Raw genomic sequence first — 55,137 nt, forward strand, 5'->3', positions numbered from 1 at the left:
TCTTCGCGGGCAACGTGTCGGCGGCCCGCCGCGCCACTGACGCGGACGTGACCCGCTTCCGTTCGGTGCGCGGCCGGCTGCGCGCGGTCTTCGAGGCGGCGGACTCCGGCGACGAGACCCTGGCCGTGGACCTGCTGAACTCACTGCTCCTGGAGTTCCCGGTGAGCCCGCAGATCTCGGGCCACGACCACCGCGACGACGACGGCCGCCCGCTGTGGCACATGCACCTCGCGGACCACCCGTCGAACGTGACGGCGGGCTACGCGGCGATCGCCGCGATGGGGCTGGCGTTCCACCTCACCGAGTACGGCGTCGACCGTCTCGGCCTGTGCGAGGCCGCGCCCTGCCGCAACGCCTTCCTGGACACCTCCACCAACCGCTCCCGGCGCTACTGCTCGGACCGTTGCGCCACCCGCGCCAACGTCGCCGCCTACCGCGCCCGCAAGCGCCTGGAGGCGGACCGGCCGGAGAGCACCGGCCTGGCGGCGGACAGCGCCCAGCGGGCCAGCGCGAACGGCGACCGCTGACCGTCCCCGCGCGGCCGGTAGCGAAAACGCACCGTGCCGAGCACGAGGTCCTCGGGGACGGTGCCGTAGTCGGTGCTGTCCCCGCCGGCGTAGGCGTTGTCGCCGAGCACCCACCAGCCGCCCTCGCGCCGCTCCGCCGCCCGCTTGACGACGAGCAGGTCCTGCTGGAACGGATGGCGCAGCACGACGACGTCACCGGGCCGCACGCGCGCCCCGTACTGCACGACGAGGCGGTCGCCGTGATGGAACGTCGGCACCATCGACGGCCCCGTCACCTCGGCCACTCCGAAGGGCAGCACGGCCCTCCCGTGCTCGCCCTCCTGCGACAGTTCCGGCATCACCGGCACCTCCCCGGTCCGATCCTCCACCAGTCCCAGTCTCACCCCGGACTTTTGTCCTAAGCCCATGGGGGCACCCGCGAAATCGCTTCTCCTACGGAGTAATGTCCCACCTGAGAAGACGATCACGAGGAAGGACAGCTCAATGCTTTCCCGCCTGTTTGCCCCCAAGGTCAAGGTCAGCGCGCACTGCGACCTGCCCTGCGGCGTGTACGACCCGGCCCAGGCCCGCATCGAGGCGGAGTCGGTGAAGGCCGTCCAGGAGAAGATGGCCGGCAACGCCGACCCGCACTTCCAGGCTCGCGCCACGGTCATCAAGGAGCAGCGCGCCGAGCTCGCCAAGCACCACGTCTCGGTGCTCTGGAGCGACTACTTCAAGCCCCCGCACTTCGAGAAGTACCCGGAGCTGCACCAGCTGGTCAACGACGCGCTGAAGGCCCTCTCGGCCGCCAAGGCGTCCACCGACCCGGCCACCGGCCAGAAGGCGCTGGACTACATCGCCCAGATCGACAAGATCTTCTGGGAGACCAAGAAGGCCTGATCCACGGCCGCGCTTTTCGACCTGCGATCTCTTCGTCGCCCGGTCTTCGACCGCACCCGGCCCGCACGCCACCCACCGGTGGCGAGGCGGACCGGGTGCGGTCGTATGTCCGCTGCGCCGGAACCGGACGAGCAGCACCGCCGTGACCGGCGCCGTGCCATGCTGGCTACGTGATGCTGGAGGATCTGGTGCGGCTGCGGCGGGCGCGTGACCGCATGGACCGTGAGTACACGCAGCCGCTGGACGTGGCCGAGCTCGCGCGCACCGCGCTGATGTCGCCGGGGCACTTCCAGCGCAGCTTCCGGGCGGCCTTCGGCGAGACGCCGTACACCTACCTCATGACGCGTCGCATCGAGCGGGCCAAGGCGCTGCTGCGGCGCGGGGACCTGACGGTCACCGAGGTGTGTTTCGCCGTGGGGTGCACCTCACTCGGGTCCTTCAGCTCCCGCTTCACGGAACTGGTCGGCGAGACGCCGAGCGCGTACCGGGCCCGGCCGCACGACCACGGGGCGCCGATTCCGTCCTGCGTGGCCCAGCGGCTGACCCGCCCGGCCCGGCACCGCAGCCCCGGAGGGGAACCGGGCTCCCGGCTGTAGAGCCTGTCCGGCGTCGCGGGGCAAGCGGGAACGCGGCAACAGGGCCTAGCGTGACGTCATGGATCTGAAACTGTCACAGTGCTTCATCGCCGTCGACGACCACGACAAGGCGCTCGCGTTCTACCGTGACGTCCTCGGGCTGGAGGTCCGCAACGACGTCGGGTTCGAGGGCATGCGCTGGGTCACCGTCGGCTCCCCGCTCCAGCCGGACGTGGAGATCGTCCTGGAGCCGCCGGCGGCGGACCCGAGCACCTCGCCCGCCGACAAGCTGGCGATGGCCGAGCTGCTGGCCAAGGGCGTGCTGCGCGGGGTCATCTTCCGCACCGGCGATTGCGACGCCCTCTTCGAACGTGTCCGCGCCTCGGGCGCCGACGTGATCCAGGAGCCGATGGACCAGCCCTACGGTGTGCGGGACTGCGCCTTCCGCGACCCGGCGGGCAACCTTCTGCGCTTCAACGAGCCCCGGAAGGGCTGAGCAGGGCCGGAAGGGCTGAGGCGGGCCCCCGCAGGAGCCGAGCCGGACACGGGGAGGAGCTGAGCCGGGCCCGCTTCACCGAAACGCCGTTGCGCGGCCGGTTTTCCCCGGGAGACGGTTCGCACCGTACGAGCGTACGAACCGTCCGATGAGGGAGCGCACCATGACCGAACCGATCCGGTGGACCTATGCCTTCGTCGACCGGCCCGCGGCGCGGTCCGGGACGGCCCGCGACTTCTGGTCCGCGGTCACCGGCACGCGTCCGTCCGAGCCGCGGGGCGAGTTCCTGACCCTGCTGCCGGACGGGGCCGACGCCTGTGTGAAGGCGCAGGGCGTGGACGCGGGCGACGGCGGCGCGCATCTCGACCTCTCCGTGGAGGACGTGCCGGCACTGGTGGCGGCGGCGCGGGGCCTGGGCGCCACAGTGGTCGCCGAGCACGGGGACTGGACCGTCCTGCGGTCCCCCGGCGGGCAGTTGTTCTGCGCGGTGCCCTGGTCCGGGGAGTCGGCGCGGCCGCCCGTGGTCGAGGGGCCGCCCGGCGCGACCAGTCGGCTCGACCAGGTGTGCCTGGACCTCGCGCCGTCCGTGTACGCCGCCGAGATCGCCTTCTGGAGTGCCCTCACCGGCTGGGAGTCCCGCCCTAGCACGCTCCCGGAGTTCCACATCGTGGAGCCGCCCGCGGCGCTGCCCGTCCGCATTCTCCTCCAGCGCCTCGGCACCGAGCGCCCCGGCTCCGCCCACCTCGACATCGCCTGCTCGGACGTCGAGGCGGTACGGGCCCGGCACGAGCGACTCGGTGCCACGGCCGTCGGCCGCGGGGCGGGCTGGACGGTGATGCGGGACCCGGCGGGCGGCACCTACTGCCTGACGGGCCGCGACCCGGAGACGGGCGGGCGCCGGGGTCAGCCGGCCGGCAGGGAGTAGCGCCGCTTCTCCTGGCCGCGGGCGCCGAGACGGTCGTAGAAGCGGATCGCTCCCTCGTTCCAGACGGGGGTCTGCCACTGGACCTCGCCGAGACCGAGCGCCCGCGCCTCGGCGAGCACCGCCTCCATCAGCAACCGGCCGAGGCCGAGGCCCCGCCGCCCCTCGCGCAGGTACAGGCAGTCCATGTGCAGGTACTCCGCGCCGTCCCAGGTGGACAGCTCGGGCGCGCAGGTGGCGTAGCCGACGAGCTCGCCTTCGCCCGACTCGGCCACCAGGCAGCGCAGCCGCGCCCCGGCTCCGAAGAGCAGCCCTTCGAGCCGTCCGGCCAGGCCGGGGGCCGGCAACGCGGCCTTCTCGTAGGCGGCGTGCTCGGCGGCCAGCCGGGCCACCGCCTCCAGATCGTCCCGTACAGCCGGCCGCACCCGGGGCCCGTCGGTCATCGCACCGCTCCCGCCAGCAGGTCGGCGCTCCACGCGGCGAGCCGTTCCCCGGCCGGCCCGGCGCCGTCCAGGACGTGCTCGCCGAACGCGCGCCGCTCGTGCGCCAGCACGGCCGCCTCCCACACGCACGGGGCGAGGCCCTGCCGGCCGGGCCGCAGGAGGTCCGGCTCGCCCGCCGGGCCGGTGAAGACGGCGAGGTCGGACATGTAGCCCTCGATCCAGGTGTGGACGAGGACGTAGTCGCCGTCTCCCCCGGCGTGCACCAGCAGGACGGCCAGGCCGAGCGAGCCGCGGGTCCCGCCGAGCGCCAGGTGGTCGGCCGCGATCCGCAGCGCGGCCGTCTCCGTGTCATCGCCGACCACGCGCCCGGGCGCCTCGACCGCGTACACCTTCACGAGGTGCCCGGCTGCCTCACGCACCCCCAACGGCCGTACGAGGCGCGCGTGATGGCCCTCGGCGAGGGCGCTCAGCGCGGCCACGTCCACCGCCGCCGGCGGCCCGGCGGGACGCGCCGCGTCCGGGTCCCAGACCTCGACGTCCACGACCGCGCCCACCGGGATCGGCCCGTAGACGTGCGGGAAATTCTCGCCGCCGGGTTCCGGAGCCTCGTGCCGCACCTCGGCGCCGAGCCGGCCGGCGTCGATCACCAGGACCACCAGGTCGTCGGGCCCGGTGTACGAGCCGTACAGGAGGCCGGCCACCGCGGGGAGCTGGTGCCGCAGCGAGCAGTGGATGAAGCCCTCCTCCTGGAGGGTGCGGCCGCGGGTGGAGATCTCGTACGTGCCCGCGGCGCGGGCCGCGTCCCAGAGGGAACGCTCGGTGATGTGCAACAGGGGTTCGGACATGCCGCAACGCTACGGCTTCGCTGAACACGGCTCGTGATCCCGGCCGGAAAGCGGTGAACACGCCCGGCTGGTGGTCCGGCCGGGTCGGCCTTCCTCGATCCGGAGGACCTGGACGTGCTCTGCGTCGTGCTCTGCGTCGGGCTCGGCCTCAAGACCGGCTCCTTGACCGGCTTCGAGACCGGCTTCGAGACCGGCGGCCTGCTCGTTTCCCCTGGCCCGCGAACCGGATGATCAGCCGATCAGAGCCTCGGCGATCTGACGGGCGGTCTGCGCGGCGACCGGGGATCGACGGCGGCGTAGGAGGTGTAGGCGTTCGGGCCAAGCCAAAGCCCAGCCGCGGCCCCTGGTCCATGTGGCGTCGTCGACGCCCAGCGTGGCGCGGAAGGCGGCCCGGCCGCACGGCAGCCCGGGACGAGTCCGCCAGGGCCTCGGCGGTAGCCACCTCGCCGTCCAGCCAGCGGGACACAGCCCACGGCCACGGGTAGTCGAAGTCGGGCTCACCCACCCCACCGGCACCGGGATGGCCGGGGCAGGTGCGGGGCGAGCCTGGGAAGCCACTCGGGCTCCTTCACGGCGGTGGTCCCCGGGCTCGCGACCGGACGTCCTGTACGGCCGTCGGCTCACGCGGCCGCGGGGCCGTCGTCGACGGGCCGGATGACGACCGGGTACTCCGTGAGCCCTTCCGGCCCCGGGCAGCGAGCCACGCGCGCGGCGATCTCGGTGACGCGGTCGAGGCTCTCGCACTCCACGAGCCAGTATCCGGCCGGCACCGCCTCGCTCGCGCCGTACGGCCCGTCGGTGATCACCGGCTCGCCGTCCCGGCCGGCGGTGACCAGCCGGGTCCGGGTCGGCTCGACCAGACCCTGGGCGTCGACGAGTTCGCCGGACTCGGAGAGGTCGTCGCCGATCGCGCCCATGTAGGCGTACATGGCCCGCAGTTCCCGCTCGCTCCAGGCCGGGGACCGGTCCGAGGCCCGGCCTCCCATCGCGTCGTAGTCCGCCTGCGTGCCCTGCACCATCACCAGGTACTTCACGGGTCTGCTCCTTCCGCTTCCCCGCTGCCGGCGGCCCGGCCGGGGGCGGCTCCCGCCGGGGGCGCCGGGGCCGGTCCTGCGGCCCTGCCCCGTGCGGTCTCTCCGGGCGTCCTCAGGACGGGCGCGCCGGGCGCTGCCCGGCCGGACTCGGCGGACTCGTCCGCGTACGCCCCGCACTCCGGATTCCGGCACGGCCCCGCAACCCAGGCGGGGACCCAGGCGCCCAGGGTCTTGTGGCGCCGCACGACCGTGGCGACCGGCTGCCCGCAGTCGGCGCAGACCTGCTCTTCGGTGCCCATGACTTCAGCGTAGGACGAAAGGCGGGGCGGCGCTTCCTGCGCTACGTCCGCACCAGCACCCTGTTCCCGGGTGCGCGCACCTCGTCGAGGCTGAACCGGGTGATGTCGAACCCGCAGCGGAACGTCGGCATGCCCGAGCCGAGCACCACCGGGTGGGTCTCGACGACGAGCTCGTCCGCGCACCGCGGGGCACGACCGGTCAGGTCTGCGGCTCGCGCCACATCGGCCACATCACGGGGCCGTCCGGCAGCTCGACCGCACGGCCGGTGAAAACGAAGCCCAGACGCTCGTACAGGGTGCGGCTGCGGGCACTGCTCGCCTCCAGATAGGCGGGCAGGCCCTCCCGGTCGCAGCGGTCGAGCACCGGCTGCATGAGGGCGGAGCCGAGGCCCTCGCCCTGCCGGCCCGGTGCCACCGCGATCATCCACAGGTAGGCGTGGGCGCGGTCGGCCGGATGCGCCTCGCTCGTCAGCCGGCCGACGAGTTCGATGCGTTCGTTGGCCGGGTCGACCGCCTCGCGCAGCTGAGCGGCGCCGTCGTCCTCGTCCGCGTGCTCCGCACCGGCGGGCACCGACAGCCACAGCGCGCACGCCGTCCCGTCCTCGGTGACGTCCACCCGGCCGTCGGCGAGCACGATGTCGAGGAAGGCCGCCATGAGTCCGGGGTGCGTGCTGCGGCGGTACGCCTCGTCGGGGAAGATCCAGCCGCTCACCGGGTCGTCCCGGAACGCCTCGTCGAGCAGCCGCACGAGCAGCGCGCGGTCCCCCTCGTCCGCCGTCCTGATGGCCACGCCCATGTCCCGCCCCTTTGCCTCAACAGCCCTCGACCGTGCGGCTGTTCAGACTAGGGCCCGCGGGTTCGCAGGCGGGCGCGGGCCCCCGCACGTCACGGACGTGCGGGGCCCGTCCCGACCGGGCCGCGGGCCCTGGCCCGTACGGAGGTCAGGTGCCGTACGGGCCAGGAGGCCCCGGGATTTCACTCGGCTCACGGGCGTCGGGCTGCACGCCGGGTAACGCGGATCTTCAGCCCGCACCGGACCCCGTCGGCCTTCACGGCCGACGGACGACGGACACCTGAAGGCGCCGCCCGAGCAGAGCGCGGGTCCTCAAGGTGGTCCCCTGGGTCACCGGCGTCGGCCTCGCCGCCGGTGGACGACGGCCTCGAGGACCCCGGCCGGTGGGCGCGGGCCCTCAGGTGGTCCGCCGGGTCACGAACTCGGCCAGCGCGAGCAGGCCTCCGGCCGCCTCCGGCTCCGGGACCGCCCGGGACAGCTCGTGCATCGCACGGGCCATCCGGTCGGCCGCCTGCGCCTGCGCCCAGTCACGGCCGCCCGCCCGCTCGACGGCCAGGACCGTGCGTTCCAGCTCCCCTTCCCGGTAGGGGGCCGCGTACAGCGCGGCCAGCTCGGCCGCGGCCGGGGTGCCGGACGTGAGCGCGGCGACCACCGGCAGCGACTTCTTGCGGGCGACGAGGTCCGCCCCGGCCGGCTTGCCGGTGCGGCTCGGGTCCCCCCAGATCCCGATCACGTCGTCGATCAGCTGGAACGCGAGCCCGGCCTCCCGGCCGAAGGCGTCCAGTGCCTCGACGTCCTCCTCGTCCGCGCCCGCGTACAGCCCGCCGAGCGCACACGCGCAGCCGAGCAGCGCGCCCGTCTTGGCCTCGGCCATGGCGAGGCATTCGTCGAGGGTGACCTCGCCGGGGCCGCGTCTCTCCATGGCCGTGTCGGTGTGCTGCCCCTCGCACAGTTCGATCACGCAGTGCGCGAGCCGGGCGGCGGCCGCCGAGGACGCGGGGTGCGGATCCTCGGCGAGCAGCCGCAGGGCCAGCGCCTGGAGGGCGTCCCCCGCGAGGATCGCGTCGGCGTCGCCGAACACCGTCCACGCGGTGGGCCGGTGCCTGCGGGTGGTGTCGCGGTCCATCACGTCGTCGTGCAGCAGCGAGAAGTTGTGGATCAGCTCCACGGCGGCGGCCGCCCGTACGGCCGCCGCGTCCTGGCCGCCGAGCGCCCGGGCCGCGGTCAGCACGAGTGCCGGCCGGATGGCCTTGCCCGCGTTGCCCGCCGCCGGGGTGCCGTCCGCGTGCTCCCAGCCGAAGTGGTAGAGCGCGGTCCTGCGCATCGCGCCGGGCAGCGACTCGATGGCATTGCGCAGCTCGGGGTCCACCGACGTCCGGGTGCGCTCCAGGATCCCGGCCGCCTCCTGCCCGTCGAGCGGGCCCGGCGGGTCCTGTCTCTCGACGGGCGGAACGGCGGACGGGCCTTGCCTGTCGATGGGGCCGCGCCTTTCGAGTGTCTCGGTGGGACTCCGCTGCGTCTCCGTCATGAACTCACCCAGGGGATCGCCTCGGTGAGCCGGCGGACGGTGACCGCTCCGCACTGCCACTGGGCGCGTACCCCGTGGGTGCACCCGCCCCGTGGGGTGCGGACACTGCGTCCAGTGCGCACGGCGGTCACTGCCAGCGGCCGATCTCGACGTTCTCCAGGATGCCGAGGGCGTCGGGCACGAGGACGGCCGCCGAGTAGTAGGCGGTCACCAGGTAGGAGATGATCGCCTGTTCGCTGATGCCCATGAAGCGCACCGACAGGCTCGGTTCGATCTCGTCCGGGATGCCCGACTGCTGGAGTCCGATGACACCCTGCTCTGCCTCGCCGGTACGCATGGCGATGATCGAGGTCGTACGGGCGTCGGTGACCGGGATCTTGTTGCACGGGAAGATCGGGACTCCGCGCCAGGTCGGGATGCGGTTGCCCGCCATGTCGATGGTCTCCGGGACGAGTCCCCGCCTGTTGAGCTCGCGGCCGATCGCGGAGATCGCGCGCGGATGGGCGAGCAGCAGCTTGGTGCCGCGTCGGCGGCTGAGCAGTTCGTCGAGGTCGTCGGGGCCGGGGACGCCGTCGTGCGGCTGGATCCGCTGGTCGTACTCGCAGTTGTTGAGGAGTCCGAACTCGCGGTTGTTGATGAGCTCGTGCTCCTGGCGCTCCTTCAACGCTTCGACCGTCAGCCTCAGTTGCTGTTCCGTCTGGTTCATCGGCTGGTTGTAGAGGTCGGCGACGCGCGAGTGCAGGCGCAGCACGGTCTGGGCGATGCTCAGTTCGTACTCGCGGGGGTCGGCCTCGTAGTCCACGAAGGTGCCGGGGATCTCCGGCTCGCCGGTGTGGCCGGATGCCAGGTCGATCTCCTTCTCGCCGTACTTGTTGGTCCGCTGCTCGGGGATGGAGCGCAGGTCCTCGAGGTGGCCGCCCAGCGACTCGGAGCGCTGCGCCACTTGGTCGAAGTCCTGGCGGGGCAGGAAGAGCACGGTGCACGCGGTGACCGCGCGGGCCGTGTACTCCCAGATGGCCTCCTGGTCGATCAGCGCCTGCTCCCCGAAGTGGGCGCCGTCGGCGAGGGTCCCGAGGACGGTGTCGTCCCCGTAGGGCCCGGTGCCGACCTTCTCCACCCTGCCGTGTGCGAGGAGGAACACCCCGTCGGCCGGGCTGCCGAACTCGGCGAGCACCGCTCCGGGCGCGAACTCCCGCTGCTGGCAACGGCCGGCGAGTTCGCCGAGTACCTCGAGGTCCCCGAACGTCCGCAGGATCGGCAGCTCGCCGAGCTCCGCGGGGATGACCCTCACCTGGTCACCGGTCTTCACGAAGGTCACGCGGCCGTCGCCCACCGAGTAGCTCAGCCGCCGGTTCACCCGGTACGTACCGCCCTGCACGTTCACCCAGGGCAGCATGCGCAGCAGCCAACGCGAGCTGATCTCCTGCATCTGCGGCACGGACTTGGTCGTGGTGGCCAGGTTCCGCGCGGCCGTTGTGCCGAGGCTCTGCTGCGGCTTGTCCTGACCTGCGCGGACTTCTTCGCCTACCGACATGAAAATTGCCCTCCCGCTCGTGCACCGATCTACGAGGACAACCCTTCCATCACGGAACGTGTTCGTGCTATTACACGAATGAGCGGGAATGGACCTTGGTGGAAGTGGGCATGCAGCGCGGCACGCACCGCGGGGAACTTCATGATCCGGCCAACCGTTTGACCTCTCGACCGGAATCTCGACGAACGGCAAGGACGGGAGAGGCAATGGCAGGCTTTCTGGACCGCGCGAAAGAGCAGGCACAGCGCGGCCTCACGCAGGGCAAGCAGAAGCTCGATGACGTGCAGGCGCAGCGCGCCGGCGGCGATCTGCTCAAGAGGCTCGGCGCCGCGTACTACGCGGAGCGGCGCGGCAGCGGTTCCCCCGCGGCGACGCAGCAGGCACTCCAGGATCTGGAGAGCCACATCGCGACAAACGGGGACTCTTTCCTGCGTAGTTGATCGGCGGCCGATCGACGGCGGGCAAGGGTGATCACACCTGGTCATCACGTCCGTGCACCGCTGACCGGTTCGGCTCGCACGCTGTACGAACGACTGATCCCGGCCACCTCAATATGGGTAAAAGCGCCCGTATGAGGCGGTCGCGACGGGCGGTCGTCGCGCAGTGAAGGGGGCACCGTGGCCCCACCCATGTCTGCCGGGCGATTCCTGGACCGACTCGAAGAAGAAGGCGTCACCGTCGTCGAGGTCGGCGACTGGAAGCATCACAACCGCAACCACAAGGGCCCGTGGGGGCCCGTCCACGGCGTGATGATCCATCACACCGTGACGTCGGGCAGCGCGCGCACGGTCGAGATCTGCCGCGTCGGCAGCCCGGATCTGCCGGGACCCCTGTGCCACGGAGTCATCACGAAGGACGGCGTCGTCCACCTCGTCGGATACGGGCGCGCCAACCACGCGGGCCTGGGCGACGACGACGTCCTGCGCGCCGTGATCGCCGAGAAGGCCCTCCCCCCGGACAACGAGGCGAACACCGACGGCAACCGCCACTTCTACGGCTTCGAGTGCGAGAACCGGGGAGACGGCGAGGACCCCTGGCCACCGGAACAACTGGACGCCGTCGAGCGGGTGTCGGCCGCCATCTGCCGTCACCACGGCTGGACGGAGCGTTCCGTCGTCGGCCACCTGGAGTGGCAGCCGGGGAAGGTGGATCCGCGCGGGTTCACGATGGCGTCCCTGCGTGCACGTGTCCGCGACCGACTGAAGTGACACCCGGTGCCGGCCCGCCGGCAGCGGGATCGACCGGCAAGCCCCGGTCGCCGGCAGGGGGGCCGACCACCGGCCCCCGGGCGCCGACGGAAGGGCCGGCGCCTGTTCGCCGCGACCCGGCACGGATGCGCGCCCGCGGGCACCGAGCACCGCCACGAAGGCCGGCGCGCAAGCCCCGGGCGCCCCGGGACGAATTGGCCCGCAGCCGCCGCGCGCCCCGGGACGGATCGGCCCGCGGTCGCCGCGCGGGCAGGCCCGCCGGGCCTGCGTCGGACACATGTCCGACAATGGCGGGGTGACCAGCTCCTACCGCCTCGGCGGCCCCGGCAGCCCCGAAGCGTCCGGCCCCGCCGGGCTGCGACCGCGGCTGCCGTCGCCGTTGCAGGAGGTCGCGGACGGGCGTTTCGCGCGGCACGGCGTGCGGCTGCTGCTCAAGCGGGACGATCTGATCCACCCGGAGCTGGTAGGCAACAAGTGGCGCAAGCTCGCTCCCAACCTGTCGGCGGCCGCGGGCCGCACGGTGTTCACCTTCGGCGGGGCGTACTCGAACCACCTGCGCGCGACGGCCGCGGCGGGCCGCCTCCTGGGCCTGCCCACCCTCGGCGTGGTCCGCGGCCAGGAACTGGCGGACCGCCCTCTCAACCCGTCGCTCGCCCGGTGCGCCGCCGACGGCATGCGGCTGCACTTCGTCGACAGATCGACCTATCGCCGCAAGACCGAGCCCGGGACGCTGGCCGGAATACTGCGCGCGACCGGTGCCGAGGACGCGTTCGTCGTGCCCGAGGGCGGCAGCAACTCCCTCGCGGTGCGCGGCTGCCGGGACCTCGGGGAGGAACTCGCGGGCCACGCGGACGTCGTCGCCGTCGCCTGCGGCACCGGCGGCACCCTGGCCGGCCTGGCCGCGGGGCTGCCGCCGGGCGGGCGCGCCCTGGGCATCCCGGTCCTCAGGGGCGGTTTCCTGGGCGAGGACGTACGGACTCTCCAGCGGCAGGCGTTCGGCGGCCCCCGCGGCGACTGGTCCCTCGACGAGCGCTTCCACTGCGGGGGCTACGCCCGCACCACCCCCGGACTCGACCGATTCGCCGAGGACTTCGAGCAGCGCCACGCGCTGCCCGTGGAGCGCCTCTACGTCGCCAAGATGCTGTACGGCCTCGTCGCCCTGGCGGACGAGGGCGCCTTCCCGCGCGGGTCGACGGTGGCCGCCGTGATCACGGGCGCCCCGCTCGGCTGAGGAACCGGCCGGCACCCCTCACTCCGTCTCCCGGTAGGCCGCCGCCTCCTCCAGGTCCAGCCGCCGCAGCAGCGTCCGCAGCATCTCGTCGTCGATGTAGCGCAGGTCCCGCAGCTTCACGAAGACCTCCCGTTCGGCGCCGATCATCTCCCGCGACAGACGGCGATAGGTGTCGTCGTGGGTCTCCCCGGTCACCGGATTGACCGCTCCGAGCCGCTCCCAGACGGCGTTGCGGCGCCGCTCCAGGACGGTGCGCAGCCGGTCGGCGAGCGGCCCCGGAAGAGTGTTGCGCTCGTCGGTGAGGAGATCGTCGAGCCGCTTCTCGGCGGCCCGGGACGCCTGCGCCTGGGCATTGGCCTCCGCGAGCGTCTCGGCCTGCTGGTCGCGGCCCGGCAGCTTCAGCACCCGGATCAGCGGCGGCAGGGTGAGCCCCTGCACGACCAGCGTCCCGATCACCGTCGTGAAGGTGAGGAACAGGATGAGGTTCCGCTCGGGGAAGTCCTCGCCGCCGTGCACGGTGAGCGGGATCGAGAAGGCGATGGCGAGCGAGACCACACCCCGCATCCCGGCCCAGGCGATCACGAACGGCCCCTTCCAGGTGGGGTTCTCCTCGCGCCCCCGGACGCGCGCGGAGACCACCCACGGCAGGAAGGTCGCGGGGTACACCCAGACGAACCGGGTGGCCACGACCACCACGAAGAGGAGCACCGCGTACCAGGCGGCGCGGCCTCCCTCGTACGCCCCGAGGCCCTTCAGCACGACGGGCAGCTGAAGACCGATCAGGGCGAACACCGCCGACTCCAGGACGAAGGCGACCATCTTCCACACGGCCTCCTCCTGGAGCCGGGTGGCGAAGTCGACCTCCCAGGAGCGGTGGCCGAGGTAGAGCGCGACGACGACCACGGCGAGCACCCCGGAGGCGTGCACCTGCTCGGCGACGCCGTACGCGACGAAGGGGATCAGCAGGGAGAGCGTGTTCTGGAGGAGCGCCTCCCTCAGGTGCGTGCGCAGCCAGTGCAGCGGCACCATCAGGACGATCCCGACCACGACGCCGCCGACCGCGGCCACCAGGAACTCGCGCAGGCCGCCCGCCCAGGTCGCGCCCTCGCCGACCGCGGCCGCGAGCGCCACCTTGTAGGCGGTGATCGCGGTGGCGTCGTTCACCAGGGACTCGCCCTGGAGGATGGTGGTGACCCGCGACGGCAGCCCCACCCGGCGGGCCACCGCCGTGGCGGCCACGGCGTCCGGCGGCGCCACCACCGCGCCGAGGACCAGCGCCGCGGTCAGCGGCAGGCCCGGCACGATCAGATACGCGGCGTACCCGACGACGACGGTCGCGAAGAGGACGTAGCCGACCGACAGCAGCGCCACGGGCCGCATCTGGGCCCTCAGGTCGAGGTAGGAACTGTCCGCGGCCGCCGTGTACAGCAGCGGGGGCAGCAGCAGCGGCAGCACGACGTCGGGTTCCAGCGTGTAGTCGGGCACCCCGGGCACGTACGAGATCAGCAGGCCGGCCGCGACCAGCAGCAGTGGTGCGGGGATCGGGGTGCGGCGGGCCGCCCCGGCCACCGCCGCACTGCACGCCACCAGCAACAGCAGTGGCAAAACGTCCATCGTCCTCAGCCCGCCCTCGGATTCCGCGCGGCTTCCCGCACACCCGTCGTAACCTGGCAATCATGAAACAGTGCACGCACGCCGACGCGCTGCCGCACCCCGAGCCCGCGGCCCTCAGCGAAACCTGTACCGAGTGCCTGGCCGCCGGTACCCACCCCGTGCAGCTGCGCCAGTGTCTGGTCTGCGGCCACGTGGGCTGCTGCGACTCCTCACCGCTGCGGCACGCCACGGAGCACTTCAAGGAGAGCGGCCACCCGCTGATGCGTACGCTCGAGGCCGGCGAGGACTGGCGTTGGTGCTTCGTCGATCACGTACTCGTGTGACCCTGGACCCGGACGGTTCGACGGTCTGACGCCTGGGTACGTCAACCCGGCGCGCGCTCTTCCTATTTGGGGCCGCAGACCTCTAGCCACTGTCCGTACTCATGTGCTTACTATGAGTGACAGCACGGGGCGGGGTCCCCGGGACAGGGGACTTGGGAGCGCGATAGCGTCACCGCTGAACCACGTATCGGTCATCGCGTTACCCCGGGGGGTCACCCTCGGCCCCTGAAAGAGCTTGTACCACCTTGGAGGTGAGGGTGTCCCAGATCGCAGGCGAGCCCGCGACCCAGGACTTCGTAGAAGTCCGGCTGCCGGCTGCGGGTGCCTACCTGTCGGTGCTGCGTACGGCCACGGCCGGACTCGCGGCGCGTTTGGACTTCACCCTCGACGAGATCGAGGACCTCCGCATCGCGGTCGACGAGGCCTGCGCGATCCTGCTGCAGCAGGCCGTCCCCGGCTCGGTGCTGAGCTGTGTCTTCCGCCTCGTCGACGACTCGCTGGAGGTCACCGTCTCGGCTCCGACCACGGACGGTCACGCCCCCTCGCGGGACACGTTCGCCTGGACCGTCCTCTCGGCCCTCGCGGGCCAGGTGGACTCCTCCGTCGCCGAGGACAAGACCGTTTCGATCAGTCTCTACAAGAAGCGCGGCGCGGGACCCGGGCCGGCGTGAGGAACGGGGACGGGCCGGTGCGGGACGAGAAGCGCGGCACACGGGAACTTCCCCCCGAGGGCACCCGCGGCCCCGGCGGGCCGAGGCCCCTGGCGGAAGGCGTCGACGGCATCCCCGAGCAGGCCCGGCCGCATCCGGAGGACGAGACCGCCCCGGCGGCGGTCCCGGCTTCCCGGCACGGGGGTCCGTCCGTCCCGGACGCGTCCGAGGCCGTGGGGGAAGAGCCGAGAGCTCGGGGAATGGTGACGGGCGGGACTATGAGCGAGCACGAGCGAAACGCGGAGCAGAGCGTGCAGGGCGCGCAGCACGGGCCGAGCGCCCAGCACACGCAGCACGACCCCCAGGACCGCAGCGGGGCGCGGCTGATGTTCATCGAACTGCGCAAGCTGAGCGACAGCAGTGCCGAGTACGCGGAGCTGCGCAACCAGCTGGTCCGCATGCATTTGCCGCTCGTCGAGCACCTCGCGCGCCGCTTCCGCAACCGCGGCGAGCCGCTGGACGACCTGACCCAGGTCGCCACCATCGGTCTCATCAAGTCGGTCGACCGCTTCGACCCGGAGCGCGGCGTCGAGTTCTCCACGTACGCGACGCCGACCGTCGTCGGGGAGATCAAGCGGCACTTCCGCGACAAGGGCTGGGCGGTGCGGGTGCCGCGGCGGCTGCAGGAGCTGCGCCTCGCGCTGACCACGGCGACCGCCGAGCTGTCGCAGCAGCACGGCCGCTCCCCCACGGTCCACGAGCTCGCCGAGAGGCTGGCCATCTCGGAGGAGGAGGTCCTGGAGGGCCTGGAGTCCGCCAACGCGTACTCCACGCTGTCCCTGGACGTCCCGGACACGGACGACGAGTCCCCGGCCGTGGCGGACACCCTCGGCGCGGAGGACGAGGCCCTCGAAGGGGTCGAGTACCGCGAGTCCCTGAAGCCGCTGCTCGAGGACCTCCCGCCCCGGGAAAAGCGGATCTTGCTCCTCCGCTTCTTCGGCAACATGACCCAGTCGCAGATCGCGCAGGAGGTGGGCATCTCCCAGATGCACGTCTCGCGCCTGCTGGCCCGCACCCTGGCCCAGCTCCGGGAGAAGCTCCTCGTCGAGGAGTAGCCCGGGAAGAGCCTTCCGAGAAGAAGCGTCAGGTGTGGTGGGCGGCCGAGCCGCTCACTTCCCGTCCGGCCCGTGGCCCGGTCCACGGATCCCGAGGGCTCGCGTGGTCGAGGAGTTCACGAGCAGCACCAGCGCCGTGACCGCGACGACCGCAAGGGCGATCCCGGCGGGGATGGCGACACTGTCGGCCTGGAGCAGGTTGTAGGCCACCGGCAGCGCCAGGACCTGCGTGATCACCGCCGGACCCCGGCTCCAGCTGCGGCACAGCAGCAGCCCGCGCGCGGCCAGCAGCGGCAGCAGCGCGAGGACGATCAGCGTGACGCCTCCGGTGACGGCCTGCCCGCGGTCGTCCGCGTCACCGGCGAGGCCGAGGACGAGGATGTAGACGCCCCCCGCGACCAGCGCGAGGCCCTCCAGCGCGGCCAGTGCCGCGGCGCCGGTCACCCGCCCGGGACGAGGTTCGGCGGTGGCGATGTCGGAGGCGGGTTTCTGCTCAGGGCTCACCTCTGCAGGGTAGCCCGGGCACATCCGCCGCCGAGGAGTACGGGTACCGGCTCCGACCCCCGGCGCACGCCCGTCCGGGCCCGCCCCATGTGCGCGCCGGCACCCCGAACTCTCACCGGATCCCCACCTCGGTCTGGGACGAGTACCACCCAGTAGGTACGCTGCATCGCATGCGTGCACTTCTCGTGGTCAATCCGGCGGCAACCACCACCAGCGCGCGCACGCGTGACGTACTGATCCACGCGCTGGCCAGCGAGGTGAAGCTGGAGGCGGTCACCACCGAGTACCGCGGGCACGCCCGGGACCTCGGCCGGCAGGCCGCGGAGAGCAAGGACATCGACCTGGTCGTGGCCCTCGGCGGCGACGGCACGGTCAACGAGGTCGTGAACGGCCTGCTCCACCACGGCCCCGACCCGGACCGCCTCCCCCGTCTCGCGGTGGTGCCGGGCGGCTCCACCAACGTCTTCGCCCGTGCCCTCGGCCTGCCGAACCACGCGGTCGAGGCGACCGGCGCACTGCTGGACGCCCTGCGCGAGCGCCGGGAGCGCACGGTCGGACTGGGCCTGGCCGCCGGCACGCCGGGCACCGAGGACGAGGCGGCACCGGCCCGCTGGTTCACGTTCTGTGCGGGGCTCGGCTTCGACGCGGGCGTGGTCGGGAGGGTCGAACAACAGCGCGAGCGCGGTCGGCGCTCCACTCACGCGCTGTATCTGCGCCAGGTGGCACGGCAGTTTCTGGACGAGCCGCACCGCAGACACGGGACCATCACACTGGAGCGGCCCGGGCAGGACCCGATCACCGATCTCGTCCTGTCCATCATCTGCAATACCTCGCCCTGGACGTTTCTCGGCAATCGTCCGGTGTACGCGTCGCCTAAGGCCTCGTTCGATACCGGGCTCGACGTACTCGGTCTCAGCCGCATGTCCACGGCCTCGGTTGCCCGGTATGCCACCCAGTTGCTCCGTTCGTCCCCCGAGCGGGGCCCCCAGGGCAAGCACGCAGTGTCCCTGCATGACCTGACGGACTTCACCTTGCATTCGAAGGTGCCGCTCCCCCTGCAGATGGACGGCGACCACCTAGGGCTGCGCACGAGCGTGACGTTCACAGGCGTACGCCGTGCACTGCGTGTGATTGTGTGAGTGGAAGGGCCCAAAGTCCTTTCACTCGAACGTTTAGACCAGGGTCCACCCCATGGAAGTACGGCTGTGACCTAGTCGACACCGAGGAATCAAAAAAAACTTTCCGGAAGGGGTTGTATCCGCCGCTGAGGTTTGCGAGTCTCTACGTGGCGCTCAGGGCGGCCCGCAACACCGGCCCCCACAGAGAGTCCGAACCCCTCCTCAATCCACAGGACCACGTCAGTCCGTCTGACGCTCGGCCCTTCACTTGTTGAGGGATTCGTGAAAGCGTTCACATTCACAAGCACTTGCATGTAATACCAAGGAGAGGTAGCAGCCATGGACTGGCGTCACAACGCCGTTTGCCGCGAGGAAGACCCCGAGCTCTTCTTCCCCATCGGCAACACCGGTCCTGCGCTGCTGCAGATCGAGGAAGCCAAGGCCGTCTGCCGTCGCTGCCCGGTAATGGAGCAGTGTCTGCAGTGGGCGCTCGAGTCCGGCCAGGACTCCGGCGTCTGGGGTGGTCTCAGCGAGGACGAGCGTCGCGCAATGAAGCGCCGCGCCGCCCGCAACCGGGCTCGTCAGGCCTCCGCCTGATTCCCCACCCCGCAACAGCCTTCGCTTGGCGGCGCGTACAGCGAGTACGCATCTCCCGCCCCCGAGCCGCAGCGCGCAGTACCCCCGATGCGCATAGCAACGAGCTTTAGCCCCGGACCGGTTTCCCGGTCCGGGGCTCACTGCTGTTCGGGACCCCAGCGGCGGGGCCACTTCTCCCCCGGCCTCGCCGGATCGCCCCGTACGCGTGTGCTCTTCGCGTAAGCGACGAGTGAAGAGAGTGTGCCGGGCTATTTGTTGGCCTGCACCGGCACGTCCAGGATCACCTGGGTCCCGCGCTCCGGGGCCGGAACCATGTCGAACGTGCCGCCCAACTCGCCCTCCACGAGCGTCCGTACGATCTGCAGTCCCAGGTTGCCCGAGCTGTGCGGGTCGAAGCCGTCCGGCAGGCCGACCCCGTCGTCCTGAACGGTGACCAGGAGGCGGGGCTCCTTGCTGGTGCCGCCACGGATCGCCGAGACCTCGACCGTGCCCCGGTCGCCCTCGCGGAAGCCGTGCTCCAGGGCGTTCTGGAGGATCTCGGTGAGCACCATGGACAGCGGCGTCGCGACCTCGGCGTCCAGGATCCCGAAGCGGCCGGTGCGCCGGCCGACGACCTTGCCGGGCGAGATCTCCGCGACCATCGCCAGCACCCGGTCGGCGATCTCGTCGAACTCCACCCGCTCGTCCAGGTTCTGCGAGAGCGTCTCGTGCACGATCGCAATGGAACCGACCCGGCGAACCGCCTCTTCGAGCGCCTCACGGCCCTCCTCGGAACCGATGCGGCGGGCCTGGAGCCGCAGAAGTGCCGCCACCGTCTGGAGGTTGTTCTTCACCCGGTGGTGGATCTCCCGGATGGTGGCGTCCTTGGTGATCAACTCGCGCTCGCGGCGGCGCAGTTCGGTGACGTCACGCAACAGGACCAGTGAACCGACGCGGGTGCCCTTCGGTTTGAGCGGGATCGCGCGCAGCTGGATCACACCGTCGCTGCTCTCGATCTCGAACTCGCGCGGCGCCCAGCCGCTCGCGACCTTCGCCAGCGCCTCGTCCACCGGGCCGCGGGACGGGGCGAGTTCGGCGGTGGTCACCCCGAGGTTGTGACCCACCAGGTCGGAGGCCAGACCCAGCCGGTGGTAGGCGGACAGGGCGTTCGGGGACGCGTACTGGACGATGCCTTCCGCGTCCAGGCGGATCAGTCCGTCGCCGACCCGGGGCGAGGCGTCCATGTCGACCTGCTGGTTCGGGAACGGGAAGGAACCGGCGGCGATCATCTGGGCGAGGTCGGAGGCGCTCTGGAGATACGTGAGCTCGAGCCGGCTCGGCGTGCGCACCGTGAGGAGGTTGGTGTTGCGGGCGATCACTCCCAGTACCCGGCCCTCCCTGCGGACGGGGATGGACTCCACCCGTACCGGGACCTCCTCGCGCCACTCGGGGTCGCCCTCGCGCACGATCCGCCCCTCGTCGAGCGCGGCGTCCAGCATGGGGCGGCGGCCGCGCGGCACGAGATGGCCGACCATGTCGTCCTGGTACGACGTCGGGCCGGTGTTGGGCCGCATCTGGGCGACGGAGACGTACCGCGTGCCGTCCCTGGTGGGAACCCACAGGACGAGGTCGGCGAAGGAGAGGTCGGAGAGCAACTGCCACTCCGAGACCAGCAGATGCAGCCACTCGAGGTCGGAGTCGCCGAGGGCCGTGTGCTGGCGTACGAGGTCGTTCATGGAGGGCACGTGTGCGAGCGTACCCGGCGTATACGACAGGTCCCGAAAACGGATGTCCGTACGGGTCCGGTCAGGATGCCGGGCGGATGGGTCCCGCAGGCCTCACAGGGTCGGACACGCAGACCTCGGGGACCGCTCACGCCGGACACAGGTGCGGATCCTCGGGCGTCCCGGCCCCGGAAACACCCGCGGGCCGCGGCGCCTGGGAGGGACCCTCAACCCTCCCGGCACCGCAGCCCGGAGCAACAACGGCCACGGGGTGTGCGGTCCCGATCGGCCGAAGGAGAGGAGCCGGAGCAGTCAGGGCAGAGAGCACCGGTTCCTCGGTCCGCCTTCCTGTGCGGGGAAGACGGAGGCTTCGCATTCACATGCTGTCACGTCGATGACGGACGCTTTACCACGCATTGTGGACTAGACCATGCTCCTGCGTCCATGTGTCGCTGTCCATGCCTCGGCGGATGTTCGTCGCTGTCTCTTTTTCCGACATCCTCCGATGACCTACACGCACAGTAGCCCGCCCGGGTTCAGTCGGGGGAGCGGATCTCACGAGCTCGGCCAGATTGCCATGGCGAGATCGGCGAGCGCTTCGAGTTCCTCCCGGGTCGCACCGTCCCGGGCCTGCTGGGACATGCCCTGGATCATCGCTCCGGCGTACCGGGCCAGGGCGGCGGCGTCGGTGTCCGCGGGGAGTTCGCCGGCCGCCATCCCGGCCCTGATCCGGCTCTCGATGGCGGCGAGGTTGGCGTTGCGCCGGTCCCGCAGCGACCGCTCCACCTCGGGCGACGTGCAGTTGGTCGCCGCGTGGATCACCAGGCAGCCGTGCGGGTGGTCCGGATCGGTGTACTCCACGGCGGCCTCGCGCAGCGTCCGCCCGACGGCACCGCGGGCGGTGGGCTCCTCGGCGAGGGCCCGTTCGGCGAACGATCCGTACCTGGTCCCGTACGCGCGCACGACCTCCTCGAACAGTGACCTCTTGTCGCCGAACGCCGCGTAGAGGCTCGGGGCTCCGATGCCCATCACGCGGGTGAGGTCGGAGACGGAGGTGCCCTCGTAGCCGTGCTCCCAGAAGGCGAGGATCGCCTTTTCCAGCGCGGTCTCACGGTCGAAGGAACGGGGACGGCCCCGCTGCTTGCCCGGGGGCGGGACGGGTGCCTTCCTCCCGGCCGGGGTCGCCCCTTCGGCCGGGGTCGCCCTTTCGGGCGGGGTGGCCTTCTCGGCCGGGGTCGCCCCCTCGGCCCGGGTCTTGTCCTCGACCTGGACGTTGGCCGCCGTCCCGCCCTCGGGCCGGGCCGGCGGCCCGGTCTGCTGCCTGCTCACCATGGAGTGGATTTTATAGCGGGTGCTAGAGAAATGTCGGCGGGCTGGTGTACGGTTTTTTTGTGTAGCGACCGCTACACAAAAGGGGAAGGGGTGTCGGCATGGGTGTGCTCACGGGCAGGACGGCTCTCGTCACGGGCGGCAGCAGGGGCATCGGGCGGGGCATCGCCGTGCGGCTCGGCCGGGACGGCGCACGGGTCGCCGTGCACTACGGCAGCAACGAGGCGGCGGCGAAGGAGACGGTGGCCGCGATTCAGGCGGCGGGCGGATCGGCGTTCCCCCTGAAAGCCGAGCTGGGTGTGCCGGGGGACGCGGAGGCACTCTGGGCGGCCTTCGACCGGCAGGCGGAAGGGCTGGACATCCTGGTGAACAACGCCGGGATCGGCACGTCGAGTCCGTTCGACCTGATCGAGGAGGCGGAGTTCGACCGGGTCTTCGCGGTCAACGTGAAGGCGCCCCACTTCGTCACCCGGCTGGGGGTGTCCCGGCTGCGGGACGGCGGGCGGGTCGTCAACATCTCCTCGGGCCTCGCGCGCACCGCGGTGATGCCGGACAAGATGGCGTACGCGATGACGAAGGCCGCCCTGGACGTCTTCACGCGCGACCTGTCCAAGCTGCTCGGCCCCCGCGGCATCACGGTGAACACGGTCGCCCCCGGAATCATCGACACCGACCACACCTCCGACTGGCTCCGGTCGAGCGACGAGGCGTGGGCGCAGGCCGCGTCGATATCCGCGCTGGGCCGGGTGGGCTCGCCGGGGGACGTGGCCGACGTGGTGGCGTTCCTCGCATCGGACGACGGGCGATGGGTGACGGGGCACTGGATGGACGCGACGGGGGGTTCGCTGACATAGGGGCTGGGAGAGAAGGCGCGCCTGCCTGCGGCGGGCCGGGGCGAGGGCCGGCGGCGACGAGCGGAGTCCGGGGCCGGGAAGGGGGCTGGGGGCTCGGGGTGTGACGCGGGGGCGTGGGGGCGTGGGGCCGGCCGTGACCGGGGACACGGGGCGCGGCGCCGGGGTGGGGACCCCGGCTCGGGGAGCAGAGCAAGCACGGCACTCGGAAGAGGTCCTCGGCGCGGGGAGCAGAGCACGGCACTGGGAAGAGGCACTCGACTCGGGACGCAGGGGTGGCGCCGGCAGGGTCCTCGGCTCGGGGAGCAGGATGGCGCCGGAGGGTGGTTGCAGCTCCGGTGTGCGGGCGGTGCGCCGTGGGTGCGGGAGGCGGCGAACGGTTGCGCGTACGGCGCGACTCCGGCACGGGGGCTCTGGTAGATTGGTCTATACCACATGTGTCCCCCTTCGGGTTCCAGTTGAGTCCCCTCTCCAGATCGGCAGGCCCAGCGTGGAAGTTGTCATCGTCCCGGACGCCCAGGCGGGCGGCGAGCTCATCGCCGAGGCCATGGCGGAGCTGCTCCGACGCAAGCCCGACGCCCTGCTCGGCGTGGCCACCGGTTCCACCCCGCTGCCCATCTACGAAGCGCTCGCGGCCAAAACGGGTTCGGGTGCCGTGGACGCCTCGCGGGCGCGGATCGCCCAGCTCGACGAGTACGTGGGGCTGCCGGCCGAGCACCCCGAGTCCTACCGGTCGGTGCTGCGGCGCGAGGTCCTGGAGCCGCTCGGTCTGGGCATGGACGCGTTCATGGGGCCGGACGGCACCGCCGAGGACGTCCAGGCCGCGTGCGGCGCGTACGACAGGGCGCTGGCCGCGGCCGGTGGTGTCGATCTCCAGTTGCTCGGAATCGGGACGGACGGGCACATCGGGTTCAACGAGCCGTGCTCCTCGCTCGCCTCGAGGACCCGGATCAAGACGCTGACCGAGCAGACCCGGGTCGACAACGCCCGCTTCTTCGGGGGCGACATCGAGCAGGTCCCGCACCACGTCATCACCCAGGGCATCGGCACGATCCTGGAGGCACGGCATCTGGTGCTGCTCGCGACGGGCGAGGGCAAGGCCGACGCGGTCGCCGCGACGGTGGAGGGACCGGTCGCCGCGGTGTGTCCGGCGTCGGCGCTCCAGCTGCACCCGCACGCCACGGTTGTCGTGGACGACGCGGCGGCCTCCAAGCTGAAGCTCGCGGACTACTTCCGCCACACCTTCGCGAACAAGCCGTCCTGGCAGGGGATCTGACCAACCCTCCCGCCCGGCCCACCGGCGAAGGCAGTCGACCAGGACGACGGCGCCCGGTCCACCGGGCCGACTGGCCAGTACGTCGGCCCAGTCAGGCCGGGCGGACTGACGTGAGCTGCCCCGCCACCCTTACCCGTACGTGCGTCCCAGCGGCCCCGACCATGCGGGCCCATCCGGGCTGCGCCGCCGACCGGGCCGACGCGAGCTGCGCCGCCGCCCCGAACACCCTTGGCGGCACGGGAACCGAGCGGGCCGGAGCCGCCGTGCGGCGGGGTCTGAGCTGACCTGTCCACGTCCAGCCGACCCGAGCACCCGCAGTGGGTACGGTCGACCCCAGCACCCTCGGCGGGTACGGCCCACCGGCGCACCCTCGGCGGGTACGGCCGCCCGACCACCTCCGGCGGGGTGCGGCCGACCCGAACGGCCTTGCCGGGTACGGCCAACCCGAGCGGCGTTGCCGGGTACGGCCGACCCGAGCGGCCTTGCCGGGTGCGGCCGACCGAGTCTCCGGACCGTGCCGCATGTCTGAGGCCGGCGGGTCCCGCGCGCTCCCCCGTGGGCCTGCGGCCGCCCCGCCCGGGCCGCACACCCACTGGCTCACCGGCTCACCGGCTCACCGGCCCTCAACCTGCCGGGCGTCGCCAGGCTGTCGCGGGCGACGATGCCCACCCGGGCCCAGAGGTCACCTGCATGCACCCGTCCCCGACGCCCCAACCTGGTTCCGCACGTCCCCCTCCCCCACTCCCCCACTGCGGCAAAGGCGCCGGTCCCCCTTCCCAATGGGTCCCGACGCCTTCCGTCCCGGCTTCGCGTGAGCGTGTGCGGGGCGGGCTCACGCCCCGGCGATGACCTCTGCCGCGGCGCGTCCGCATACTCTCGCCGCTCCGTGGGTCGCGATGTGCAGCGCGCCCCGGGGTGCCGCCTGGGGGACGCCCATCTCGACGACGATCGTGTCGGGGCGGGCGGCCAGGAGGGCGTCGAGCGCCGTGGTCATCCAGGGGTGGCGGTGCTCGTCGCGCACGACGGCGACGACGCGGCGCGGGCCTGCCGCGGTGAGGGCGGCGGCACCCGCGTCCTCGCCGGAGAAGCTGCCCGTCTCCGTGCCGGGCAGTAGCTGTGCGAGTTCGGCCGCGACGCCCCACGGGGTCTCGTCACCGACGGCGATGTTCGCGACCGGGGCCAGCGCGGCGACGTAGGGCGCCTTGGTGAGCGGGGCGTACGTGCCGGAATGCGTCACCGTGAGCGCGCGCCGGGCGGCGACGAGCCCGACCTCGGCGCCGGACGGGCCCCCCGGGCGTCCGGTGCCGGACCCACCGGCCTCTCCGACCGACCCGGAGTCCAGGCCCGACACGAAGTCCACGCCCGATACGGAGTTCCCGCCCGGCGTGGAGTCCACGCCCGGCGTGGAGTCCGTCCTCGCTGCCGTGGCCGTCCACCGCGCCAGTGCACGGACCCGGGCCGCCGCGTCCGCGAGGCGTTCCTCGGGGAGTTCGCCCGTGCGGACCGCGGTGACCAGGGCGTCGCGCAGACGGCGTACCGTCTCGTCGTCCGCGAGGCCGCCGCCCACGCAGATCGCGTCGGCGCCGGCGGCGATCGCGAGGACGCTGCCCCGTTCGATGCCGTAGGTCGCGGCGATGGCCTGCATCTCCATGCCGTCGGTGACGATCAGCCCCTCGTAGCCGAGTTCCTCACGGAGCAGCCCGGTGAGGATGCGGCGGGAGAGCGTGGCGGGGCGGTCGGGATCCAGCGCCGGGACCAGGATGTGGGCGCTCATGACGGCCCGGCTGCCCGCGTCGATCGCGGCGCGGAACGGGACGAGTTCGCGGGCCTGGAGCACCGGCAGCTCGGCGTCGATGCGCGGCAGCGCGTGGTGCGAGTCGACCGCGGTGTCGCCGTGCCCGGGGAAGTGCTTGGTGCAGGCCGCGACGCCGGCGGCCTGCAGCCCGGTGACGTATGCGGCGGTGTGCCGGGCGACCAGGTCGGTGTCGGCGCCGAAGGACCGTACGCCGATGACCGGGTTGTCGGGATTGGAGTTCACGTCGGCGGACGGGGCCCAGTTGAGGTTGACGCCGCAGGCGGCCAGGCGGCGGCCGAGCGCGAGGGCCACCTCCCTCGTCAGCTCGACGTCGTCCACCGCGCCGAGCGCGTGGTTGCCGGGGTAGGAGGATCCGGTGCGCACCTCGAGCCGGGTGACGTCACCGCCCTCCTCGTCGATCGCGACCAGCACGTCGTCGCACTCGGCGCGCAGCTGGGCGGTGAGGGAGGCGAGTTGTCGGGGCGAGGCGATGTTGCGGCCGAACAGGCCGACCGACGTGAGGCCTTCGCCGAGCCTGCGCAGCAGCCAGTCGGGCGCGCTGGTCCCGGTGAACCCGGGCTGCAGCACGGCGAGTGCGTCGCGCGTGAGCGTGTCGGTACCACTGGCGAGTGTCGTCATCGGGTGGCGTTATCCCTTCACGGCGCCCGCGGTCAGCCCCGCGGCCATTTTGCGCTGGACGATGAGGAAGAGGACGACGATCGGCACGGCCATCATCGTGGAACCGGCCATCATCGGGGCGTACTCGGTGCCGTGCTTGGTGGTGAAGTTGCCGAGCCAGACCGTGGCGGTCTGGTTCTTCTGACTCATGAGCATCAGGGCGTAGAGGTATTCGTTCCAGGCCTGGATGAAGCCGTAGACCGAGGTGGCGACCATGCCGGGGGCCAGCAGCGGGAAGACGACGCGGACGAAGGCGCCGGTGCGGGAGCAGCCGTCGACCATCGCGGCCTCCTCCAGCTCCCTCGGGATGTTGACGATGAAGCCGCGCAGCGTCCACACCGTGAAGGGGAGGATGAACGTCAGGTAGGTGATGATCAGACCGGTGAGCTTGTCGTACTGTCCGAGGTCGTTCAACAGCAGGAAGACCGGAATAATCATGGCGACGAGCGGGACCATCTGGACCGCCAGGATGCCGACGATCACGATCTTGCGGCCGCGGAAGGCGAACCGGGAGATGGCAAGGGCGGCCAGCATGCCGACCACGATGCCGATCAGCACCACCGCCAGCGAGACGATCAGGCTGCGGGCCACCGGCCCCCAGAAGTCGGCGATGTCGAGCGCCCGGCTGAAGTTGTCGAGCGTGAGTGCCGTGGGCAGCAGGCTCGGGTCCGGGTCGATGGCGTCCTTCGCCGGCTTGAACGCCGTGTTGAGCATCCAGTAGACGGGGAAGCCCGCTGTGACGAAGACGAACAGGCCGAGCAGGTTCCAGCCGAGCTTCGACCTGCGCGGCCGGGAGGCGGCGGGGGCCGTGGCCGGCTTGCGCGGCCGTGAGGTGCCGGGAGCCGTGGTCGTGGTCACTCGACCTCTCCGATCTTGAGCATCTGGCGCATGTAGACGGCGACCACACCGAGCAGCAGGAGCACGGTGAGCAGGGCGATCGCCGACCCCTGCGCGTAGTCGTTGACCACGAAGGCGCGGTCGTACGAGTACGTGGTGAGCAGTTGGAACTCGGCCTCGGGGTGGCCGCCGCGCATCACGAAGACCTGCGGGAAGACGCCCATGTCCCAGATGACGGAGAGCGTCGTGAGCATCACGATGATCGGCTTGAGGATCGGCAGCGTGACGTACCGGAAGACGCCCCACGCGCCCGCTCCGTCCAGCCGCGCCGCCTCCTCCAGCTCCTTGGGCACCTGGGTGAGGCCCGCGCTGAGCGTGATGACGACGAACGGCACCGCCCCCCACACCACCAGCAGCATGATCACGGCCAGGCCCTGGGGGCCGCTGGCGAACCAGTTGTGGCCGATCATGTCGACGCCGGGGAACTTGCTGAGCACCGCGTTGAAGACGCCGTAGTCGGAGTCGAAGAGCCACTTGAAGACGGTGGTGGCCACGATGATGGGCATGCCCCAGCTGGCCACCAGCGCGATGTTGATGAGCGTCTTCACCCAGCCGGAGACCCGCTGCAGGAGCAGCGCGATCAGCATGCCGATGACCATCGTGAAGACGACGGCCCCGCCGGCGAAGACGATCGTGCGGACGACGACCGCCCAGAACTCCTCGTCCCCGAGCACCTTGGCGAAGTTGTCGAAGCCGACCGACTCGGCCGGCTTGAAGCCCCACAGCTGGGACTGCCCGAACTCCTGGAAGGACAGGGTGACCAGCCGGACGAGGGGGTAGCCGAGCACCAGGACGAGGACCAGCACGCAGGGGGCGAGCAGGGCCCAGGGGACGGCCGCCCCGTCGGAGGTCCGCTTCCGGCGTGGTCTCTCCACCGGCGGGGCGGGTGGTGGTGGCGACTGCCGCGTCGGCGGCACTTTGGCAGTGGTCGTATCAGCGGCACTCATCCGCGCGCTCCTCAGCGGTCCCTCGGGTCGTACGGGCGGCGGGTCCCGTCCCCGACCGGGTCGTACAGGTCGTACGGGAGGCGGACCCCCCGGCTCCCGGCCCGGTCCGCGGGAGGTGTCCCCGCCGCCGTCCGGGCCGGTACAGGTCGTACGGGAGGCGCGCCCCGTCCCTCACCGGCCCACGGTTCGTACGGGGAGCGGGCCCCGCCTCCCGGCAGGGTCGTACGGCAGGCGGGGCCCCGTCGGCAACGGGGCCCCGCCTCGGGTCACTTGGTGTTGATGACCTTGTCGATCTTGGCGTCCGCTTCCTTCGCGGCGGCCTCGACCGACTTCTTGCCGGTGCCGATGTTCTGCAGCATGGTCTGCAGGACCTGGGCCTTCTCGACCTGGCCCCAGCCGGGTGCCATCGGGACGAACCAGTTGCTCTCGGCCGCGGTGGCCGGGACCGCGGTCTTCGGGTCGCTCTTCAGCGTCGCGAGGTCGGTCTTGTTGTTCGGCAGGTTGCCCTTGCCGATCAGGCCCTTCTGGCCCTCGGCGCCGGTGAGGGCGTTGATCCACTCGGCGGCGAGTTCCTGGGCGCCGGACTTCACCGGGACGGCGAGGTCGGAACCGCCCAGGAAGACGGGGAGGTTCTTGCCGGACGGGCCGGGGACCACGAAGTTCTCGAGGTTGCCCTTGAGCTTGCCGGTCTTGTCGTTCTTCGGGTCCTCCGAGGTCGCGCCCTCCCAGGCGGCACCGAAGATCATGCCGGACTTGCCCTGGCCGTAGACGATGTAGCGGTCCGACTCGTCCTTGGTCTTGTCGCCGTGCATGTACCTGTCGACGACCGACTTGAAGGCCTTGAGGCCCTTGACCGACTCGGGAGAGGAGAGGTTGGCCTTCCACTCGCCGCCGGACTCGACGGCGATGGAGCCGCCGGCGTCGTAGACGAAGGACATCGCGGCGTACCAGTCGCGGGTGGGCTGGTACCAGGCGCTGAACTTGTCGCCCTGCTTCTTCTGGATCTTGTCCAGGTCGGCGGTGAGTTCCTTGTACGTCTTCGGCGTGGACTTGACTCCGGACGCGGCGGCGATGTCCTTGCGCCAGTTGCCGACGCGGCCGCCGGCGTAGTACGGCACGCCGTAGGTCTTGCCGTCGTAGGTGACGGAGGCCTTGAGGCCGTCCAGCCAGGCGTCCGAGTTGTCGAGCTTCGACGCGTCGACGGGAGCGAAGGCGCCCTTGACCATGTAGCCGAGCATCTCGGTGTTGCCCATCTCGACCACGTCGGGGGCCTTGTCCGTGGCGAGGACGGCGTCGAGCTTGGCGTTCTTGTCGGGCCAGCCGTAGTACTCGTGGTTGATCTTGACGCCGGGGTGCTTCTTCTTGACCGCGGCGTCGGCGGCCTTGACCAGCTCGGGCCAGTTGTTCTGCGCGTCCACCGTCAGCCAGACGGTGAGCTCCTTGGCCTCCGCGCCGTCCTTGCCGCCCCCGGAGTCCTTGTCACTGTCCCCGCACGCCGCGATGGAAACCATCATGCCCGCGATACCGATCGCGGCTATCAGCTTGCGCTTCACGCCACCCTCCTCAGGGATGTCATAACCCCCCTGCCCACCGCGGTGACCTGTGACGAGTACTGCCCGTGGGGCCGGGACCTGGACCAATGGTGTAGACCAGTACCGGGAGCTTGGCCTAGACCTAGAGGGGTGTCAAGGGTGCGGAAGTCCCGCTCGGGCTCCGTTACGGGACCGACATATGCAGGGACCTTTCATTGCTCAAGTGACAGATCGGACAGGGGGGTTGCGGCCGCACGAACCGGGCGCCCCGCGTGGCGCCACGACCACCGCCTCGGCGCGATGGACTAGACCAACACGAACGCCGACGGTATATAGAGGGGATCACGCAGCGTGCGGGGGCCTCTCGCGCACCAAGCCGTGCCACGATGTGAGCCGTGACCGATCGGACAGGGTCGGTCGCTTCGGCATCCGGAGCCGGGAAGGCAGAGCATGAGCACCGACGTCAGCAGTGCGGAGAACGAGGGTGGGGCGCCCATCCGTACCGCGCGCGTGCCCAAGTACTACCGTCTGAAGAAGCACCTTCTCGATATGACGGAGACGCTGCCGCCCGGCACGCCGGTGCCGCCGGAGCGCACCCTCGCCGCCGAGTTCGACACCTCCCGCACGACCGTGCGCCAGGCGCTGCAGGAACTCGTCGTCGAGGGCCGGCTGGAGCGCATCCAGGGCAAGGGCACCTTCGTCGCGAAGCCGAAGGTCTCGCAGGCGCTCCAACTCACCTCGTACACCGAGGACATGCGCGCCCAGGGCCTCGAACCCACCTCGCAGCTCCTGGACATCGGCTACATCACGGCGGACGAGACGCTCGCAGGGCTGCTCGACATCAACGCGGGCGGGCGCGTGCTGCGCATCGAGCGGCTGCGGCTGGCGAGCGGCGAGCCGATGGCGATCGAGACGACCCACCTGTCCGCCAAGCGCTTTCCCGCCCTGCGGCGTTCCCTCGCCAAGTACACCTCTCTCTACACCGCGCTCGCCGAGGTGTACGACGTCCACCTCGCCGAGGCCGAGGAGACCATCGAGACCTCGCTGGCCACCCCGCGCGAAGCCGGGCTGCTCGGCACCGACGTCGGGCTGCCCATGCTGATGCTCTCCCGCCACTCTCTGGACAGGACCGGCCAACCGGTGGAGTGGGTCCGCTCGGTGTACCGGGGCGACCGGTACAAGTTCGTGGCCCGCCTCAAGCGCCCGGTGGACTGACCGGCGGCTCGACGCGGGCGCCCTCACCGGTGCGCAAAAAGCCCCCCTCCGGGCGTTTACCCACCGGGAACCCACTGGTGGGGACCGATATGCGGACGGGGGGTTCCGTGTGCGTGACGCCGTCGCCTAGATTGCCTGCGCGTTGCACAGGTGATCAGCGAGGGGACGGAGCCGCCGAATGTCAGATGTGCCCGAAGTGAAGCCACCGGTGGTGACACCGGTCCGTGTGGTGATCGCCCTTTGTCTCGTCGCACCCTTCGTGGCGATGCTCTGGGTCGGCTCGTACGCGAAGACCGACCCGACGTTCATCGGGATCCCCTTCTTCTACTGGTACCAGATGCTGTGGGTGCTCATCTCCACGCTGCTCACGATGACCGCGTACCAGCTCTGGCAGCGTGACCAGCGCGGCCGTGCGCCCAGGGGCGGGGGTGCGTCGAAGTGAAGGACGGCGTGAACGGAGTCGCCCTCGGCGTCTTCGTCTTCTTCTTCGTGGCCGTCACGGTCATGGGCTTCCTCGCCGCACGCTGGCGCAAGGCCGAGGTCGAGCACAGCCTCGACGAATGGGGCCTGGGCGGACGGTCGTTCGGCACGTGGGTCACCTGGTTCCTGCTCGGCGGCGACCTCTACACGGCGTACACCTTCGTCGCCGTACCCGCGGCGATCTACGCGGCGGGCGCGGCCGGCTTCTTCGCCGTGCCGTACACCATCCTCGTCTACCCGCTGATCTTCACGTTCCTGCCGCGGCTGTGGTCGGTCTCGCACAAGCACGGCTATGTGACGACGTCGGACTTCGTGCGCGGGCGCTTCGGCTCCAAGGGGCTGTCGCTGGCGGTGGCGGTGACCGGCATCCTCGCCACGATGCCCTACATCGCGCTGCAACTCGTCGGCATCCAGGCGGTGCTGGACGTGATGGGCGTCGGCGGCGGTGAGGACACCAACTGGTTCGTGAAGGACCTGCCGCTGCTCATCGCGTTCGGCGTGCTGGCCGCGTACACGTACTCGTCGGGCCTGCGGGCGCCCGCCCTGATCGCGTTCGTGAAGGACACCCTGATCTACATCGTGATCGCGGTGGCCATCATCTACATCCCCATCAAGCTCGGCGGGTTCGACGAGATCTTCAAGGCGGCGGGCGACAAGTACACGGCCGCGGGCGCGGGCGGCATCGTGCCCGCCGAGGCCGGGCAGTGGACGTACGCCACGCTCGCCCTCGGTTCGGCGCTGGCGCTGTTCATGTACCCGCACTCGATCACCGCGACGCTGTCCAGCCGCAGCCGTGAGGTGATCCGGCGCAACACCACGATCCTGCCGCTGTACTCGCTGATGCTCGGCCTGCTCGCCCTGCTCGGGTTCATGGCGATCGCGGCCGGGGTGAAGGTGGAGAACGGGCAGCTGGCGATCCCGCAGCTCTTCGAGACGATGTTCCCCGACTGGTTCGCGGGTGTGGCCTTCGCGGCCATCGGCATCGGTGCGCTGGTGCCGGCGGCGATCATGTCGATCGCGGCGGCGAACCTCTTCACCCGCAACATCTACAAGGACTTCATCAAGCCGGACGCCACACCGAAGCAGGAGACCCAGGTCTCCAAGCTGGTCTCGCTGCTGGTGAAGGTGGGCGCGCTGGCCTTCGTCCTCACCATGGACAAGACCGTCGCGATCAACTTCCAGCTGCTGGGCGGCATCTGGATCCTGCAGACCTTCCCGGCGCTCGTCGGCGGCCTGTTCACCCGGTGGTTCCACCGCTGGGCGCTCCTCGCGGGCTGGGCGGTCGGCATGGCCTACGGCACCCTCGCCGCGTACGGGGTCGCCTCCCCGACGCAGAAGCACTTCGGCGGCAGCTCCAAGGAGATCCCCGGCATCGGGGAGATCGGCTACATCGGTCTGACGGCCTTCGTGCTGAACGTCGTGGTGACGGTGGTGCTGACCTTCGTCCTGCGCGCGGCGAAGGCCCCCGACGGTGTGGACGAGACGTCGCCCGCGGACTACACGGCGGACGCCGGGGACCCGGGCGTCCCCACGGAACTCCCGAAGGCCACGGCAGACATCGCCCACTGAGTCCCGCGCGTCGGACGACGGGCCGCCGGGGTGAACCGGCGGCCCGTCGTCGTCCGTTTCCGGCAGACTCGGCCGCATGGACATCCTCATCGGACACGGGCCACTGAGGGGTGTTTCCGCGTCGTGCTCTCCACCCAGCGCACCATGCGCGCCCACCGCGTCCACGAGCGGCTCGGTTTCACCCGAGCCCCCGCGCGCGACTGGAACCCGGTCCCGGACCTCGACGACATCCTGCTGCCGACGTACGAGCTGACGCTCTGACAGCGGCGGTGCCGACGGCGGCCTCCCTGCCGACTGCCACCCTCCGGAGCCGACACGACACAACATGTGGGGGCGCATCGGCGGCCCGGCACAAGATGTATGCTCATGCTCGCTGTCGCCGCAGGGGAATCCGGTGCGAATCCGGAACTGTCCCGCAACGGTGTACTTGTGCGTGTTCGCGCACACGGTCAGTCCGAGGACCTGCCGGCAGTGCGCCCGGTCCGTCCGGTCCGGGTGCCCAGACGTCCGGGCCTCGTGGAATGGGCCGGTGGACGCACGCGTACCCGTGCGGGACGACGTGTGCCCCGCTGCCCTCCCGAAGGCCCCGTGCCGAGCGAGGGAGAGCCCCACGTGACCATCGCGCCAGCCGATCCGGCGACACCGCCCGCGACATCGGCCCAGCCGGACGGTCCCGGTGCCGCACTGTTGCGGACCCTGACCGACCTCACCGCCGACCTCCCCGACGCCGACCCCGGCCGGGTCGCCGCCGCCGCGCTGCGCGGCCGGTCCGCGCGGGCGGACGAGGCGGAACTGCGCGAACTGGCCACCGAGGCCGCGGCGGGACTCATCTCCGAGGACCCGGTCTACTCACGCCTGGCCGCGCGGCTGCTGACGATCAGCATCGCCGCCGAGGCCGCCTCGCAGGGCGTCACGTCCTTCTCCGGCTCCGTCGCCGTCGGGCACCGGGAGGGACTGATCGCCGACCGCACCGCCGAGTTCGTCCGCCTGCACGCGGCACGTCTCGACGCGCTCGTCGACGTCGCGGGCGACGACCGCTTCGGCTACTTCGGCCTGCGCACCCTGCACAGCCGCTATCTGCTCCGGCACCCGATCACCCGGCGCGTGATCGAGACCCCGCAGTTCTTCATGCTGCGCGTCGCCTCCGGTCTCGCCGAGGACGACACCTCCCGCGCCGTCGACGAAGTGGCCGCGCTCTACGGTCTGATGAGCCGGCTCGACTACCTGCCCTCCTCCCCCACGCTGTTCAACTCCGGCACCCGACACCCGCAGATGTCGTCCTGCTACCTCCTCGACTCCCCGCTGGACGAGCTGGACTCCCTCTACGACCGCTACCACCAGGTGGCCCGCCTCTCCAAGCACGCCGGCGGCATCGGTCTGTCCTACTCCCGCATCCGTTCCCGCGGTTCGCTGATCCGCGGCACGAACGGGCACTCCAACGGCATCGTGCCGTTCCTGAAGACGCTGGACGCCTCGGTCGCCGCGGTGAACCAGGGCGGCCGGCGCAAGGGTGCCGCCGCGGTCTACCTGGAGACCTGGCACTCCGACATCGAGGAGTTCCTGGAACTGCGCGACAACACCGGGGAGGACGCCCGCCGTACGCACAACCTCAACCTCGCGCACTGGATCCCCGACGAGTTCATGCGCCGGGTCGACGCGAACGGCGTCTGGTCGCTGTTCTCGCCGTCCGACGTGCCCGAGCTGGTCGACCTGTGGGGCGAGGAGTTCGACGCCGCGTACCGCAGGGCCGAGGAGGCGGGGCTGGCCAGGAAGACGATCCCCGCCCGCGACCTGTACGGCCGGATGATGCGCACCCTGGCGCAGACCGGCAACGGCTGGATGACGTTCAAGGACGCCGCCAACCGCACCGCCAACCAGACCGCGGAGCCGGGCCACACCGTCCACTCCTCGAACCTGTGCACCGAGATCCTGGAGGTCACGAACGACGGGGAAACAGCGGTCTGCAACCTCGGCTCGGTCAACCTCGGCGCCTTCGTCGTCGACGGGGACATCGACTGGGAGCGGCTGGACGAGACAGTCCGCACGGCGGTGACCTTCCTCGACCGGGTCGTCGACATCAACTTCTACCCGACCGAGCAGGCAGGCCGCTCCAACGCCCGGTGGCGCCCGGTGGGCCTCGGCGCGATGGGCCTTCAGGACGTCTTCTTCAAACTGCGGCTGCCCTTCGACTCCGCCGCGGCCAAGCAGCTCTCCACCCGGATCGCCGAACGCGTCATGCTGGCCGCCTACGAGGCTTCCGCGGACCTCGCCGAGCGCAACGGCCCGCTCCCCGCCTGGGAGAAGACCCGCACCGCCCGCGGTGTCCTGCACCCCGACCACTACGCCGTGGAGCCGGTCTGGCCGGAGCGCTGGGCGGCCCTGCGGGAGCGGATCGCGGCGGTCGGCCTGCGCAACTCGCTGCTGCTCGCCATCGCGCCGACCGCGACGATCGCCTCCATCGCGGGTGTCTACGAGTGCATCGAGCCGCAGGTCTCCAACCTGTTCAAGCGCGAGACGCTGTCCGGCGAGTTTCTCCAGGTCAACTCCTATCTGGTGGCGGAGCTGAAGCGGCTCGGCGTGTGGGACGCGCAGACCCGGGAGGCGCTGCGCGAGGCGAACGGCTCCGTGCAGGGCTTCACCCGGGTGCCGCAGGAGGTGCGCGACCTGTACCGCACGGCGTGGGAGATCCCGCAGCGCGCGCTGATCGACATGGCCGCCGCCCGGACCCCGTACCTGGACCAGGCCCAGTCGCTGAACCTGTTCCTGGAGACGCCGACCATCGGCAAGCTCTCCTCGATGTACGCGTACGCCTGGAAGTCGGGCCTGAAGACGACGTACTACCTGCGCTCGCGTCCGGCGACCCGCATCGCCCGCGCCGCCCGCGCGCAGACCCCCGTCCCCGTACAGGCGGTCCCCGACGAGGACGCCGTCGCCTGCTCCCTTGAGAACCCCGAGTCCTGCGAGGCCTGCCAGTGATGTCCAGCAACCGGAATCTCCTCGACCCCGGCTTCGAGCTGACGCTCCGCCCGATGCGCTACCCGGACTTCTACGAGCGCTACCGGGACGCGATCAAGAACACCTGGACCGTCGAGGAGGTCGACCTCCACTCGGACGTCGCCGACCTGGCGAAACTGTCGCAGGGCGAGCAGCACATGATCGGCCGCCTCGTCGCGTTCTTCGCTACGGGTGACTCGATCGTCGCCAACAACCTGGTGCTGACGCTGTACAAGCACATCAACTCCCCGGAGGCGCGACTGTATCTCTCGCGCCAGCTCTTCGAGGAGGCCGTGCACGTGCAGTTCTACCTGACGCTGCTCGACACCTACCTGCCGGACCCGGAGGACCGCGCGGCGGCCTTCGACGCCGTCGAGAGCATCCCGTCCATCCGTGAGAAGGCCGGGTTCTGCTTCAAGTGGATGGACTCCGTCGAGAAGCTGGACCGGCTGGAGTCGAAGGCCGACCGGCGGCGCTTCCTGCTGAACCTGATCTGCTTCGCCGCGTGCATCGAGGGGCTCTTCTTCTACGGCGCCTTCGCGTACGTCTACTGGTTCCGCAGCCGGGGTCTCCTGCACGGCCTTGCGACCGGCACCAACTGGGTGTTCCGCGACGAGACGATGCACATGTCCTTCGCCTTCGAGGTGGTCGACACGGTCCGCAAGGAGGAGCCGGAGCTCTTCGACGACCGGCTCGAGGAGCAGGTCACCGACATGCTGCGGGAGGCCGTCGAGGCCGAGCTGCAGTTCGCGCGCGACCTGTGCGGTGACGGCCTCCCGGGGATGAACACGGACTCGATGCGGCAGTACCTGGAGTGCGTCGCCGACCAGCGCCTGGCGCGTCTCGGCTTCGCCCCGGTGTACGGCTCGGAGAACCCGTTCTCCTTCATGGAGCTCCAGGGTGTTCAGGAGCTGACCAACTTCTTCGAGCGCCGTCCCTCGGCGTACCAGGTGGCGGTGGAGGGCTCGGTGGGCTTCGACGAGGACTTCTGAGTCCCGGCGGCGGCTTCGGCGGCCCTCAGCTCCCGGTCGACGCGCCACTCCCGGCGCAGCCCGATCAGTGAGGGCAGGGCCACGACGAGGAAGATCCCGAGGACGGTCAGCAGGGCGACGGTGGTGTTCACGAATGTCTCCATGAACACCACTGTCGCGCCGATCGCACCCCCGGGTCAGTGGCAGGACTGCCGTGGACCCTCGAATTCCTGCCACATCGGGTGCACACTGGGCGGCATGCTGAAAAACGTGGCGGTGGTCCTGCTGGACGGTGTGCATCCCTTCGAACTCGGCGTGGTCTGCGAGGTGTTCGGACTCGACCGCAGCGACGACGGGCTGCCGGTGTACGACTTCGCGGTCGCCTCGGCGGAGGGGTCCACACTGGGCACGCACGCGGGGTTCTCCCTGCGGACCGAGCACGGGCTGGAGCGGCTCGAGGCGGCCGATCTCGTCGTGGTGCCGGCCGGCGACTCGTATACCGCCCGCGGGTATCCCGAGGAACTGCTCGACGCGCTGCGCCGGGCCGTCGCCCGGGGCGCCCGGGTGCTGAGCGTGTGCTCCGGTGTCTTCGTGCTCGGCGCGGCCGGACTGCTGGACGGCCGGCGCTGCACCGTGCACTGGCACCACGCGGACGCTCTCGCCCGCCAGTACCCGCGGGCGATCGTGGAGCCGGACGTGCTGTACGTCGACGCGGGGGCGGTGATCACCTCGGCGGGCACCGCCGCCGGCATCGACGCCTGCCTGCACCTGGTGCGCCAGGAGCACGGCCCCGAGGTCGCAAACGCCGTCGCCCGCCGCATGGTCGTGCCCCCGCACCGGGACGGCGGGCAGGCCCAGTACATCGAGCGGCCGCTGCCCCGCTCGCAGTGCGACACCGTGGGCGAGGTGCTCGTGTGGATGGAGCGCCACCTCGACGAGGAGGTGACGGTGGAACAGCTCGCGGCCCGCGCCCACATGTCCCCGCGCACCTTCGCGCGCCGCTTCCAGCAGGAGACCGGCACCACGCCGTACCGCTGGATGCTGCGCCAACGCGTGCTGCTGGCGCAGGAGTTGCTCGAGGTCACCGACGAGACGATGGACGCGATCGCCGGCCGGACCGGCTTCGGCAACGCGGCCGCGCTGCGCCACCAGTTCATGCGGAGCCTCGGGACGACACCCGGCGCCTACCGCCGCGCGTTCCGGGGGCCGCGGGCCGCCTGAGCGCGAGGGGTGCGCCCTCCGCCGAGGGCGCACCCGAAGCCTCGGCTCAGCGCGGCTCGGCCCTCAGCACCAGGCCGTGCGGGCGCAGCGTGATGCCGACGCGGGTCGCGTCCTTGGACTCGGCGTCCTGGCGCAAGCGCCACCGGGACGCCACGGTCGCCGTGATGAGCGTGAGCTGTGCCATCGAGAAGTGGTCGCTCGGGCACTTCCGGTTACCCACGCTGAACGGGCGCATGGCGTACTTCGGCAGGTCCCTTGAGCGTTCCGGGAGCCAGCGGCCGGGGTCGAAAGCCAGGTGGTGCGCGTACGAGCGCGGGTCGCGCTGGATCGCGTACGGGCTGTACACGATGTCGGCACCGGCCGGAATGCGGTAGCCGCCGAGCTCGGTTTCGGTCACGGCGCGCCGCGTCAATATCCATACGGCGGGGTGCAGTCGCATCGTCTCGACGACGACATTGTTGGTGTGCGTCAGCTTTCGGACGTCACCGAATCCGACGGGCCGGTCCCCCGCGACGGATTTGACCTCTTCACTCACTTTGGCCGCCTGTTCCGGGTGCGCCGCGAGTACCTGGAGCAGCCACATGATCGTGGACGCGATGGTTTCACTTCCGGGGGTCAGTATCGCGACGACTTGGTCGTGCACCTCCTGCTCGCCGATGGGATCCCCGTTGTCGTCCTTCGCCTCCAGCAATGCCGTCAGCAAATCGTCCGGCTTTTGACCAGATGCGCGGCGCTCGTCGATGATCTCGTCGACGAGAAGGTGCAAATCGGCCAACGCTCGGTCGAATTTCCGATTGGCCGGAAGGGGTAGCCGATAGAGCGGTCCCGCCGGGATGACCATGCGTTGGTACATACCGCGGAACACGGTCGTGAGCGCGATGCTCAGCCGCTCGGCACGCTCGTCCATGAACCGGCCGCGCAGCAGACAGCGGGCGGCCATGCGCACGGCCACCCGGAACGACTCCGAGGTGCAGTCCACCGGCCCGCCGGAGGCGAAGCGGTCCGCGAACGCGCGCGACTCCTCCTCCATCACGGACGCGTACTCGTGGATGATGTCGGCCCGGAACGCGGGCTGGATCGTCCGGCGCTGACGCCGGTGCAGCGGGCCGTTGGCGGTCGCGACGCCGTTCTTGCCGAGCAGTCCTTCCAGGGACTCCCACAGCGGGCCGCCGATCTCGTAGTCGGGACTCAGCGCCAGCGCCCCGGTGAGGGCGGGCGTGGTGACCGCGTACACCGTCTTGGGGCCCAGCCTGAGCCGGACGACGTCACCGTGGTCGCGCAGCTGGGCCAGGAAGCCCAGTGGGTCGCGGACGAGTTTCCAGCCGTGGCCGAGACCCGGAACGCCACCTCCGGCCGGCGGCGGGGTGGACAGCTCCGGCGCCGGGGGTGCCGCGGGCGGTACGGACTCGACGGTCATTTCTCACCTGCCGCTTCGTTGTTGACGTACGGGGGCGTGGCGCGGTCGTCCCAGCTGTCGACCATGTACCGGCCCGACTCGTGGTGGAACCAGTACACGGAACTGAACCAGTTCCGCATATTGGCGAGACAGGCTTTCACGGCGACGCACAGTTCCTTGCCCTGTACGGTCCCGTCCGCGAGGGAGTCGGCCAGCCGCTCCACATCCTGCTCGACGACGAGGAAATCGGAGATGCATTCCTCGACCCTTCGGCGCACCTCTGTGACAGCGTCTTCGAGGGACAGCCCCTCGTGCTGGATGAGGCTGATTCCGAGATTGTGGACTTCATCACCCGCTATCTCTTTCGGAAGTGAACAAAGGTCGTTGTACCAGGCCGCGAATTCCTGAGTGAGCAGTGCCGCCCGTCGATATGCCGGGTGTTCCCGTACGGCGGCGGGCATTTCGCGTCCCGCGCTCGGTTCCAGCAGATCCGTCCAGATCCAGTGAGCGAAGGTGAGCCGCCGGAGTTCGAGATACTCCGCGACGGTCGGCACCGTGCCCGACGTACGGTTGTGGAATTCCTGGTCGTACGCCTCGATCACCTCGTGGAAGTGTCCGGCGAACCGGGCGTTCCACTCACCGCCCAGGAACGAGTACAACCGGACCACGCTGTCCGCGAACGCTGCTACCAGGGGGTCCTGGTGGTGCAGGTGGTCCCTCGGGGAGTCGAGCGCCGCGTGCAGCTGGAACCGGAGCGTGCGCCAGGCGGCCGGACGGCCGTGGACGATGTCGCGGTCGTGACGGTCGTCCCAGACGAAGAACCACGCGCTGTAGTCCGCTATCGCCTGGAGCACCTCGTCGGAGGCCCCCATGTAGAAGCCCGCCATGAGGTCCGTGTAGCACAGGCCGTCGGCATATTCCGCGACCTTGTCCGCCGGCATGAGGCGTTTTTCGAGGAGCCAGACCCGTGTCCGCTCCTGCAACCGAGGCCAATACGGGTGCAGTTGACGGGGAAACTCGGCCTCGATCACCGGAAGAGAGAGCGCCGGTGGAACCGCGACCGCTGTCGGTGTCGATGAAGTGCCGTGTGAGAAAGCATGCACGAACAAACCCCTCTCAGCCGCCTGTCGGCGCCCCACCACTCCCGTTGTGCCGGGCGTGCGCCGTTGCGTATCCCCGCACTTCCCATTCAGCACCACAACTGACCGGTCTGGGAACGGATTTGCCCCACTCACTACCCCGAGGTGCCGAGAATCTCCTCTTGTGTGACTGGTTTCGGATCGGTGGCGGAGTACAAGAGATCGAACGTGCGACGTACACATGAACGGCGCCTGGTCGGGTGGGGTACCCGGCCAGGCGCCGTCCGGCGGGGCTCACGAGAAGCCGTGAGCCCCGTCTGTCATTTTCCAGTCCCAGTCGTTCACCGGGCGTCCCGGCCACCGGCCGCGAGGCCCTGACCACCAGAGGGGTGTCTCAGTCGTTCGTGACGACGGGATAGCGGGGCTCGTTCTCGGCCATCTGCCGCAGCGCGTCCTTGCGCTCGCGCTTGGACAGCCGGTCGATGTACAGGTAGCCGTAGAGGTGGTCCGTCTCGTGCTGGAGGCAGCGGGCGAAGTAGCCCGTTCCGCGCACCCGGACGGGGTTCCCCTTCTCGTCCTGCCCACTCACCTCGGCGTAGTCGGGCCGGGCCAGCGGAGCGTACGCGGTGGGCACCGAGAGGCAGCCCTCGTTGCTGTCGTCCAGCCGGCGCAGCTCGGCGGGCAGCTCCACGAGCACGGGGTTGCAGACCACTCCCACGTGCCGCCGGCCCTCGTCGTCCATGCAGTCGTAGACGAAGACCTTCAGGTCCACACCGATCTGGTTGGCGGCGAGACCCACGCCCTCGGCGGTGCGCTGGCTGGCGAACATGTCGGCGACCAGCTGGTCCAGCTCGTCCCCGAACGCGGTGACGTCCTTGCACTCCTTGTGCAGCACCGGGTTGCCGACGACCGTGATCGGCCGCGAGGTGCCGCGCTCGCGGTAGGCGGCCTCGCGCTCCTCACAGTCCTCGGTGTCGATGACGAAGCCCTCGTCGTCCACGGGGAGCACGCCCGCGTGCTGCTGATCGGTGTCCTGCTGCGCCATGACCGACGTATGCCTTTCCTGCAACCGGAGAGAAATTCTGCGAGGTACAGCCTAAAGGGGCGCGCCGCAGACCTCCGCGCTAACAGACTTCTTCGAGGTCCCGCCAGTCCCGGGAGTCCGGGCTGTCCGCGACCCAGCCGTCGAGCAGCCCCCGGACCAGGGAGGCGGGCGCCGCGAGCCCGCACTCCCGTTCGGGAAGCCACAGCTGTCCGTCGGTCCGGTGCCCCAGGGGACCCGGGTGCCCCGGCTCGCTGTGGTCGTGCGGGTCCAGGTGCTCCCCGTCGCCCTCGTCGGAGGGCATCCGCGACTCGGAGCACATCCGGCACAGCAGCCGCACGGACGACGACCAGTCCTCGGCCGCGAAGCCGGCGTCGGCGGCGAGCCGCTCCAGCGCGTCCCGGTCGTCCTCGGTGGCGGCCTCCAGCAGGACCACCCAGGTCGGCACGGGCGAGGGTGCCCACAACTCGATCTCGTCGAACACGGGGTAGGAGTGCCCGGCAGCGGTCGTCCGCTCGCCGTGGGGCACCCCGTCGTGCAGCACGACCTCGCCCCAGCGCCGCCCCGAGGACGGCAGCGGAATGGACAGCACCTCGATCCGCGCGGGGTCCAGCCTGCGCCCCCACACCACCTCGGCCTCGCCCTCGGGCGACAGCCGCACGGCGGCACTGCCCAGGTCCATGCCGACGGGCTCACCGGCGACGGCCGCACCGCCGGGCACCCGCAGTCCGTACGCCTGCCAGGCGCGCCGGGCCAGCGGCCAGTCCTGCAGCGCGGTCGCCGCGATGCCCACGTTCCACCAGTCCGGGGCGCCCGCCTCACGGTCGAGCAGCGCGACGGCCCGCAGTCCGGCCGCCCGCGCCTGCTCCCAGTCGTGGCGGAACTTGTGCAGCAGCGCCAGGTTGAACCAGGACTCCGACAGCCAGGGCTCCAGGTCCGCGGCGCGCGTCAGCAGCGCTCCCGCGTCCTCGTACCGGCCGTCGCCGATCAGCGTGAACGCGCGGTCGGTGGCCTGCCGCCATGAGGCGGAGGGCCGGTGTCGTCCCTTGCCGAAGATCCTCACGATTCCCGCCTGCCAGTTCCTTGCGTTTCCCGCCCGCCGGTCCCTTGAAGAGTCCCCCGGGGACAGTGCGGCCACAGGCGGGCCGGTGCCCCCGAACACCCTCTTCCTCGCATCCAACCACGTACCGTCCGACGGCCGCTCATTACCCATGGGTTACCCAGCCCGGGGCAAGGTCAGACCGGGCCGGGACAGTACCCGGGCCAGTGACTCCACGACCTTCGGCTGATAGTCCCGGGCGGTGCCCAGACGCAGCTTCTCCAGCGCGGAGAGGGGGCCGCCCGGCCCCGCTTCCCGCACCATCTCCTCGTACGCGTTCACGGTCCGGACGATCCGCGCGGTGACCGGCTGCTCCCGGTAGGGGTCGGCCTGCCGTTCCACGACCACCGCGACCTCGGCGTCCACCCCGGTCTGGCGGACGACGGCGCCGCCGAGGAGGGCGATCCGCCGCTGCTCCTCGCGGGGGAGCACGGCCGTCGCCCCGGCGGGCACCGGGTCGACGAGGCTGAGCTGTCCGATGTCGTGCATCAGGGCCGCGTACTCCAGCACGGTCAGGTCCGGTTCCGAAAGGCCCAGCTCCCGGCCCACGGCGCGGCTGAGCGCGGCCACGCGGTGCGCGTGCCCGGCGGGCGTGTACCCGGCGATCTCGGTGGCACGCGCGAGGGAGGCGATGGTCTGCCGGTAGGTGGTGCGCACCGCCGCGTACCGGCGGAAGGACAGCTGGGCGAGCAGCAGCGGCAGCGAGAAGACGGGCAGCGCCCACAGGCCGGCGACCGCGACGGCGAGGGACATCACGGCTCCGGTCGCGCAGACGGCCGACCCGATGCCGGGCATGGCCCGCAGCTCGTCGCGCAGCAGGGGCCCGAAGGGCCAGCGGGTGCGCGCGTGCGCCATGGCCGCCGCCAGTACGGCGTCGCACAGGGCGGTGAGCACCAGCAGCGCGACCAGCAGCAGGGCGTACGCGGGGCCGTCCCACTCCCCGAGCCTGCCCTCGTCGTAGAGGGGCCGGAAGCAGACGGCGGCGAACGCCACGGTCAGTACGCGCCGGGTGAGGTGGTCGAGCGTCGGGCCCCGGCCGCGCGCGACGTGCGGTACGCAGCCGACGAGGGCGGCCGCCGCCACGACGGCGACGATCTGCGCGGGCCCGTGATGGGTGGGGCCTGCGCCGTTCTCTCCCAGCAGGGCGTAGGCGAGGGCTCCGGCGGCTCCCAGGGGTGCGGACTCCCGTTCCTCCGCGCCGCTCCACCGGGCCAGCTCGCCGACGGCGACGAGCAGTCCGAAGGCCAGCGCGGCCCCGCGCTCCTCGAGGCCCTGCCAGAGGGCCGCGCCGAGACAGACGACGGCGAGCAGCGCGGCACAGGCGTGCACGAACACGAGGGTGAGCGGGGTCCGCAGCGGCCGCGGGGAGGCCTGCCCCGCGGCGTTCACGAGGTCCTCCCGCCGGCCGTGTCCCGGCGTCCCTCCGGCTCGGTGGGCACGGCCGCCGGGCGGGGCCCGCCGCGGGGCGGCGGCACGTCCGCGCCCGGGGCGTCCGCCGTGACCACCGGGTGCCAGCCGTGCCGGCGCAGCGCCCGCACCAGCGCGGTCACCATCCGCGGGTCGAACTGCGCCCCGGCGCAGTTCTCCAGCTCCTCCAGCGCGGCCGGCACCGGCCTGGCCCGCCGGTAGGACCGCGTCGACGTCATCGCGTCGAAGGCGTCGGCCACGGCCACCACCCGTGCGAACTCCGGGATCTGCCGGCCCGCCAGCCCGTACGGGTATCCGCTCCCGTCCAGCCGCTCGTGGTGGTGCAGGATGGCCGACCGTGCCTCACCGAGGAAGCCGATCCCGCGCACCATCTCGTGCCCGTACTCGGGGTGCAGCTCGATGATCCGCCGCTCCTGCGGGGTCAGCGGCCCGTCCTTGCGCAGCAGCCGGGTGGGCACGCCGAGCTTGCCGACGTCGTGCAGGATGCCCGCGAGGCGCAGGCCCTCGACGCGTTCGTCGTCCATGCCCAGTTCGCGGGCGATCATCATGGACGCCTGTCCGACCCGTTCGCTGTGCCCGCGCGTGTAGCCGTCCTTGATGTCGACGGCCTGCACGAGTGCCCGGATGGTGGCCTGGTGGGCGGCCTGCTCGCGGTGGTACTGGGCGAACACCCAGCAGGAGATGTACATGGGCAGCAGGACGAGCAGCGCGGCGAGCGGACCGTAGGGGCTGCGCCAGAGCACCGCCATCATCAGTCCGGCGAGTCCGTGCACGCCGACCGGGGCGAGGGAGCGCAGGAACAGGCCGCGCCACGCGGTGCGGGCCGGCAGCCGCTCGGCGGTGGCCAGGATCCCGCCGTCCAGGACGGCCAGGGCCAGGCAGAACGTGAGGACCGCGGCCCCGGCGGGCACGAGCGCGTACGGGAAGTCGGACGTGACGACCGCGTCCCGTCCGCCGAGTGTCCGGTGCACCCGGGCCGCCGCCCAGATCCCGATGACGAGCTCGGCCGCCCGCCAGATCCGGCGCAGCCCGCGCGGGCGCTGGTCGACGCGGGAGAGCAGCACGCCCGGGAGCGCGACGAGGGCGGCGGCCGGGGGCGGCAGCAGGAAGGCCCCGGCCAGCAGGACCGGGAAGAAGGTGCCCATGCCGCGGGGGGCACGGTGGCCGACGAGTCGGCAGCGGGTGAGCTGCTCGCATCCGGCGTACAGCGCGGCGAGCAGGGCGACCGCCCACCAAGGGGTGCACAGGCCGGGCAGCGGAGCGAGGCAGAGCAGGGCGCCGACGACGACGGAGGCCACGTAGACCCGGGCCCGCGCCGGAACCGAACCCATCCTCACGACCCCTCCCCTGTTCAGGCTTCCGGAGCCTAGAGCGGAGGGGTCGGCACGGGGGCACCAATGGCCGAATCCGCGGGTCAAGGACCCGCGGATTAGCACGTTCGGGTGATGAACCGGCCGACTGGCGCGTCCCGGCGGGGACTTCGCGCGAGCGGGGTCAGGACTCCTGGGGTGCCGCGGTCACGTCGTGCTCGGGCACCGTCTGTCCGGAGCGGATCAGGTCGATGCGGCCCATGACCTTGGCCCGCAGGTCGGTCGGCACGTCGTCCTGACCGCAGCACCGCTTGACCAGCTTCTTCACGGCCTTCTCGAGACCGTACTTCTCGAGGCACGGGGAGCACTCCTCGAAGTGCACCTCGAACTTGGTGCAGTCCGCGTCCGGCATCTCGTGGTCGAGGAACTCGTAGAGATGGTCGAGGACCTCACTGCAATCCGTCTCGTGCGGCTCTCCGCAGCTCATGAGCCCGAGCCTTTCGCTTCGTTCGACTCTCCGGCGCCGGCCGGGACCAGTCCGCGGTCACGCGCGTAGTCCTCGAGCATGCCGCGCAGTTGGCGACGGCCCCGGTGCAGCCGGGACATCACCGTTCCGATGGGTGTCCCCATGATGTCCGCGATCTCCTTGTACGCAAAGCCCTCTACATCCGCCAGGTACACGGCGATGCGGAACTCCTCGGGAATCGCCTGGAGCGCTGCCTTGACGTCCGAGTCGGGCAGGTGGTCGAGCGCCTGCGACTCGGCGGAGCGCAGTCCCGTCGACATGTGCGACTCGGCGCGCGCCAGCTGCCAGTCCTCGATCTCCTCGGCCGCGCTGCGCTGGGGTTCGCGCTGCTTCTTGCGGTACGAGTTGATGAAGGTGTTGGTCAGGATGCGGTACAGCCACGCCTTGAGGTTGGTGCCCTCGCGGAACTGGTGGAAGGACGCGTACGCCTTCGCGTACGTCTCCTGCACCAGGTCCTCCGCGTCGGCCGGGTTGCGTGTCATGCGCAGCGCCGCCGAGTACATCTGGTCGAGGAATTCGAGCGCGTCCCGCTCGAAGCGCGCGGTGCGCTCGGCGGACGTTTCCGCCGACGCGTCGCTCGTGCCCTGGCCCTCGGGCTGCTCCGCCTGGCCGTGTTCGGTCCCTGCGTCGGTCCCAGTGACCGGACCCACCTCCTCCAGCGACGTGGCGGAACCGAAACCGGTCCCACTCGAATCGGAGGATAGACGACGATCCGGTCCGCCCGCCGCCCGAATAGGGCCGGTCTTCGCCGTGTGCAGCACCGACCACTCCAGGTCAGCGGCGCTGCGACGGCTCGGGCAGATGGTCGAACCCATGCGGCGGACATCCTCTCGTGAACGGTCGGCACTGCTGTGCGCTGTCTGATCCGCACAACAGTGAGCCGGCGGCCGGCATTCCCGCGGCCGTGCCGGGGCCGACACGCGGGTTCACGAGAGTGACGAGAGCCACTTCGCCGTCCCGTCGGTGATCACCGTCAGCGCCTCGTCCTGGCCGAGCGGCGCGCGCTTCGGCACGGCGAAGCCGTGGTCGCCGTACGGCACTTCGACGAGGCTGTACGTGCCCTTCGGGAACTCGGCGGGCCTGCCGAATGGGTCGTTGCCGCCCTGCACGACGAGGGTGGGCACGCCGGCGCCGAGCAGTTCGTCGGCGCGGGACTTCTCGGGCCTGCCCGGCGGGTGCAGCGGGAAGCTGAGCGCGAGGACGGCGTGGGCGCCCAGTTCGCGTGCCGTGCGGCAGGCGACCCGCGCCCCGGCGCTGCGGCCGCCCGCGACCACCGGCAGCCCCGGTTCGCGCAGCGCCGGCCACAGTCCCCGCCATCCCGCGTCCAGCGTCCTGGGCGCCGGCGCCAGTTTCTTCCCGGCCACCCGCCAGGGCTGCTCGACGAGGGCGACGCTCACCCCGTGCGCGGGCAGCACGCGCGCCAGCGCCCGGAGGTCCCGGGCCTCGATCCCGCCGCCCGCGCCGTGGCTGACGGCGAGGACGAGCCGCGCCCCGGATGCGTGGTGCCAGGTCACCCGGGCCGTGCCGGTGCCGGTCTCGACCGCCTGTGTCACGTGCGTCGCGTCTGTCACATCAGAAGAGTGTGCCTTCTTCGGGTCCGTCCAGTTCCTTCAGCAGCTCCGCGCCGTTGTTGCGCACGTTGCTGACGGCCGTGGAGACGGGGTAGGCGCGCATCAGCCCGTGGGGCGGCGGCGCGAGCAGCTCCCGTACGCCGTCGGTATCGGTGCGCGCCGGGTCGAGCCAGGCGTCCCAGCGGTCCGGGGTGAGCATCAGGGGCATCCGCGGGTGGATGTCGGCCAGGGCGTGCGGGCCCTCGGCGGGGGCCGCCGCGAGTGGCGAGGTCTCGGCCTCCCTGGTGATGACGGAGCACGTCACCCACCAGGCGCGCGGGTGGTCGTCGGGAAGCGTCCTGTCCCGCCAGAACTCGTACAGACCGGCCATGGCGAAGACGGAACCGTCCGCGGGCGTCACGAAGTACGGCTGCTTGCGCGGCCGCTTCCTCCTGCCCTCGACCTCCAGCTCCCGCTCGGCGGACCCGGTCACCCACTCGTAATAGCCGTCCGCGGGGACGATGCACCGGCGGGCGGCGAAGGCCCGGCGGTAGGAGGGCTTCTCGTGCACGGTCTCCGCGCGCGCGTTGATCATCCGGGCGCCGCCCTCGGGCGTTTTGGCCCAGGACGGGACCAGGCCCCACGTGAGCCTGCGCAGCTGGCGGACCGGCCCGTCGGACACGGAACTGGCGGGTGCGGCCCCGGCGTCCTTCACGGGACGGTCCAGGACCACGTAAACCTCCTTGGTCGGGGCCACGTTGAAGTCGGGGGCGAGGGCCTCTTCGGCATCCCACTTCTCGATCTCAAAGATTCCTGCGAGATCCTCGGGCCCACGACTCGCTGCATACCGTCCGCACATACGTGCCAGACTGCCAGATTCCGCGACACCAGAGGGAGCCTTCGCCGACCATGGACAGCACCGCATCCACCTCCCTGGCCGGGCTCTGGGACCAGGTCTTCGGCAGCCAGCCGGACCCGGACACCTGGGTGGTGATCGCCACGATGGCCGCCGCGGTGGCGGTGGTCGTCCCGCACGTCCTGTGGCGGCTCTCCCGCAACGCGATCACCATCGCCCACGAGGGCGGGCACGGCCTGGTGGCGCTGCTCACCGGCCGCAGTCTCAGCGGGATACGCCTGCACTCCGACACCAGCGGCCTCACCGTCAGCCGCGGCAAGCCGACCGGCCTCGGCATGATCCTCACCGCGGCCGCCGGCTACACCGCGCCGCCGCTGCTCGGGCTCGGCGGTGCCGCGCTGCTGGGCGCGGGCCACATCACCGCGCTCCTGTGGCTGGCCACCCTCCTGCTGCTGGTGATGCTGGTGATGATCCGCAACGCCTACGGCGCCCTCACGGTGCTGCTCACCGGCGGCACGTTCCTGGTGGTGTCCTGGCTCGCCGGACCGCAGGTGCAGGCGGCGTTCGCGTACGCGGTGGTGTGGTTCCTGCTGTTCGGCGGCGTCCGGCCGGCCTTCGAGCTCCAGGCCAAGCGCAGGCACGGCAACGCGGGCGACTCCGACGCCGACCAGCTGTCCCGGCTCACGCACGTACCGGCCGGGATGTGGCTGTTCCTCTTCCACGCGGTGTCCGTGTGTTCCCTGCTCGGCGGGGGCCGCTGGCTCCTGGGGGTGTGAGCGGCGGCGGTCGGCGGGTCCCCGGCCCGCCGGCGTGCGCGGGCACCGGCGCCTCTTACCACCGCTCTGTTTCGCTCGGATTTCGCCGCTTCTGATCAAGATCTCCGCCCATCGGCAGCCACTAAAGTGGGGGCATGACCGTTAACCCCGCGCACACCGCCCTCTGGCCCGCCCCGCACGCAAGCGGAGCCGTCGACGCGACGGTCCACGTGCCCGGGTCGAAGTCGGTCACCAACCGGGCTCTCGTGCTCGCCGCCCTCGCCTCCGAGCCCGGCTGGCTGCGCCGCCCGCTGCGCTCGCGGGACACGCTGCTGATGGCCGGGGCGCTGCGCGCGATGGGCGTCGGCATCGAGGAGACGGTCTCCTCCAGCTCCACCGTCGCGGTCGGCTCCGACGGCACGGGCGAGGCCTGGCGGATCATCCCCTCCGGCCTGCACGGCCCTGCCACCGTCGACGTCGGCAACGCGGGCACGGTGATGCGCTTCCTGCCGCCGGTCGCCGCGCTGGCCGACGGCCCCGTCCGCTTCGACGGCGACCCGCGGTCCTACGAGCGTCCGCTGCACGGGGTGATCGACGCGCTGCGTGTCCTCGGCGCCCGGATCGACGACGACGGCCGCGGCGCGCTGCCGCTGACCGTGCACGGCGGCGGCGCCCTGGACGGCGGGCCGGTGGAGATCGACGCCTCGTCCTCGTCGCAGTTCGTCTCCGCCCTGCTGCTGTCGGGCCCCCGCTTCAACCAGGGCGTCGAGGTCCGCCACACCGGCTCACGGCTGCCCTCGATGCCGCACATCCGGATGACCGTCGACATGCTGCGCACGGTGGGCGCCCAGGTGGACACCCCCGAGTCGGGCGGCGAACCCGACGTCTGGCGGGTCACGCCGGGCGCCCTGCTCGGCCGCGACCTGACCGTCGAGCCCGACCTCTCCAACGCCCAGCCGTTCCTGGCGGCGGCCCTGGTGACCGGCGGCAAGGTCCTCATCCCCGACTGGCCCGAGCACACCACCCAGCCCGGGGACCGGCTGCGGGAGATCTTCACCGAGATGGGTGGTTCCTGCGAACTGACGGACCGGGGCCTGGAATTCACCGGATCGGGTTCGATCCACGGTATCGACGTGGACCTCGGCGAGGTGGGCGAGCTGACCCCCGGCATCGCGGCGGTCGCCGCCCTCGCCGACTCGCCCTCCACCCTGCGCGGCGTGGCCCACCTGCGCCTCCACGAGACGGACCGGCTGGCCGCGCTCACCAAGGAGATCAACGAACTCGGCGGTGACGTCACGGAGACCGCCGACGGACTGCACATCCGTCCGCGACCGCTGCACGGCGGCGTCTTCCACACGTACGACGACCACCGCATGGCGACCGCCGGCGCGGTCATCGGCCTCGCCGTGGAGGGGGTCCGGATCGAGAACGTGGCGACGACCGCGAAGACCCTCCCGGACTTCCCCGACCTGTGGGCCGGAATGCTCGGGAACTGACGGGCGGATCAGGATCATGCGCCGATACGGCAAGCACACCGACGAGGACGACATCCCCAGCCGCCCCAACCGCAAGGGCAACCGTCCGCGTACGAACATCCGGCCCAAGCACGAGGAAGCGGTCGAGGGCATGGTCGTGACCGTCGACCGGGGCCGCCTCACCTGTCTCGTCGAGGACCGCCTCGTCACCGCGATGAAGGCCCGTGAACTGGGCCGCAAGGCCGCCGTCGTGGGCGACCGGGTCGCGATCGTCGGGGACCTCACCGGTGAGAAGGACACCCTCGCCCGCATCGTCCGCATCGCGCCGCGCAGTTCCGTCCTGCGCCGCACCGCCGACGACGACGACCCCTACGAGCGCGTGGTCGTCGCCAACGCCGACCAGCTCGCCATCGTCACGGCCCTGGCCGACCCGGAGCCCCGCCCGCGGCTGATCGACCGCTGTCTGGTGGCGGCGTACGACGGCGGCCTGGAGCCCCTGCTGGTCCTGACCAAGTCGGACCTCGCCCCACCGGACGAACTCCTGCAGCTGTACGGGACGTTGGGCGTCCCGTACGTCGTGACCAGCCGCACGGAGCTGGAGAGCGGCGAGGCGGTGGAACGGGTGCGCAAGCAACTCGACGGCAAGATCACGGCGTTCGTCGGGCACTCGGGCGTCGGCAAGACGACCCTGGTCAACGCCCTGGTGTCGCTGGACCGGCGGCGCAGCACCGGCATCGTCAACGCCGTCACCGGCCGCGGCCGGCACACCACCACGTCGGCGCGCGCGATCCCGCTGCCCGGCACGGCCGGCTGGGTCGTCGACACCCCGGGCGTGCGCTCCTTCGGGCTGCACCACGTGGACCCGTCCCGGGTGATCAAGGCCTTCCCCGACCTGGAGCCCGGCACAGAGGGCTGTCCGCGCGCGTGCAGTCACGACGAGCCGGACTGCGCGCTGGACCAGTGGGTGGCCGACGGTCACGCGGACCCGGCCCGCCTCTATTCGCTGCGCCGGCTGCTGGCGACGCGGGAGCGGCACGAGGACGACTGAGCCGTCCGCGCGGGAGAGGTCCGCGGGCCGCCTCTGGCGCGGACGCCCGCGAAGACCGCTGACCTCCGCGTTGTTTGCGTCCGCGGCACGTCGGTAAGGGCATAATCGCACCGAGCCCGATCCGAGCCAGGCGAAGCAGTCGACGTGGTGTGCGGGAGGACAGGACATGGCGTGGCTGCTGGTCGTTGTGGCGGGCCTTCTCGAGACCGGCTTCGCCGTCTGCCTGAAACTCTCGCACGGCTTCACCAGACTCTGGCCGACCGTCGCGTTCTGCGTCTTCGCGCTCGGCAGTTTCGGGCTGCTGACGCTCTCCCTGAAGAAGCTCGACGTCGGTCCGGCGTACGCGGTGTGGACCGGCATCGGCGCCGCCGGCACCGCGATCTACGGGATGATCTTCCTCGACGACCTGGTCTCCACTTTGAAGATCGTCTCGATCAGTTTCGTGATCATCGGCGTCATCGGGCTCCAGCTGTCGGGTTCCACGCACTGACCCGGCGGTCGCGGACGCGGGACGTGTGGCGCCCTCAGTTTCCCAAGGCGCGCTGCGGCGGCGCGAGCGCGGACTTCACCAGGCCCGAGACGCCCCCGGCGCTCGGCGGTGCCACCACGCAGGACAGCGAGAGACGTACGACGAGTTCGCAGGAGCGGGCCAGCTCGGCGGCGTCCGACCTGGTGGTGCCGGGTCCGCAGAGCGCGGTGACGGCGCGGTCGCGCACCAGGCCCACGAGGTCGGCCGGCGAGGGCAGCGGCCCGTCCGCCCGGCGCTGGGCCGGCACCGCGGACGACGACGGCACCGCCGAGAGCGTCGGCGACGGCAGCCGCTCGCTCCAGCAGCCGGTGAGCATCGCCCGTACCAGCGCGTTGTCGCGGGCCGTCGAGGCGGTCCACTCGGCGGCCGCCACAAGACGGTCACGCGGATCGGGATGCGCGGCCAGGGCGCGCTCGAAGCCCGCGAGATAACCGTCGGCCTCCCGGCGGACGAGTGCCCGCGCGAGCCCCTCCTTGGTGCCGAACTCGTTGTAGAGCGTCTGACGGGACACACCGGCCACGGCGGCCACGTCCACCATCCGCACCGTGGACCACGGACGGCGGGCGAGCGCCGTGTAGGCGGCGTTCAGCAGGGATTCCCGCGCTGCAGGCATCTGCGCCTCCCAGGGGCGACCGGCTCTGCAGCCCACATTTGACGCGCCCCGGGGCACTGTCAAGGGTTCGCGGCAGCACCGAGGGGGCGTGCGCCGACCGCGGCGCACGCCATGTCCGCGGGGGCCTCTGTACGGGCTGGGGCGTGCGCGGACCGCGGCGCACGCCATGTCCGCGGGGGCCTCCGTACGGGCCTGGGGCGTGCGCCGACCGTGGCGCGCGCCATGTCCGCGGGGGCCTCCGTACGGGCCTGGGGCGTGCGCCGACCGCGGCGCGCGCCATGTCCGCGGGGGCCTCCGTACGGGCCTGGGGCGTGCGCCGACCGCGGCGCGCGCGACGTTTGCGGGGGCCGCCGTGCGGGCGGCCGGGAAGCCGCGCTCCGCTCATGCGCTCAGCGCGCGTGCCGGAGCGATCCGGGCCCGCGTGGCCCCGGGGCGGCGCGGCCGGATACGGTTCTGCCATGCCCGACTATCGCGATGACCTGCGCCTCGCCCACGTCCTGGCGGACGCCGCCGACGCGGCGACGATGGGCCGGTTCAAGGCACTCGACCTCAAGGTGGAGACCAAGCCGGACATGACGCCGGTGAGCGAGGCCGACAAGGCCGCCGAGGAGCTGATCCGCGGCCAGCTCCAGCGGGCGCGCCCGCGCGACGCGATCATCGGCGAGGAGTACGGCGTCGAGGGCACCGGCCCGCGCCGCTGGGTGGTCGACCCGATCGACGGCACCAAGAACTACGTACGCGGCGTGCCCGTCTGGGCCACGCTGATCTCTCTGATGGAGGCGGGCGAGGGCGGCTACCAGCCCGTCGTCGGCGTGGTCTCCGCACCGGCGCTCGGCCGCCGCTGGTGGGCCGCGAAGGGACACGGCGCGTTCACGGGCCGCAGCCTGTCGACCGCGTCCCGGCTGCACGTCTCCGGTGTCTCCCGCATGGCCGACGCCTCGTTCGCGTACTCGTCGCTGACCGGCTGGGAGGACCAGGGCCGCCTCGGCGGTTTCCTGGACCTGACCAAGGCGGTCTGGCGCACCCGCGGATACGGCGACTTCTGGCCGTACATGATGGTCGCCGAGGGCTCGGTCGACATCTGCGCCGAACCCGAGTTGTCGCTCTGGGACATGGCGGCCAACGCCATCGTGGTCACCGAGGCGGGCGGTTCCTTCACCGGCCTCGACGGCCGCCCCGGCCCGCACAGCGGCAACGCCGCCGCGTCGAACGGCATCCTTCACGACGAACTGCTCGGCTACCTCAACCAGCGCTACTGACGGACGCCCGCACCCGCGTCACCAGAGTGATCCGGGAGCTCCACTGCGAACCCTGAGCGCCCGCGTGACCCGTGGGCGCCCTGAACTCGCCTCCCGCGCCCTCTTGTTGACCCTCCTTTCAACTGCCACCCTGAGAGCCCCCACTTGTGAACTTGTGAATCGCTTCTCGTGGGCGCTTCACGAAGGAGGTGGCTCCATCCCATGCTCGTCCGCGACGCCATGAGCACGGTGGTCCTCACCATCGGCCCGGCACACAACCTCCGCCAGGCGGCCCGGCTGATGTCGGCCCGCCGCGTCGGCGCGGCCGTCGTCCTCGACGAGGAAGCCGATGGTCTCGGAATCCTGACCGAACGCGACATCCTCAACTCGGTGGCCCTCGGTCAGGACCCGGACACCGAGACCGCAGGCACCCACACCACGAACAACGTCGTCTTCGCCACCCCCGCCTGGACCCTGGAGGAGGCGGCTGCGGCCATGTCGCACGGCGGCTTCCGCCACCTCATCGTGCTCGACGCCACCGGCCCGGTCGGCATCGTGTCGGTCCGCGACATCATCCGCTGCTGGGCCCCGGCCGGGCAGCACGCCCCGGCCTGACCGCCCCCGGCGCACGAGCGGGCCGGACCCCCTCCCGGGGGTCCGGCCCGCTCCCTACGACAAGCGATCCAGTGCTGTACTCAGCCGCGCTGGGCCTGGACCGCGGCCTCCAGCCGCTTGCCGAAGTCCCCGTCCGCCTGACGGAAGTTGTTGATCGCGCGCTCGGCGATGTCGTCGCGCGAGACCTTGGCGATGAAGCCCGCCAGGTTGTCGACCAGACGGCCCTTCTCGTCCTCGGACATCAGGCGGTAGAGGTTGCCCGCCTGCACGAAGTCGTTGTCCTCGGCGTGGACGGGCGCCTCGCTGTTGCCCGTGACCCCGGTGACCGGGACCGGCTGCCACAGCGGACGCTCCGTCTGGAACGGGCCGCCGAAGCTGTTCGGCTCGTAGTTCTTCGCGCCCTTGTGGCGGCCGTCGTACAGGAAGCCGTCACGGGAGTGGGTGCGCGCCTCGGTGGCGTGCGGGCGGTTCACCGGCAGGTGGTCGGCGTTGATGCCGACGCGGTAGCGGTGGGCGTCGCCGTACGCGAAGAGGCGGCCCTGGAGCATCTTGTCCGGGGACGGGCCGATGCCGGGCACGAAGTGGGCCGGACTGAAGATCGACTGCTCGACCTCGGCGAAGACGTTCTCCGGGTTGCGGTTGAGCTCCAGCCTGCCGAACTCGATGACCGGGTAGTCGGCGTGCGGCCACACCTTGGTGAGGTCGAACGGGTTGAAGCGGTAGTTCGCCGCCTCGGCCGCCGGCATGATCTGCACGCCCACGGTCCACGTGGGGAAGTCACCGCGCTCGATCGCCTCGCGCAGGTCCCGCTGGTGCGAGTCCGGGTCGACCCCGGAGAGCCGCACGGCCTCCTCGGTCGTCAGGTTCTTGATGCCCTGGTCGGTC

The 55,137-nt window shown here is 71.4% G+C and carries 56 protein-coding genes, 3 pseudogenes and 1 riboswitch (2 of these 60 running past the window's edge); of the genes and pseudogenes, 28 read left to right on the top strand and 31 right to left on the bottom strand.

Features of this window, described 5'->3' with window-relative positions; genetic code table 11:
- Positions 1–527: the 3' portion of a CGNR zinc finger domain-containing protein gene (locus AC0ZLC_RS14255; protein WP_476752311.1), read on the top strand. The gene continues 103 nt to the left of window position 1, outside the view; 527 of the gene's 630 nt are visible here — the last part of the coding sequence; its start codon lies off the left edge, out of view; it ends in the stop codon at positions 525–527.
- On the opposite strand, the gene sodX is transcribed toward AC0ZLC_RS14255, so the two are convergent.
- A complete protein-coding gene (gene sodX, locus AC0ZLC_RS14260; protein WP_476752583.1) occupies positions 431–865 on the bottom strand; it encodes a nickel-type superoxide dismutase maturation protease in 435 nt (144 codons plus the stop codon). The genes AC0ZLC_RS14255 and sodX overlap by 97 nt on opposite strands.
- Positions 866–1,010: 145 nt before the next feature.
- Here sodX and sodN point away from each other — a divergent pair, with 145 nt between their 5' ends.
- From sodN to AC0ZLC_RS14280, 4 genes are all read left to right on the top strand, one after another.
- On the top strand, positions 1,011–1,406 hold the full coding sequence (gene sodN / locus AC0ZLC_RS14265; protein ID WP_358852725.1) for a superoxide dismutase, Ni: 396 nt from the start codon (positions 1,011–1,013) through the stop codon (positions 1,404–1,406).
- 170 nt (positions 1,407–1,576) lie between these two features.
- On the top strand, positions 1,577–2,002 hold the full coding sequence (locus AC0ZLC_RS14270; RefSeq protein WP_476752312.1) for a helix-turn-helix transcriptional regulator: 426 nt from the start codon (positions 1,577–1,579) through the stop codon (positions 2,000–2,002).
- A gap of 58 nt (positions 2,003–2,060) precedes the next feature.
- Positions 2,061–2,477 carry a VOC family protein gene (locus tag AC0ZLC_RS14275; protein ID WP_476752313.1) on the top strand — a complete coding sequence of 139 codons (417 nt, stop codon included), beginning with the start codon at positions 2,061–2,063 and terminating at the stop codon, positions 2,475–2,477.
- A 163-nt stretch (positions 2,478–2,640) separates the two neighbouring features.
- Positions 2,641–3,402, top strand: coding sequence for a VOC family protein (locus AC0ZLC_RS14280; protein WP_476752314.1), 762 nt, complete (start codon positions 2,641–2,643; stop codon positions 3,400–3,402).
- Here AC0ZLC_RS14280 and AC0ZLC_RS14285 read toward each other — a convergent pair.
- The 9 genes and pseudogenes from AC0ZLC_RS14285 to AC0ZLC_RS14325 all read right to left on the bottom strand — a co-directional run bounded on the left by AC0ZLC_RS14285 (position 3,381) and on the right by AC0ZLC_RS14325 (position 9,875).
- A complete protein-coding gene (locus AC0ZLC_RS14285) occupies positions 3,381–3,842 on the bottom strand; it encodes an N-acetyltransferase family protein (RefSeq protein WP_476752315.1) in 462 nt (153 codons plus the stop codon). The two genes, AC0ZLC_RS14280 and AC0ZLC_RS14285, sit on opposite strands and share 22 nt — an antisense overlap.
- Before the next feature lie 524 nt (positions 3,843–4,366).
- Positions 4,367–4,687, bottom strand: a pseudogene (locus AC0ZLC_RS14290) (DUF952 domain-containing protein); the annotation flags it as partial.
- 231 nt (positions 4,688–4,918) lie between these two features.
- Positions 4,919–5,262, bottom strand: a pseudogene (locus AC0ZLC_RS14295) (phosphotransferase); the annotation flags it as partial.
- 45 nt (positions 5,263–5,307) lie between these two features.
- Entirely contained in the window at positions 5,308–5,721 is a 414-nt protein-coding gene (locus tag AC0ZLC_RS14300) for a YciI family protein (protein WP_476752316.1), read from the bottom strand.
- On the bottom strand, positions 5,718–6,020 hold the full coding sequence (locus AC0ZLC_RS14305; RefSeq protein WP_476752317.1) for a hypothetical protein: 303 nt from the start codon (positions 6,018–6,020) through the stop codon (positions 5,718–5,720). The genes AC0ZLC_RS14300 and AC0ZLC_RS14305 overlap by 4 nt, the downstream gene beginning before the upstream one ends.
- 41 nt (positions 6,021–6,061) lie before the next feature.
- On the bottom strand, positions 6,062–6,241 hold the full coding sequence (locus AC0ZLC_RS14310) for a hypothetical protein (protein WP_476752318.1): 180 nt from the start codon (positions 6,239–6,241) through the stop codon (positions 6,062–6,064).
- Positions 6,220–6,816 carry a GNAT family N-acetyltransferase gene (locus AC0ZLC_RS14315; protein ID WP_476752319.1) on the bottom strand — a complete coding sequence of 199 codons (597 nt, stop codon included), beginning with the start codon at positions 6,814–6,816 and terminating at the stop codon, positions 6,220–6,222. The genes AC0ZLC_RS14310 and AC0ZLC_RS14315 overlap by 22 nt, the downstream gene beginning before the upstream one ends.
- 394 nt (positions 6,817–7,210) lie before the next feature.
- Complete coding sequence (locus tag AC0ZLC_RS14320) at positions 7,211–8,341, bottom strand: family 2 encapsulin nanocompartment cargo protein polyprenyl transferase (protein WP_476752320.1); 1,131 nt, start codon at positions 8,339–8,341, stop codon at positions 7,211–7,213.
- 127 nt (positions 8,342–8,468) lie between these two features.
- Positions 8,469–9,875, bottom strand: a complete 1,407-nt coding sequence (locus AC0ZLC_RS14325; protein ID WP_476752321.1) for a family 2B encapsulin nanocompartment shell protein — start codon at positions 9,873–9,875, stop codon at positions 8,469–8,471.
- 206 nt (positions 9,876–10,081) lie between these two features.
- On the opposite strand from AC0ZLC_RS14325, the gene AC0ZLC_RS14330 reads away from it, so the two are divergent.
- The 3 genes from AC0ZLC_RS14330 to AC0ZLC_RS14340 all read left to right on the top strand — a co-directional run bounded on the left by AC0ZLC_RS14330 (position 10,082) and on the right by AC0ZLC_RS14340 (position 12,314).
- Positions 10,082–10,315: a hypothetical protein gene (locus AC0ZLC_RS14330; protein WP_476752322.1), complete on the top strand. Its 234-nt coding sequence runs from the start codon at positions 10,082–10,084 to the stop codon at positions 10,313–10,315.
- 177 nt (positions 10,316–10,492) lie between these two features.
- A complete protein-coding gene (locus AC0ZLC_RS14335; RefSeq protein WP_476752323.1) occupies positions 10,493–11,083 on the top strand; it encodes an N-acetylmuramoyl-L-alanine amidase in 591 nt (196 codons plus the stop codon).
- Between the two features lie 277 nt (positions 11,084–11,360).
- Positions 11,361–12,314, top strand: a complete 954-nt coding sequence (locus AC0ZLC_RS14340; RefSeq protein ID WP_476752324.1) for a 1-aminocyclopropane-1-carboxylate deaminase/D-cysteine desulfhydrase — start codon at positions 11,361–11,363, stop codon at positions 12,312–12,314.
- Positions 12,315–12,332: 18 nt separating this feature from the next.
- On the opposite strand, the gene AC0ZLC_RS14345 is transcribed toward AC0ZLC_RS14340, so the two are convergent.
- Positions 12,333–13,928 (bottom strand): Na+/H+ antiporter, encoded by a 1,596-nt coding sequence (locus AC0ZLC_RS14345; protein WP_476752325.1) that lies wholly within the window; start codon positions 13,926–13,928, stop codon positions 12,333–12,335.
- 62 nt (positions 13,929–13,990) lie between these two features.
- On the opposite strand from AC0ZLC_RS14345, the gene AC0ZLC_RS14350 reads away from it, so the two are divergent.
- The 3 genes from AC0ZLC_RS14350 to AC0ZLC_RS14360 all read left to right on the top strand — a co-directional run bounded on the left by AC0ZLC_RS14350 (position 13,991) and on the right by AC0ZLC_RS14360 (position 16,016).
- A complete protein-coding gene (locus AC0ZLC_RS14350; protein WP_476752326.1) occupies positions 13,991–14,251 on the top strand; it encodes a UBP-type zinc finger domain-containing protein in 261 nt (86 codons plus the stop codon).
- Positions 14,252–14,508: 257 nt separating this feature from the next.
- Positions 14,509–14,922, top strand: coding sequence for an ATP-binding protein (locus AC0ZLC_RS14355; RefSeq protein ID WP_121405906.1), 414 nt, complete (start codon positions 14,509–14,511; stop codon positions 14,920–14,922).
- Positions 14,919–16,016 carry an RNA polymerase sigma factor SigF gene (locus AC0ZLC_RS14360; protein ID WP_476752327.1) on the top strand — a complete coding sequence of 366 codons (1,098 nt, stop codon included), beginning with the start codon at positions 14,919–14,921 and terminating at the stop codon, positions 16,014–16,016. The genes AC0ZLC_RS14355 and AC0ZLC_RS14360 overlap by 4 nt, the downstream gene beginning before the upstream one ends.
- Before the next feature lie 54 nt (positions 16,017–16,070).
- Here AC0ZLC_RS14360 and AC0ZLC_RS14365 read toward each other — a convergent pair whose 3' ends face one another.
- On the bottom strand, positions 16,071–16,520 hold the full coding sequence (locus AC0ZLC_RS14365; protein WP_476752328.1) for a hypothetical protein: 450 nt from the start codon (positions 16,518–16,520) through the stop codon (positions 16,071–16,073).
- Positions 16,521–16,690: 170 nt separating this feature from the next.
- Between AC0ZLC_RS14365 and AC0ZLC_RS14370 the strand changes: the two genes are divergently transcribed.
- Both AC0ZLC_RS14370 and AC0ZLC_RS14375 read left to right on the top strand, forming a co-directional pair.
- Positions 16,691–17,659, top strand: coding sequence for a diacylglycerol/lipid kinase family protein (locus AC0ZLC_RS14370; protein WP_476752329.1), 969 nt, complete (start codon positions 16,691–16,693; stop codon positions 17,657–17,659).
- 318 nt (positions 17,660–17,977) lie between these two features.
- Positions 17,978–18,235, top strand: coding sequence for a WhiB family transcriptional regulator (locus tag AC0ZLC_RS14375; protein ID WP_016639615.1), 258 nt, complete (start codon positions 17,978–17,980; stop codon positions 18,233–18,235).
- Positions 18,236–18,483: 248 nt separating this feature from the next.
- Here AC0ZLC_RS14375 and AC0ZLC_RS14380 read toward each other — a convergent pair whose 3' ends face one another.
- Complete coding sequence (locus tag AC0ZLC_RS14380) at positions 18,484–19,950, bottom strand: sensor histidine kinase (protein ID WP_358852764.1); 1,467 nt, start codon at positions 19,948–19,950, stop codon at positions 18,484–18,486.
- A gap of 543 nt (positions 19,951–20,493) precedes the next feature.
- The gene (locus tag AC0ZLC_RS14385) at positions 20,494–21,270 is read right to left on the bottom strand and encodes a TetR/AcrR family transcriptional regulator (RefSeq protein ID WP_476752330.1); all 777 of its coding nucleotides are present in this window, start codon (positions 21,268–21,270) and stop codon (positions 20,494–20,496) included.
- A 98-nt stretch (positions 21,271–21,368) separates the two neighbouring features.
- On the opposite strand from AC0ZLC_RS14385, the gene AC0ZLC_RS14390 reads away from it, so the two are divergent.
- Positions 21,369–22,121: an SDR family oxidoreductase gene (locus tag AC0ZLC_RS14390; RefSeq protein ID WP_476752331.1), complete on the top strand. Its 753-nt coding sequence runs from the start codon at positions 21,369–21,371 to the stop codon at positions 22,119–22,121.
- Between the two features lie 487 nt (positions 22,122–22,608).
- On the top strand, positions 22,609–23,394 hold the full coding sequence (nagB, locus tag AC0ZLC_RS14395) for a glucosamine-6-phosphate deaminase (protein WP_476752332.1): 786 nt from the start codon (positions 22,609–22,611) through the stop codon (positions 23,392–23,394).
- An 832-nt stretch (positions 23,395–24,226) separates the two neighbouring features.
- On the opposite strand, the gene AC0ZLC_RS14400 is transcribed toward nagB, so the two are convergent.
- The 4 genes from AC0ZLC_RS14400 to AC0ZLC_RS14415 all read right to left on the bottom strand — a co-directional run bounded on the left by AC0ZLC_RS14400 (position 24,227) and on the right by AC0ZLC_RS14415 (position 29,264).
- Positions 24,227–25,828: a glycoside hydrolase family 3 protein gene (locus tag AC0ZLC_RS14400; RefSeq protein ID WP_476752333.1), complete on the bottom strand. Its 1,602-nt coding sequence runs from the start codon at positions 25,826–25,828 to the stop codon at positions 24,227–24,229.
- 9 nt (positions 25,829–25,837) lie between these two features.
- Positions 25,838–26,725 carry a carbohydrate ABC transporter permease gene (locus AC0ZLC_RS14405; RefSeq protein WP_388786498.1) on the bottom strand — a complete coding sequence of 296 codons (888 nt, stop codon included), beginning with the start codon at positions 26,723–26,725 and terminating at the stop codon, positions 25,838–25,840.
- A complete protein-coding gene (locus AC0ZLC_RS14410; protein WP_476752334.1) occupies positions 26,722–27,711 on the bottom strand; it encodes a carbohydrate ABC transporter permease in 990 nt (329 codons plus the stop codon). The genes AC0ZLC_RS14405 and AC0ZLC_RS14410 overlap by 4 nt, the downstream gene beginning before the upstream one ends.
- A gap of 266 nt (positions 27,712–27,977) precedes the next feature.
- Positions 27,978–29,264 carry an extracellular solute-binding protein gene (locus AC0ZLC_RS14415; RefSeq protein WP_476752335.1) on the bottom strand — a complete coding sequence of 429 codons (1,287 nt, stop codon included), beginning with the start codon at positions 29,262–29,264 and terminating at the stop codon, positions 27,978–27,980.
- A 429-nt stretch (positions 29,265–29,693) separates the two neighbouring features.
- On the opposite strand from AC0ZLC_RS14415, the gene AC0ZLC_RS14420 reads away from it, so the two are divergent.
- The 6 genes and pseudogenes from AC0ZLC_RS14420 (at position 29,694) to AC0ZLC_RS14445 (ending at position 36,493) form a co-directional block, all read left to right on the top strand.
- Positions 29,694–30,458 (top strand): GntR family transcriptional regulator, encoded by a 765-nt coding sequence (locus AC0ZLC_RS14420; protein WP_358852700.1) that lies wholly within the window; start codon positions 29,694–29,696, stop codon positions 30,456–30,458.
- Between the two features lie 178 nt (positions 30,459–30,636).
- The gene (locus tag AC0ZLC_RS14425) at positions 30,637–30,900 is read left to right on the top strand and encodes a DUF3311 domain-containing protein (protein ID WP_476752336.1); all 264 of its coding nucleotides are present in this window, start codon (positions 30,637–30,639) and stop codon (positions 30,898–30,900) included.
- Positions 30,897–32,507 (top strand): monocarboxylate uptake permease MctP, encoded by a 1,611-nt coding sequence (gene mctP / locus AC0ZLC_RS14430; RefSeq protein ID WP_476752337.1) that lies wholly within the window; start codon positions 30,897–30,899, stop codon positions 32,505–32,507. The genes AC0ZLC_RS14425 and mctP overlap by 4 nt, the downstream gene beginning before the upstream one ends.
- 90 nt (positions 32,508–32,597) lie before the next feature.
- A pseudogene (locus tag AC0ZLC_RS14435) lies at positions 32,598–32,768 on the top strand (GNAT family N-acetyltransferase); the annotation flags it as partial.
- Positions 32,769–32,832: 64 nt separating this feature from the next.
- A riboswitch (cobalamin riboswitch) is annotated at positions 32,833–32,991 on the top strand.
- Positions 32,992–33,119: 128 nt separating this feature from the next.
- Positions 33,120–35,483: a ribonucleoside-diphosphate reductase subunit alpha gene (locus AC0ZLC_RS14440; RefSeq protein ID WP_476752338.1), complete on the top strand. Its 2,364-nt coding sequence runs from the start codon at positions 33,120–33,122 to the stop codon at positions 35,481–35,483.
- Positions 35,483–36,493, top strand: coding sequence for a ribonucleotide-diphosphate reductase subunit beta (locus AC0ZLC_RS14445; RefSeq protein ID WP_476752339.1), 1,011 nt, complete (start codon positions 35,483–35,485; stop codon positions 36,491–36,493). The genes AC0ZLC_RS14440 and AC0ZLC_RS14445 overlap by 1 nt, the downstream gene beginning before the upstream one ends.
- Here AC0ZLC_RS14445 and AC0ZLC_RS14450 read toward each other — a convergent pair.
- The gene (locus AC0ZLC_RS14450) at positions 36,406–36,636 is read right to left on the bottom strand and encodes a hypothetical protein (protein WP_476752340.1); all 231 of its coding nucleotides are present in this window, start codon (positions 36,634–36,636) and stop codon (positions 36,406–36,408) included. The two genes, AC0ZLC_RS14445 and AC0ZLC_RS14450, sit on opposite strands and share 88 nt — an antisense overlap.
- A 94-nt stretch (positions 36,637–36,730) precedes the next feature.
- On the opposite strand from AC0ZLC_RS14450, the gene AC0ZLC_RS14455 reads away from it, so the two are divergent.
- Positions 36,731–37,693 carry a GlxA family transcriptional regulator gene (locus AC0ZLC_RS14455; protein WP_476752341.1) on the top strand — a complete coding sequence of 321 codons (963 nt, stop codon included), beginning with the start codon at positions 36,731–36,733 and terminating at the stop codon, positions 37,691–37,693.
- Positions 37,694–37,739: 46 nt separating this feature from the next.
- Here AC0ZLC_RS14455 and AC0ZLC_RS14460 read toward each other — a convergent pair whose 3' ends face one another.
- The 10 genes from AC0ZLC_RS14460 to AC0ZLC_RS14505 all read right to left on the bottom strand — a co-directional run bounded on the left by AC0ZLC_RS14460 (position 37,740) and on the right by AC0ZLC_RS14505 (position 47,982).
- Positions 37,740–39,110 carry a bifunctional albaflavenone monooxygenase/terpene synthase gene (locus tag AC0ZLC_RS14460; protein WP_476752342.1) on the bottom strand — a complete coding sequence of 457 codons (1,371 nt, stop codon included), beginning with the start codon at positions 39,108–39,110 and terminating at the stop codon, positions 37,740–37,742.
- A complete protein-coding gene (gene cyc1, locus AC0ZLC_RS14465; protein ID WP_476752343.1) occupies positions 39,107–40,192 on the bottom strand; it encodes an epi-isozizaene synthase in 1,086 nt (361 codons plus the stop codon). Before cyc1 ends, AC0ZLC_RS14460 begins: the two co-directional genes overlap by 4 nt.
- Before the next feature lie 370 nt (positions 40,193–40,562).
- Entirely contained in the window at positions 40,563–41,213 is a 651-nt protein-coding gene (gene def, locus AC0ZLC_RS14470) for a peptide deformylase (RefSeq protein WP_476752344.1), read from the bottom strand.
- A gap of 79 nt (positions 41,214–41,292) precedes the next feature.
- On the bottom strand, positions 41,293–42,273 hold the full coding sequence (locus AC0ZLC_RS14475; RefSeq protein WP_476752345.1) for a tetratricopeptide repeat protein: 981 nt from the start codon (positions 42,271–42,273) through the stop codon (positions 41,293–41,295).
- A 153-nt stretch (positions 42,274–42,426) separates the two neighbouring features.
- Positions 42,427–43,698, bottom strand: a complete 1,272-nt coding sequence (locus AC0ZLC_RS14480) for an HD-GYP domain-containing protein (protein WP_476752346.1) — start codon at positions 43,696–43,698, stop codon at positions 42,427–42,429.
- Positions 43,695–45,068, bottom strand: coding sequence for an HD-GYP domain-containing protein (locus AC0ZLC_RS14485; protein ID WP_476752347.1), 1,374 nt, complete (start codon positions 45,066–45,068; stop codon positions 43,695–43,697). Before AC0ZLC_RS14485 ends, AC0ZLC_RS14480 begins: the two co-directional genes overlap by 4 nt.
- A 163-nt stretch (positions 45,069–45,231) precedes the next feature.
- Positions 45,232–45,534: a mycothiol system anti-sigma-R factor gene (rsrA, locus tag AC0ZLC_RS14490; RefSeq protein WP_476752348.1), complete on the bottom strand. Its 303-nt coding sequence runs from the start codon at positions 45,532–45,534 to the stop codon at positions 45,232–45,234.
- Positions 45,531–46,223 (bottom strand): RNA polymerase sigma factor SigR, encoded by a 693-nt coding sequence (gene sigR / locus AC0ZLC_RS14495; protein WP_476752349.1) that lies wholly within the window; start codon positions 46,221–46,223, stop codon positions 45,531–45,533. Before sigR ends, rsrA begins: the two co-directional genes overlap by 4 nt.
- 276 nt (positions 46,224–46,499) lie before the next feature.
- Entirely contained in the window at positions 46,500–47,144 is a 645-nt protein-coding gene (locus AC0ZLC_RS14500; RefSeq protein ID WP_476752350.1) for an alpha/beta hydrolase family protein, read from the bottom strand.
- 1 nt (position 47,145) lies between these two features.
- On the bottom strand, positions 47,146–47,982 hold the full coding sequence (locus AC0ZLC_RS14505; RefSeq protein ID WP_476752351.1) for an SOS response-associated peptidase: 837 nt from the start codon (positions 47,980–47,982) through the stop codon (positions 47,146–47,148).
- Between the two features lie 50 nt (positions 47,983–48,032).
- Here AC0ZLC_RS14505 and AC0ZLC_RS14510 point away from each other — a divergent pair, with 50 nt between their 5' ends.
- The 4 genes from AC0ZLC_RS14510 (at position 48,033) to AC0ZLC_RS14525 (ending at position 51,747) form a co-directional block, all read left to right on the top strand.
- Positions 48,033–48,755 carry a M50 family metallopeptidase gene (locus AC0ZLC_RS14510; RefSeq protein WP_476752352.1) on the top strand — a complete coding sequence of 241 codons (723 nt, stop codon included), beginning with the start codon at positions 48,033–48,035 and terminating at the stop codon, positions 48,753–48,755.
- A gap of 134 nt (positions 48,756–48,889) precedes the next feature.
- Positions 48,890–50,230, top strand: a complete 1,341-nt coding sequence (gene aroA, locus AC0ZLC_RS14515) for a 3-phosphoshikimate 1-carboxyvinyltransferase (RefSeq protein ID WP_476752353.1) — start codon at positions 48,890–48,892, stop codon at positions 50,228–50,230.
- A gap of 16 nt (positions 50,231–50,246) precedes the next feature.
- Positions 50,247–51,257, top strand: a complete 1,011-nt coding sequence (rsgA, locus tag AC0ZLC_RS14520) for a ribosome small subunit-dependent GTPase A (protein WP_476752354.1) — start codon at positions 50,247–50,249, stop codon at positions 51,255–51,257.
- 166 nt (positions 51,258–51,423) lie between these two features.
- On the top strand, positions 51,424–51,747 hold the full coding sequence (locus tag AC0ZLC_RS14525; protein WP_358850147.1) for a DMT family transporter: 324 nt from the start codon (positions 51,424–51,426) through the stop codon (positions 51,745–51,747).
- 34 nt (positions 51,748–51,781) lie between these two features.
- Here the strand turns inward: AC0ZLC_RS14525 and AC0ZLC_RS14530 are convergent, their stop codons facing one another.
- On the bottom strand, positions 51,782–52,399 hold the full coding sequence (locus tag AC0ZLC_RS14530; RefSeq protein ID WP_476752355.1) for a TetR/AcrR family transcriptional regulator: 618 nt from the start codon (positions 52,397–52,399) through the stop codon (positions 51,782–51,784).
- A gap of 458 nt (positions 52,400–52,857) precedes the next feature.
- Between AC0ZLC_RS14530 and hisN the strand changes: the two genes are divergently transcribed.
- Positions 52,858–53,658: a histidinol-phosphatase gene (gene hisN / locus AC0ZLC_RS14535; protein ID WP_358850149.1), complete on the top strand. Its 801-nt coding sequence runs from the start codon at positions 52,858–52,860 to the stop codon at positions 53,656–53,658.
- A gap of 201 nt (positions 53,659–53,859) precedes the next feature.
- Positions 53,860–54,252 carry a CBS domain-containing protein gene (locus AC0ZLC_RS14540; protein ID WP_476752356.1) on the top strand — a complete coding sequence of 131 codons (393 nt, stop codon included), beginning with the start codon at positions 53,860–53,862 and terminating at the stop codon, positions 54,250–54,252.
- An 80-nt stretch (positions 54,253–54,332) separates the two neighbouring features.
- On the opposite strand, the gene AC0ZLC_RS14545 is transcribed toward AC0ZLC_RS14540, so the two are convergent.
- Positions 54,333–55,137, bottom strand: the 3' portion of a protein-coding gene (locus AC0ZLC_RS14545; protein WP_476752357.1) for a catalase. Its footprint extends 647 nt past the window's final position; 805 of the gene's 1,452 nt are visible here — the last part of the coding sequence; its start codon lies beyond the right edge, outside the window; the stop codon is at positions 54,333–54,335.

This window comes from Streptomyces sp. GLSS-08 (genome assembly GCF_056387915.1).

Bases quoted from the DNA above. Each gene is read 5' to 3' on its own strand.
- sodX (WP_476752583.1), bottom strand. From the start codon at position 865: ATGCCGGAACTGTCGCAGGAGGGCGAGCACGGGAGGGCCGTGCTGCCC.
- sodN (WP_358852725.1), top strand. From the start codon at position 1,011: ATGCTTTCCCGCCTGTTTGCCCCCAAGGTCAAGGTCAGCGCGCACTGC.
- AC0ZLC_RS14275 (WP_476752313.1), top strand. From the start codon at position 2,061: ATGGATCTGAAACTGTCACAGTGCTTCATCGCCGTCGACGACCACGAC.
- AC0ZLC_RS14280 (WP_476752314.1), top strand. From the start codon at position 2,641: ATGACCGAACCGATCCGGTGGACCTATGCCTTCGTCGACCGGCCCGCG.
- AC0ZLC_RS14285 (WP_476752315.1), bottom strand. From the start codon at position 3,842: ATGACCGACGGGCCCCGGGTGCGGCCGGCTGTACGGGACGATCTGGAG.
- AC0ZLC_RS14305 (WP_476752317.1), bottom strand. From the start codon at position 6,020: ATGGGCACCGAAGAGCAGGTCTGCGCCGACTGCGGGCAGCCGGTCGCC.
- AC0ZLC_RS14315 (WP_476752319.1), bottom strand. From the start codon at position 6,816: ATGGGCGTGGCCATCAGGACGGCGGACGAGGGGGACCGCGCGCTGCTC.
- AC0ZLC_RS14320 (WP_476752320.1), bottom strand. From the start codon at position 8,341: ATGACGGAGACGCAGCGGAGTCCCACCGAGACACTCGAAAGGCGCGGC.
- AC0ZLC_RS14325 (WP_476752321.1), bottom strand. From the start codon at position 9,875: ATGTCGGTAGGCGAAGAAGTCCGCGCAGGTCAGGACAAGCCGCAGCAG.
- AC0ZLC_RS14330 (WP_476752322.1), top strand. From the start codon at position 10,082: ATGGCAGGCTTTCTGGACCGCGCGAAAGAGCAGGCACAGCGCGGCCTC.
- AC0ZLC_RS14340 (WP_476752324.1), top strand. From the start codon at position 11,361: ATGTCCGACAATGGCGGGGTGACCAGCTCCTACCGCCTCGGCGGCCCC.
- AC0ZLC_RS14345 (WP_476752325.1), bottom strand. From the start codon at position 13,928: ATGGACGTTTTGCCACTGCTGTTGCTGGTGGCGTGCAGTGCGGCGGTG.
- AC0ZLC_RS14350 (WP_476752326.1), top strand. From the start codon at position 13,991: ATGAAACAGTGCACGCACGCCGACGCGCTGCCGCACCCCGAGCCCGCG.
- AC0ZLC_RS14370 (WP_476752329.1), top strand. From the start codon at position 16,691: ATGCGTGCACTTCTCGTGGTCAATCCGGCGGCAACCACCACCAGCGCG.
- AC0ZLC_RS14375 (WP_016639615.1), top strand. From the start codon at position 17,978: ATGGACTGGCGTCACAACGCCGTTTGCCGCGAGGAAGACCCCGAGCTC.
- AC0ZLC_RS14380 (WP_358852764.1), bottom strand. From the start codon at position 19,950: ATGAACGACCTCGTACGCCAGCACACGGCCCTCGGCGACTCCGACCTC.
- AC0ZLC_RS14385 (WP_476752330.1), bottom strand. From the start codon at position 21,270: ATGGTGAGCAGGCAGCAGACCGGGCCGCCGGCCCGGCCCGAGGGCGGG.
- AC0ZLC_RS14390 (WP_476752331.1), top strand. From the start codon at position 21,369: ATGGGTGTGCTCACGGGCAGGACGGCTCTCGTCACGGGCGGCAGCAGG.
- AC0ZLC_RS14400 (WP_476752333.1), bottom strand. From the start codon at position 25,828: ATGACGACACTCGCCAGTGGTACCGACACGCTCACGCGCGACGCACTC.
- AC0ZLC_RS14410 (WP_476752334.1), bottom strand. From the start codon at position 27,711: ATGAGTGCCGCTGATACGACCACTGCCAAAGTGCCGCCGACGCGGCAG.
- AC0ZLC_RS14420 (WP_358852700.1), top strand. From the start codon at position 29,694: ATGAGCACCGACGTCAGCAGTGCGGAGAACGAGGGTGGGGCGCCCATC.
- AC0ZLC_RS14425 (WP_476752336.1), top strand. From the start codon at position 30,637: ATGTCAGATGTGCCCGAAGTGAAGCCACCGGTGGTGACACCGGTCCGT.
- AC0ZLC_RS14445 (WP_476752339.1), top strand. From the start codon at position 35,483: ATGTCCAGCAACCGGAATCTCCTCGACCCCGGCTTCGAGCTGACGCTC.
- AC0ZLC_RS14450 (WP_476752340.1), bottom strand. From the start codon at position 36,636: ATGGAGACATTCGTGAACACCACCGTCGCCCTGCTGACCGTCCTCGGG.
- AC0ZLC_RS14455 (WP_476752341.1), top strand. From the start codon at position 36,731: ATGCTGAAAAACGTGGCGGTGGTCCTGCTGGACGGTGTGCATCCCTTC.
- AC0ZLC_RS14460 (WP_476752342.1), bottom strand. From the start codon at position 39,110: ATGACCGTCGAGTCCGTACCGCCCGCGGCACCCCCGGCGCCGGAGCTG.
- def (WP_476752344.1), bottom strand. From the start codon at position 41,213: ATGGCGCAGCAGGACACCGATCAGCAGCACGCGGGCGTGCTCCCCGTG.
- AC0ZLC_RS14485 (WP_476752347.1), bottom strand. From the start codon at position 45,068: ATGGGTTCGGTTCCGGCGCGGGCCCGGGTCTACGTGGCCTCCGTCGTC.
- rsrA (WP_476752348.1), bottom strand. From the start codon at position 45,534: ATGAGCTGCGGAGAGCCGCACGAGACGGATTGCAGTGAGGTCCTCGAC.
- AC0ZLC_RS14505 (WP_476752351.1), bottom strand. From the start codon at position 47,982: ATGTGCGGACGGTATGCAGCGAGTCGTGGGCCCGAGGATCTCGCAGGA.
- AC0ZLC_RS14510 (WP_476752352.1), top strand. From the start codon at position 48,033: ATGGACAGCACCGCATCCACCTCCCTGGCCGGGCTCTGGGACCAGGTC.
- aroA (WP_476752353.1), top strand. From the start codon at position 48,890: ATGACCGTTAACCCCGCGCACACCGCCCTCTGGCCCGCCCCGCACGCA.
- rsgA (WP_476752354.1), top strand. From the start codon at position 50,247: ATGCGCCGATACGGCAAGCACACCGACGAGGACGACATCCCCAGCCGC.
- AC0ZLC_RS14525 (WP_358850147.1), top strand. From the start codon at position 51,424: ATGGCGTGGCTGCTGGTCGTTGTGGCGGGCCTTCTCGAGACCGGCTTC.
- AC0ZLC_RS14530 (WP_476752355.1), bottom strand. From the start codon at position 52,399: ATGCCTGCAGCGCGGGAATCCCTGCTGAACGCCGCCTACACGGCGCTC.
- hisN (WP_358850149.1), top strand. From the start codon at position 52,858: ATGCCCGACTATCGCGATGACCTGCGCCTCGCCCACGTCCTGGCGGAC.
- AC0ZLC_RS14540 (WP_476752356.1), top strand. From the start codon at position 53,860: ATGCTCGTCCGCGACGCCATGAGCACGGTGGTCCTCACCATCGGCCCG.